Source organism: Paenibacillus sp. FSL H8-0260 (assembly GCF_045040625.1).
Classification (GTDB): Bacteria; Bacillota; Bacilli; order Paenibacillales; family Paenibacillaceae; genus Paenibacillus_AQ; species Paenibacillus_AQ odorifer.
Genome location: NZ_CP150298.1, coordinates 6,804,472 through 6,862,142, shown reverse-complemented (window position 1 = coordinate 6,862,142; position 57,671 = coordinate 6,804,472). Strand labels below are relative to the sequence as shown.

Here is a 57,671-nt window from a genome sequence, read left to right as displayed (position 1 = left end):
GGATTCTTGTTATTTTTCTCTTAACCCGGGTTATTATTAAAATTGTTTCTAATATTATTGATCGTTCGCTTGAGCGTAAAACCGGTGGCAGACTTCTGTCCAACACACGAAGGTTTACTACGGTTGGGGAATTGATGAAAAATGTAGTGACAGTTATCTGTAATTTTGTGATGATCATGCTCGTGCTTTCTGAGTTCCACTTCGATTTGGCACCATTGTTGGCTGGAGCGGGTGTGCTTGGTTTAGCAGTGGGTTTTGGGGCACAAAGTTTGGTGAAGGATGTTATTACAGGTTTCTTTATTATTTTAGAGGATCAATTTGCAGTGGGTGATGTAATTCAAACGGGGACATATAAAGGAACGGTAGAATTAATTGGACTGCGAACAACCAGACTGTTAAGCACAACTGGAGAAGTATTTATTATCCCGAATGGATTAATCACGAACGTGACCAATTATTCTCTCTCGAATGCATTGGCTGTAGTTGATGTTCCTGTAAAAATGGAGCGGAGCTTGGAGGCCACGCTAGGTTTGATTGGAGAAGCGCTAAAAGGAATAGAAGAGCGTAACTCTAATGTTCTTGCTTATCCTAATGTGCTCGGTATACAGTCCATGAGTACTTCGGAATATGTAATTCGTATAGCGGCTAGCTGTTTACCTAATGCAAAAGAGGTTGCGGAGAGACAGATTCAGAATGATATTAAGCAGGCACTAGAGAAACTCAGCAGTCTAGAGCAGGCCCAAGCTGCTCAAGCCGAAGAGGAAGCGCGTTTGAAGGCAGAAGAAGAAGAAGCAAAGGCTGAAATTGAACTGGCAAAAACAGAAAATGAGCAGGAAGTATCGGATACGCCTGACACTGGATCAAGACGCCAAATCGCAGCTACACAAGAGGGGAAAAAGGGGGAAGGGTAGTGGAACGTAAAGTTTTTCAGCTTGGAGATATTGTACAGATGAAGAAACAGCACCCTTGCGGTTCTAATGAGATGGAGATCATTCGTATGGGGATGGATATCCGCATTAAGTGTACAGGATGTCAGCATAGTGTTCTGATTCCCCGGGCGAAATTCGAGAAGAATATGAAGAAGGTACTGCGTTCTGCAGAGGGAAATACAGACAATAATTAAGCTTGCAAATGGCATGTCTGCATGATACAATTATTTTTGCTGCGGAGAGGTACCCAAGAGGCCCAAGGGGGCTGACTCGAAATCAGTTAGGCGTGTCACAGCGTGCGTGGGTTCGAATCCCACCCTCTCCGCCACTTCAGCATAATATAACATTTTAATGAATCCTTCGTTCCTGTAACGGAGGTTTTTTTGTGTCCACTGAGCTGTTTGCAAAAGATCATAACATGCAAAAAGAAGGGCCCTTTCGGGTCCTTCTTCAAGAGGCAGTACATCAATGATGTTGGAATTTCTCTGTATATAGCGACTAAAGTGATTTAGGCGTTGCTGAGGTTACTGCTTTTTAGACAATAACCCACTACTATTCCCAGCTAACAATAGATGCTGAATCAGATATCCTGTGATTGTGTTCGTCTACGACGGCCAACGGAACCACACCTCTCTTTTGTACTGCCTGAGTATAGTATGTGTAATGTCGTTTTTTTTATACACATTTATTTTTATTTAATGTACACGTGCTTTTTCAACCTTTTTCCACTTCCGATTTTTGTTACTGGTCTCGGGGAAGGTGTCCCCTTTTTCCATTTTAATATGCTGTGGATTCTGAATTTCGGTATGGAAGCTTCGCGCTTCACCTACCTCTGTATACATGCCTGGATTGGGGGCTTTGTCGCCTTTTTCATATTCTGTCTTTTCGCCCATCATTATCGCTCCTTCCTTAAGTGCAGATGAATTCACCGATTATTGTGCGCAGGTAGGGTTTTTTTCATGTAAAAAGAGGGTGGAAGGTTGTCCGGTATTAATATTGCTTGCACTCTGCTGCTCGTTTTGGTATATTAATCAGGTGCGAGTCTATGTTTGTGCTCGTTCCTTGCTCCTGACGTGATTAGGGGCCTCAGACCATAAGGAGGTGAAAATTATGCGCAAATATGAAGTGATGTACATTATTCGTCCTGACATTGAACAAGAAGCTGTTCAAGCAGCAGTCGATAAATTCCAAGGCATCATCTCCAATGGCGGGGAAATTACAAAGCACGAAGTGCAAGGTAAACGCCGTCTTGCGTATGAGATCAAGAAATTCCGTGATGGCGTTTATGTTTTGGTTAACTTCAATGCAGAACCTGCAGTAGTTACTGAATTAGAACGTCTTATGAAGATTTCTGACGAAGTTATTCGTTATCTCATTACGAACGACGTTGCTTAAGATCTTGACAAGCTTTGTAATGAATCGCTCTAAAGGAGGGGACCAGAATTGTTGAACCGTATCATTTTGATCGGACGGTTGACCCGTGACCCGGAACTTCGTTATACTCCCGCTGGTGTTGCCGTAACTCAATTTACGCTTGCCGTAGATCGTAACTTTACGGGCCAGAACGGTGAACGTGAGGCAGACTTCATCCCGGTTGTTACCTGGAGACAGCTAGCAGAAACCTGTGCCAATTATTTGCGCAAAGGTCGTCTGACAGCAGTGGAAGGACGCATCCAAGTGCGGAACTATGAGAATAACGAAGGTAAACGTGTATACGTAACTGAAGTTATTGCTGATAATGTTCGTTTCCTGGAATCTTCACAAAGCCGTGAAGGTGGAAATACTTCAAGTGGTGCAAGTAGTATGCCTGAAGAGCCAGCATATGGTGGCGGTGGTAACGCTGGACGCGGAAATAACAACAATAATTTCTCGCGTAACAACAATACTCAAGATCCTTTTTCGGGCGATGGTAAACCGATTGATATATCGGATGATGATTTGCCATTTTAATTAGGAAGGACTGAAAAGAATATGGCTTTTAAACCAAGAGAAGGCGCTGACAACGACAAAAGACCAGCACGTCGTGGTGGACGCAACAAGCGTAAAAAAGTTTGCTTTTTCACTGTGAACAAGATTACTCACATTGATTATAAAGATACTGAACTTCTTAAGAAGTTCATCAGCGAACGTGGAAAGATTTTGCCACGTCGTGTAACAGGTACAAGTGCAAAATACCAACGCGCTCTTACCATTGCTGTAAAACGCTCGCGTCAAATCGCGTTGCTTCCTTACACAACGGAATAGGACGTTTTATAGAAGCAGTCGGGAAACCGGCTGCTTTTTTGTTGTGAAAAGCCAGCGTGTGGATTACGTTGACGTTCCATCTGGAATGTGTTAAATTACAGCTATCCTATAACAAAAGGGGAAATATTGATGTTGGTGACCGTTCTTAACTAGCAATTTCATAACACTGGATTAGGAAGGCTTTAGCAGGCTCGTCTTTTGGCGTTTACGTGCTCTATTTGAGTTCGTTTCGCGCAGAGGTCTGTTGTTCCTAACGGTGGATGATTTAGTTAAGAACACACGAAGCGTCATATGGCCTCTTTACGGCTATTGTTCTCTTTGTAATTAACCGTGCTCTTAGAGCACGGTTTTTTTGTTTTTCGGCCACCCTGGCTTTTATGGGGACCTTAAAACGCCAGAGAACAATAGCATAAAAAGAAGGGCAAGGACTGCCATAGTGGCATTCTTTGTCCTTTTTGCGTTAGGGAGATTTAGTTCCAAAAAAAGTTAGATCAATAAGGAGGATTTGCTGTGAATTTACAAAGTCTAAACACGTTGGAATACGAAATTATTAAAACCGAGCTTAGCCGTCATGCCGTATCTTATGTAGGAAAGAAAACTGTAGAAGAGCTTATGCCTATGACCTATTTGTCTTCGATTCAAAGAGCGATGGAGGAAACGTCTGAAGCTAAAGAGCTGCTCGAGCGGGGGTCCAGTGTACCGATTCCTTCATTGGAGGGGATTGAGTGGATCATGTCACTAATGGGGACTGGATATTTGTACAGTGAGCAAGACTTCACTGCAGTGGCTACATTTCTAAAGAGCTGTAGTCAATTGCGCAAATATATGGCTTCTAAAGAGCAAAGTGCTCCCCGGATTGCTGCTTATGCTTCCTCGCTGCTGGAATTAAATCATGTGCGGGAAGCAATTGATCGTTGTATTCGCTTTGGGGCGATTGATGATGGAGCTAGTAAGGGGTTAGAGCGGGTTCGTAAACGGATTGGCGTAGCTAAAGAACGTCTTCATAAAAAAATTGACGGGATCATGTCGCGCCATCAATCGATTTTGCAAGAGAATATTTATAGTCAGCGTGGTGGACGTTACGTTATCCCCGTAAAGCGGGAGTATCATAAGCAAATAAAGGGATCGGTACTTGATCAATCCACAAGTGGACAGACGGTGTTCATCGAACCAGATGAGATCGCCTCCATGCAGATTGAGCTGGATTTGTTATTAGGAGAAGAGGCGCGTGAAGAAGCTGTGATCCTCAGTATGCTGACCAGCATGGTAGAACAGGAACAAACTGCACTGCGCCTAAATATCGAGGTTACAGGCATCTATGATTTTATTTTTGCCAAAGCAAAATATGCACGAACGCTGGGAGCATCTGAGGTTACTCTAAATGATAGGGGTTTTCTAAGGATGAACGGAGGCAGACATCCCATGCTGCAGGGCATGATTCCAATTAGCCTGGAGATAGGGAAGGGATATAAATCCCTAATCATTACAGGTCCAAATACAGGCGGGAAAACGGTGGTGCTCAAGACCCTCGGGCTGCTGACCCTCATGGCTCAATCCGGGTTGTTGATTCCGGTCGAGGAGGGGAGTGAGTTTACGGTCTTTACGGATGTGATCAGTGTAATCGGAGACGGACAAAGTTTGGCCCAATCACTCAGTACATTTTCGGCACAAATGAAGAGTATTGAGGGAATGCTGAGAGATGCCTCTAAAGGGGTGCTGCTGCTCATTGACGAGCTGGCGGCAGGTACAGACCCTGGTGAAGGAATCGCCCTCTCAATCGCCATTCTGGAAGAGCTGAGCCGTAAAGGGGCCAATATTATCGTCACAACCCATTTTAATGAGCTAAAAGCCTTTGCCGCTGCGACAGCCGGTTTTCAAAATGCACGAATGGAATTCGACAAAGAAACGCTGCAGCCGTTGTATCGTCTGACTATCGGAGAAGCGGGGGAGAGTTACGCTCTGCAAATTGCCAAAAAGCTGGGTATCCAGGATAACGTTATCAAGCGATCGTGGGAGATCGTTGAGGCGCAGCAGCAAAGGCTGCAGAAAGGTGATGGGTCGGCATGGGCAAGTGTTTTTAGCAAAGAGGGAGAGAAAGGGAAGACTGCACCTGTTATAGAGGATTTTGAAAAAGAAGAAAAGTCTGCGGAATCACTGAGCGATAAGGAGAAGCAGACTCAATATGAAATTGGTGATGCCGTTCTTGTAACTTCACTAGGGCGGATAGGCATTGTTTATGAGAAAAGAGATCACTTAGGAATGGTCGGAGTGATGATCCAGAAGCAAAAAATGCGGATTAATCATAAACGTTTAAAACCATATCTATCCAAAGATGAGCTGTATCCTGAGGAATATGACTTTGATATAATTTTTGAGAGCAAGGATACCCGTAAAAAGCGGAAATTGATGCAGCGTAAGCATGTCGAAGGCCTGAGAATTACGCATAAGGATGAAGAATAATGTAATAAAAGGATCTGCCTATGAGGTAGGTCCCTCTTTTTTTATAAATACTATGAAATATGCGTAAATTCAAGCAGGAGTATAGGCCTAAAGCTTAGAAGTTATTGTAACCATTCTAAAACTTTGTTACAGTAAATATTTATTCCATAGCTTATAAGTAGATATACGTTCAACTAGAGAAGGGAAGGAACACATGAAGAATAAGAAGATATGCGGGTTCTTGTTAACAATGCTCGTGATGACTACTGTATTGTCAGCATGCAGCAGAGCAGGTACCAGCAGTAATTCATTATCTTTACATCACAATGAGGTGGTCGAAAAGCCACAGACTGGCGGAGTAGTTACTTATGGATACTCATCGCCGTTTATGGGCTTCTTTGAGCCTGCTTTTTATGAAGGTGAAGATGACTTTCATGTGCTGGAGTTTATTACTGAGGCCATGTTTACGATAGATGATGATTTATCAACGGTTCCTAATATCGCCACTTGGCAGGAGTCCGAGGATCATAGAATATTTACCTTTAAAATTAAACCGGGAATCCGTTGGCATAATGGAGATGAACTGACCGTAGAGGACTGGAAATTTGCGATGGAGACTATTGCTAGTCCAGACTACACCGGATCGCGTTATTATAGTGTGGAAATGATTCAAGGTGCAGAAGCCTATCATAAAGGTGAGGCGAAGAATATAACAGGTCTTAAGGTTATAGATCCTTATACTTTGAAAATAACAATGACAGCTGCCCGCGTAAATACGATTGATAATCTATGGCCGTATCCGATGAATAAAAAATATTATACTGGAGTCGCTGTTAAGGATATGCCTGAGAGTGATCAGATGCGAAAAAATCCGATTGGGATTGGCCCCTTTGAGGTGAGCCTTATTGAACCTGGCCAGCGGGTCGAGATGAAGCGCTTTGATCAATACTATAAAGGTAAGGCTTTATTGGATGGTGTGTTGTATAAGGTATTTGATGACAAGGAAATCATCAGCCTGTTTGAACAAGGCGTAATTGATATAGAGAATGCCCCACGAGATACTTATGAAAAGCTGAGCGAACTCGATAATATTAGTATTTTACAATCAAATGAGCTTGCTTATGAGTATATAGGGTTTAAATTTGGGTATTGGGATAGTGAAGCTGAAAAAATCGTAATGGATAACCCTAAATTTGCGGATAAAAGATTACGTCAGGCGATGTATTATGCACTTGATCGGGAGGGGATCATTCAATCATTTTCTCATGGGTTAGGCAAGCCTATAGAAACTCCGGTTTCCAGTGCAAGCTGGGCGAAGATCCCTGACAGTCAGATTAATACGTATCCCTATGATCCGGAAAAAGCGAAGCAGCTGCTTGATGAGGCTGGTTTTGTAGATGTTGATGGAGATGGGCTGCGTGAGGATCAAAAAGGAGAAAAGTTAGTTATTCATTATGATTCTATGCTAGGCAGTCATTCAGCGGAGTTACGAACTGCTGCTGTTCTGGAGGATTGGCGAGATGTGGGACTCGATGTGCAGCTTAATGGTGGGGCGTTAAAAGAGCTCAATACCTTCTATGAAGCAGTAGAGGCTGATGATCCGTCCATTGAGTTGTTTAACGGGGTATGGGGATTAGCTAATGATCCTGATCCTTCAGGTCTCTGGAGGGAGAATGATTTGTGGAACTACCCACGTTGGTCCTCGGAGCGGAATGAAGAATTGATTCGCGATGGCACAAGTATGAAGGCATATGATAGAGATTATCGACAACAAATCTATTATGAATGGCAGAAGCTAGTGAATGAAGAGGTTCCAATGATCTTTTTTGCGGAAAGAGAAAGCATTACTGCTGTTAATAAACGTCTACAAGGTGTGCGTGTTGATTCTTTGGGCTCCATAATTGAGCCTAATAAATGGTGGATAAAGGACTAAATTAAAAAAAATAAAAAAAATTACGCAAAAAGTGAAATCAAATTGCTGTTTCATTCGTCATATATATTATGGAGGATGACAACGATGAAGAGACGGATATTGATATGGGCTGGTGCAGCTTTGATAGTCGTTGTCTTAATTACGGTGTGGAGGCCTATCGAGCTGGGCTTTAAACCGGATATTGACGCGGGTTCAGCAGTGCTGCTAGATATGGATAGTGGAGACATATGGGTCAATATAAACGGCGATGTGCCTATGCCACCGGCCAGTGTGTCTAAATTAATGACTGAAATGATTGTGCTGGATCACATAACCTCTGGAACCCTTAGGTGGGAGGATAGAGTCCCTATTAGTGCTTACGCCAGTCAAATGGGAGGTATGAGTCTCTCATTAAAACGAGGAGATTTCTATACAGTAAGGGAGCTATTCGAAGGCATTACCATCTATTCTGCTAATGATGCTGCAGTTGCATTGGCAGAATATATGGCAGGATCAGAGGATTCTTTTGTACTTATGATGAATGATAGAGCACGTAGTTTAGGTTTATCTCCTAATACGGTATTTACCAACGCCTCTGGATTGTCGAGCAAGGATCTTGGTATCATTCGTCAGCCTACGCATATCGGTGGCCAGACGATGATGACAGCGAGGGATACAGCCAAATTGGCAGCTGCGCTAATCCATAATCATCCTGATGTACTGAATATTTCCGGTCGTACTCAGATGCAATTAAAGGATAAAGGGTTATATGTTAGTAATAGCAACCTTATGCTTCCAGGTATGGGCGGCGCTTACGCATACGATGGGGCAGATGGGTTGAAGACTGGATATGATAGCCAGACGGGATATTGTATTGCGGGATCAGCCCAGCGAGAGGGGCACCGGCTTATTGCGGTCGTTATGGGGGCAGAGACCTATGGCAGCCGATTTGAGGGTGCTGCTAAATTGTTCGATTATGGGTTTTTCCGCGGTTTACATTATGGAGAACGGGTAAAACATATTATACATGCCCTTGGAATTCGAAGTTAAATTTGGAGCATCATACCAGTAATTATTACTTGGTATGGTGCTTTTTCCCTATTCATGTCGGTATTTGTTGTTTCTTTTTATCCATTTAGTGATTACAATAGAAATATTGTTTTATCCCATATTATTTTAGAAACGCAAAAAAACTTTTTTCTATAATTTAGAATGACCCGAATTTCCTGAAAGGGGGGACAATAAGATAATGGAATAAGGGACAGTAAATTCGCCGCCGTGAGAAATAAAACCATGACTGCCTGAGAACGATCAGGAGGCATTGTAAATATATGGTATTTGTAATTATTCTACAATAAAGAAGGAATCAAAGATGAAAAAAATAAAGAAAAGATACATTGCGCTAATTGTTCTCGTCGTTGTTATAGCGGGAGGCTTTCTGTTTCGGAATTCTTTGGCCGTATTAGCCTTTGACCTCTTTTTGTCCGATCGGGTAGAAAGCAAGCTGAAAGAAGAATCTTACCAGCCACTTAAGGATGAGAATAAGGTTAAGCCAGAGCCGGTTGTATACAAAAGCGATCCATTCTCGCTGATGCTGCTCGGGACTGATCAACGCGACAATGAAACCGCACGTTCAGACACTATGATGTATGCTGTTGTTCGCCCTGAGGATTACAAAATTCTGCTTATTTCTATTCCACGTGATACGTATACCGAGATTATTGGGCATAACGATAATAAAAAAGATAAGATTACCCATGCTTATGCTTTTGGTGGGCAGCAAATGGCTAAGGATACTCTGGAAGCACTGCTGGAGCATGATATTCAGTATTATGCCACCATTAACTTTCAAGGGCTCAAGGATGCCGTTGATGCTATTGGAGGCGTTCCGCTGCCAATCAAGAAGGACATTGTAAACAAGGGTAAGGACCATGAAAAGTTTACGATCGAGGGTGGAAAGTCGAATTATAACGGTCAAGAAGCACTCAACTATACACGCTACCGTGAAGATAGTGACTTTAACCGGACCAAACGCCAACAGGTTTTTATTGATGTCGTAGCTAATAAAATGTTATCGATCAGCCAAATCGGCAATATTCCTAAGCTGCTGGATATTATGGGCGATAATTTCAAGACCGATATTGAGCCTTCAATGATTATTAGTCTGGCCAAGAAATTTATGGGCGGCAAAGATATGGATATCTCAAGCTTTACGGTAATGGGCGAAGGAAAACGTATTGACGGACTTTATTATGATATCGTTGATGAAGAGGACTTGCGCGAAGCTAAGGCGCTGATTGATAATTGGATGAATGCAGGAACACCTGTAGATCAACTGATTGAGCCGGGAAAAGCAAGTAATGCACTCGAGCCCAAAGCAACAGCAGTTACGCAGTAATTCTAATTGGAAAGCTAAACTCATATAAATAAATTGCAGCAGCCATAAACATTCTCATGGCTGCTGCTTACTGTCTTCATGTTATAATGAGTTGGAACTATTATTTAGCTGCTACGTATAATCACATTGGCATGGCAGTAAAAGGAAGTTAAAGAACCGTAATTCCTTCGGAACTCTTTGAGGAGGATCAAGAGATGAATATTGCATTTTTTTTACTTCCGAAACAGGAGGTGGCCTGCGTAACGCTCGATTCTACGCTGCGCCAAACGCTTGAGAGGATGGAGTTTCACCGCTATACAGCAGTCCCGATTCTTAACCGTAATGGAGAGTATGCCGGCACGGTAACGGAAGGTGATCTGCTCTGGTACATGAAAGAGTCGGAGGGTAAGGTTTCGTTTGAGAACGCTTCAAAATTTTTGCTGAAGGACGTTCCATTACGTATGAATAACAAGCCGGTCTCAATTGATGCGGATATGGAAGATCTAATTAATTTGGCTAAGGTGCAGAACTTTGTACCTGTGGTCGATGATATGAACCGGTTTATTGGAATTGTTCGCCGGAGTCAAGTCATAGAATATTGCGAGAAATTTGTAACAAGACAATCACAGGAATCATTATAGTCCCAGTGTATTCGCGGTTATAGAAGCTATCGGAACAAGGCCTGTATTTCCGGCGATAACGGAATGCGGGTCTTTTTTAAAGAAAGCTCCTCTCCAAAAAGAGGCATAGTCAGCATGGATTGAAGCATACTTAAGGGGCGCGGGGCGTCCAGTGTGACACCGAATTTTTTATGCTATAATGGAGAATAAAGCTTTTTGCCGGAGGTAGAGAGACGTGTCCAATGTGCCGAAGGATCTGGATGTAGCCAAGCGCGCCAAGGTAATTGAATGGCTGAAAACCGAAGTGATTGATCAAGTTTCAAGGTTATTTAAAGCGTTATGGGAAGGCAGTACTACCCGTGTCGGTGACAGTCTGGCTAGCTTGATTATGAGCTCTTATATTTTGGGCCGCAGACTAGGGATTCCTTATCGTTCTTTAGATGACTTGCTACTGGAGAAGCTTAGAAAGCACAAGCAGGAAGGGCATCAACTGGAAGATTGGTACCAAGATATATCTGCTTTAGAAGAACATATGCGTAAGAGGTGAATACTGTTGAAATTTCGCTGGTCATCTGTGGCTTGGAGCGTAGCATACTTACTTTTGCTGCTTAGTTTAACGACTCCACTCCTCATCATCACTACCCTGTTTATGATTGTTCCGGCAGTAGTGTTGTTTACTACCCTGAACACGAGACAATTTGTGCTGCATGTATTGCCGGTGTTGCTGATTGTAGGCTTGATTACACCAATTTATCTGTTGATAGCTGCGTATTTCTTAATACCGGCTCTGGTTATGGGGCGCTGGTATAAAAGACATGCCCCGGCCATGTCTACCGTGATCGCAGGTACGGTTACGATTCTTGCACAGTTCCTGCTGCTTTTGCTGCTGGGTACGGCATTATTTAATTTTGACCTGTCTACCTATGTGAACGATGTATTGCAAATGGTTAATTCACCTCTGTCTGAGCTCGGAACTACCAATCCTCTGCTCACTGATATTGGATTTTCAACTGAGGATGTAAACAAGATAAGTCATATGACGGTTCAAATGATCCCTATGACTCTAATCGTAAGCTCCTTCATGATTGCTGTGATTACGCATTCTATTGCCCGCCCGATTCTGAACAGTATGAATTATGCAGTACCTAAGATGAAGCCTGCACGTGAATGGAGACTTTCGAGATCGTTTATTTGGTACTATCTGATTGGTGTTGTTCTACAGCTCTTCTTCTCAGGGTCGGAGAACAATTTCATCCTCATGATTTCTGCCAATCTTCTGCCACTGCTGCGAATTGGCTTTATGATTCAGGCCATCGGATTTTTCTTCTTCCTGGCGCATGAACGCAAATGGAACAAGATGTCTGCCGTTTTGTTAGCGATACCGGTTATTTTACTGCCGCCGCTGCGCATTATTGGTATTATTGATCTTGCGTTCCCACTGCGGGAGTATGTGACCAAATCGAAACGATAGGGTGAGAGTTCATGCCTAAATTTCTGCAAAGACGCTGGCACGGCTATCATACCGTATGGGCGTTCATGCTGCTGTTGGTCCTTATTATAATTGTCAGTGTTTATAACTGGGCGCTTGGGGTCGCCGGCCTGTTTCTCTCAGGTACTTTATGCTTCTATATGTTGAAAGCGGAGATCTCGTTCCGCCGTAATCTGGTGGAATATATTAATGGGCTATCTTTCCGCATTAAGCGGGTAGAGGGCGAAGCAGTCAGCATGCTGCCGCTTGGAATCATTCTGTTTAGCGAGGATCGAACGGTGGAATGGAATAACCGCTATGCCGGCGATATTTTCGCACGCAAGTCTTTAGTCGGGGAATCACTGCAAGAATTATTGCCTGATATGCAGTCTTTTTTCACAGGTGCTGCAGCGGGTAAGCGGGAGGTCGCCAAAGAAGGTGTGCTCCATGACACCCGTCTTGAGATCACCGTGGATGAACGATTTTATCAAGCTGTCATTATTCCGAGTGAGCGTATTCTTTACTTGTATGATATCACTGAGCTTGTGGTGTTACGTGAGCGGTATGAGGATGAGAAGCTGGCGATCGGCATAGTGATGATGGATAACCTGGATGAATCTGCTCAAGGGATGGATGATCAACAGCGAACCTCGCTGATTGCTAAGGTGACGAGTGAAATCACTGAATGGAGTAAGCAGTTTGAGGTTTATCTGCGGCGGTTGTCCTCGGAACGTTATCTAATGCTGCTTAATCATCGTAGCCTGCAAGCGTTGGAAGAGAGCCGCTTCGTGATTCTAGATGAAGTCAGAGAAATGACTGCTGATCTTAAGGTACCCATGACACTGAGTATTGGTCTGGCCTTTGGCGCAGACTCTGCAAGTGAATTAGGGGCATTGGCCCAATCCAGTCTAGATATGGCGCTTGGCCGAGGTGGTGATCAGGCGGCTGTAAAAGCAGGCCAACGGTTATCCTTCTACGGTGGCAAGAGTAATGCTGCTGAGAAGCGTACCCGAGTGCGGGCGCGGGTCATTGCGCATGCTTTGCGGGATCTGATGCAGGAGAGCGATCGTGTGCTGATCCTCGGTCATCGGACACCGGATATCGACGCTGTGGGTGCTGCAATCGGCCTGTTAAGGGCTGCGCAGATGTATAATGTAGAGGCTAGCATTGTGATGGAGACTCCTAATCCATCGATAACTAACATGATGGAGCAGATTCGTAAGGACGATGAATTGTATAAGTCATTCATCACAACGGAGCAATCCCTACAGATCATGACAGAGCATACCCTGCTAATTGTTGTGGATACACATAAGGCGTCTATGACGATGGAGCCGCGGTTAGTGCAATATGCCAGCAGAATTGTAGTGGTGGATCATCACCGCAGAGGTGAAGAGTTCATTAACGATGCTGTATTGGTGTATTTGGAGCCATACGCTTCATCGACTTGTGAGCTGGTGACAGAGCTGCTTCAGTATATTCATGAGAAGGTAAAGATCAGTCCGCTGGATGCTACAATGTTGTTAGCGGGGATCACGGTGGATACGAAGCATTTTGCGCTTCATACGGGGTCGCGTACCTTTGAGGCCGCAGGCTTCCTGCGCCGGAATGGTGCCGATACCGTACTTATTCAGCGCATGCTCAAGGAGGATTTACAGGAGTATATTTCCAAAGCCGAAATTATCAAACATGCGCGGATGGTGTATGACCAAATCGCGCTCGTAGTTACGGCACCAGGCATGAAAATTCCGCAGCTTCTTATTGCTCAGACTGCGGACACGCTGCTTGGGATGACCAACGTAGTCGCTTCATTCGTCATCAGCGAGCGGCCTGACGGCCTGATTGGCATTAGTGCCCGATCACTAGGACGTATGAATGTACAGGTCGTGATGGAGAAATTAGGCGGCGGAGGGCATCTGTCCAATGCCGCGGTACAGCTTGAAGGAACATGTAAAGAAGCAGAAGCCAGATTACTGCAGGTGCTGGCTGAAATCGAATCGAAAGAGGGGTTATTCGAATGAAGGTCATATTCATAAAAGATGTTAAGGGTCAAGGTAAAAAAGGTCAGGTTAAAGAGGTATCCGAAGGTTATGCTTCTAACTTCTTATTGCCACGTGGATTGGTTCGTCCGGCAACGGAAGGTAACGTGAAGACGCTGGAGAATCAAGCGGCTGCTGAACAACGCCGTAAAGATAACGAAAAAGAAGAAGCACAGCAATTGGGTAAGAAGCTTGACGAGCTAACACTGACAATGAAAGCAAAATCAGGTGAAGGCGGACGTTTATTCGGTGCTATTACAAGCAAACAGATTGCTGAGACACTGGCTTCCACCAAAGGAATTACTATTGATAAGCGCAAGATTGAATTAGGTGAGCCAATTCGCCATATAGGAGTATTTCAAGTAAGCGTAAAATTGCATACTGAAGTAAAGGCCACACTTAAGGTTGAGGTAACGGAGGAGTAACATGGGTGGAGATCTCTTTTTCGATCGGGTTCCCCCGCAGAATCTTGAAGCCGAGCAGGCGGTAATTGGTGCGGTTCTGTTGCAGGATGAAGCGCTCATTACTGCAATGGAACGGGTGAATACCGAAGACTTCTACGATAAAGCGCATCAAATGATTTTTGAGGCGATGGTGCAGCTCGGAGAAGAGAGCCAGCCGATTGATCTTGTTACACTTACGTCCAGACTGCAGGACAAAGGAGAGCTTGAAGATATTGGTGGGGTTAGCTACTTAGCTAAGCTGGCGCATGCCGTGCCTACTGCTGCTAACGTAGAATACTACGCCCAGATTATCGAAGAGAAAGCCATGCTGCGCCGTTTGATTCGCACAGCCACGCAAATTGTGAGCGAAGGTTATACTGGCGGTGAAGATGTAGCCGATATGCTGAGTGATGCAGAGCGGCGCATTCTTGAAATCTCCAACCGGCGGAGCGGCAGTGGATTTATTGCGATCCGCGATGTCTTGATGGAAGTGTTCGACAAGGTTGAGTTGCTTCATCAAAATAAGGGGGGTACCTCAGGTATCCCAACCGGATTTGTGGATTTAGATCATATGACTAACGGATTCCAACGTAACGATCTGATCATTGTTGCGGCTCGTCCATCTGTTGGTAAGACTGCATTCGCCCTGAATATTGCACAGAACGTGGCAGTACGCGCTAAAGAAACTGTTGCGATATTCAGTCTGGAAATGTCAGCGCCACAGCTGGTACAGCGGATGATTTGTGCTGAAGCCAACTTAGATGCCAATATTATGCGTACCGGTGACTTCAAGAGTGATGATGATTGGTCCAAGCTGACGATGGGTATTCAGTCTCTATCTGAAGCGGAGATTTATATCGACGATACACCAGGTATCACGGTAACCGATATTCGTGCAAAGTGCCGGAGACTGAAGAAGGAAAAAGGACTTGGCATGATCGTCATCGACTACTTGCAGCTCATTCAGGGCCGCGGTAAAGGCGGAGAGAACCGTCAGCAGGAAGTATCGGATATATCTCGTACACTGAAGCAGATTGCTCGTGAGCTAGATGTGCCGGTTATTGCCCTGTCGCAGTTAAGCCGGGGTGTAGAGCAGCGCCAGGATAAACGTCCAATGATGAGTGACTTGCGTGAATCGGGTTCTATCGAGCAGGATGCCGATATTGTTGCGTTTCTGTATCGTGATGATTATTACAATGCGGATACGGAGAAGAAGAATATTATTGAGATCATTATAGCTAAACAGCGTAATGGTCCCGTAGGCACGGTAGAACTGGTCTTTCTTAAAAATTTCAACAAGTTCGTTAACTACGAGCGAGCACATGCGGAACCATTTGCTGGTTAAACCTGACATGTATAATTCCCGAACGATTGCACATTTCTTTGTGTAATCGTTCGTTTTATTTGACTTTGAAAAAAACCGCTGTTACACTGAGAATTGTCCTTTAGCGGGTTAAATCTGCTTGGCGTCCGGAGGGCCACGTACATAAGAATGACGTATAGGGTCCATATTATGAAAAATAATGGTGCTAAGTAGCACCTACGGAGGAATGAACATGTCAACGGTAGTCGTCGTGGGAACACAATGGGGAGACGAAGGTAAAGGGAAAATCACTGACTTTCTAGCGGAAAGTGCAGATGTGGTCGCCCGTTATCAAGGGGGCAATAATGCCGGTCACACGATTCTGATTGACGGTGAGAAGTTTAAGCTCAGCTTGATCCCTTCGGGTGTATTTTATAAAGAGAAAACTTGTGTAATTGGTAACGGAATGGTTATTAATCCGGCTGCCTTGATCCAAGAAATTAATTATATTCACGAGAACGGTTTTGATACTAAGAACTTAGTGATCAGTGATCGTGCTCATGTCATTATGCCATACCATATGGTGCTGGATGCTCTCGAAGAAGACCGTAAGGGTCCGAACAAGATTGGTACTACACGTAAAGGTATCGGTCCTTGTTATATGGATAAGGCAGCACGCAACGGTATCCGTATTGCTGACTTGATGGACGCTGAGGAATTCGAACTGAGACTCCGCCCCTTGATGCAAGAGAAGAACCAAGTGATTACACAGGTCTATGGTGCCGAAGCTCTTAACGTAGAAGAGATTCTGACTCAATACCTGGAATATGCAGAAGTGCTGCGTAATTATGTAACAGACACCTCTGTTATTCTTAATGATGCCATTGATGCGGATCGCAAAGTGTTGTTTGAAGGTGCGCAAGGAGTAATGCTTGATATCGATCAAGGCACGTATCCGTTTGTTACTTCATCCAACCCATCTGCCGGTGGGGTGTGCATAGGTTCTGGTGTGGGACCGTCCAAAATCAAACAGGTTATTGGGGTTGCAAAAGCCTATACCACTCGTGTTGGAGATGGCCCGTTCCCTACAGAGCTGAATGATGCAACAGGTGATTATATCCGTGAAACAGGTCATGAATATGGCACAGTTACCGGACGTGCACGCCGTGTAGGCTGGTTCGACAGTGTAGTTGTGAGTCACGCTCGTCGTGTAAGTGGAATCACAGGGCTATCTCTTAACTCGCTGGATGTACTTAGCGGACTTGAGACTGTGAAGATCTGCACAGGCTACAAATACCGTGGTGAGGTAATTACTCATTACCCTGCTAGCCTCAAAATGCTGGCAGAATGTGAAGCGGTATATGAGGAGCTTCCAGGCTGGAGCGAAGATATTACTTCTGCAAAAACGTTGGATGATCTTCCAGCAAATACACGCAGATATGTTGAACGTGTATCTGAGCTTACAGGTATTCCGATTGCTATCTTCTCAGTGGGTCGTAACCGTGAGCAGACGAATCAAGTATTGCCAATTTATATCTAAAACCTAGTTATACTAAGGAGCCTCGTTAGAGGCTCTTTTTTTTGTTCTGAGGACTATCTCTCTCTCTTTTGGTGCCTAGATTTATACCTAGACGTTTCCCAAGGCCGGTTCTAGTCAATACTGGATGTATAGAAGAACATGTACATGATCTACCAGATAGACTTGAACATAGGTGAGAGGAGAAATGAAGATGAAGATCGTGAAGCGTGCACTTAGCGTATGTCTGATTGTGGTACTTGCCAGCACTCTTTCAATTCTAACAACGGGCGTGGTTGTAAATGCTTATATTCAGTCGGTACTGGCTAGCTTCGATATTAAAGTGAATACTCCCGGTCCGGGATTTGGGGGAATGATTCGGAGCATCATTGGCATGGATAACAAATCTGACTCGGATACAGCCAATAAAGAAGTAACCACAGGGAGTACAGTTAGCAAGGAGACCGACAAAAGCACGGATTCGCCAGCTAAAGGCAAGGGCGAGCCCGTAGATGATAATACTCCGACTGATGCCTTACCAGTTATGGGGCAAGTTACAACCGAAAGTTCAGCTGATAACGGAAGTGGAAGTGTTGGTGACCAACAATTAGTAATGACACCTGAGGCACTCAGTGACTTCAAAGATAATCTTCCATCGGAAGAGAAGGTAAATATATTCAATATTTTGATGTCCAAACTACCACAGGATGAGATGGCAAAAATTTCAACAGCGATGGAGGATGGATTAACAGAAGATGAGGTTAAAGAGCTGCAACAGGTAATTGCAAAATATGTTGATGCAGACGAATATGAGAGCATAATGAAAATGCTTACACCAACTACACAATCTACGCAATAGCTTTTATAATTGTCACTTTATAGACACAAGAAAAAGGTTAAAATTTCATATTTGCGCAAAAAACCCGCGTATTTGGCGGGTTTTTTGTCATGTCTAAAGTTGAAATTTTTCTCTAAGCTATGGTACAGTAAACAAGGACCTCAAGAGGTTAAATTTTTGTAACCTCCTTAACAACCTTTTTATAGGTTCATTAGAAGCAGGAATTAAGCACTAGTATACGCAGAAATTTACATGGACGTAATCTATATAATCGAGGTCGTACAATTAGCTTGGCCGCTTTTGTCGGAAGTAAAAGCGGACTGAAAGGGAGAGTTTCATGAAGGGATTTAAGTTCATGCGTCGGATGAGCAAGCTGCAGGATGGACATCCAGCAGAATCCGAGGCGAATGTTCAACAGAGCCACAATTTCGATCACGACTCCAAACACTTTCAACAAGAGAAAGGTACTCGCAGATTTCGGCGTGCTTGGATTTTGGGATCTGTCGGCCTTGTGCTTCTAGCTACGGTGTTGGTTGGAGCAGAGAAAAAGTATGTAGCCGCTAACACGGTTACCTATTATCAAGTGTTGGTGAAGGGTGAAGAAGTCGGAAGACTTACCGATCAAACGCAGCTTAACCAGCTATACGAGAAGAAACAACGAGAATATCAGGAGAAATATCCGAATTCAACCATGGTGCTGCAAACAGAGGGCATAACAATAGAAGAGCAGAAGGCATACAAGCCAGAAGTTGATAGTGAGGCGACACTTACTAAACTAGATGGAATGCTGAAAGCTTATGCGGTAGGCGTGCAATTGATGGTAGATGGCAAGGCCGTTGGCATAGTTAAGGATCAGGAAACTGCTAATGCTGTGCTCGAAGGGGTAAAAAATCATTATGTCCCACAAGCAGAAGTAGCAACGACGGCTAGTAAGCTAACAAGAACGGCTGCTTCCAGCTCATCTGCTGCAAAAGCGAAGGCTCCAGAGCAAGTAGAGTCGGTAGAGATTAGTGAAGATATTTCTATCGTTCCTATCAAAGCAGATCCTAATAAAGTGTTGGATGTGGAAGCAGCGGTCCAGACACTTACTGAAGGTAAAGAGGCGCCTCTTCTTTATACCGTTCAAGAGGGTGATACGATTTCGGGGATTGCCAAACGGTTTGAAATCACCCAAAAAGAGATTTATAGTAACAACCCTAACGTGAAAGAGCTGACGTTGAAGATTGGAGATACACTGAAGCTGAAGGTACCCCAACCAGATGTTACAGTAGTAACTGTGGAAAAAGTGACTGAGCAGATAGTGACTGAGCCGGAAGTGGTTGTGCGTTCGAGCGATCAGCTAGCGGCAGGCAAAAGCAAAGTGGTTCGTCCAGGACAAACTGGACTTAAAGAAATGGAGTATCGGGTAACAAAGGAAAATGGCACGGTTGTTCAAGAAGAATGGTTAGGCCAGACCGTTATAAAAGCCTCGCTGCCAGAAGTTGTTTATCGGGGAACGAAGGTTGTTGGTGAAGGAACAGGCATGTTCAGTTGGCCGGTAAGCGGGGCGACACTGACAAGTAGCTTCGGTGAGCGTTGGAGCCGTGCCCATAAGGGTATTGATATGGTATCTAGCAATCGGAATATAAAAGCTTCTGATGCCGGGACCGTAATCTTTGCAGGGGTGCAGAATGGATACGGGAATGTAGTTATTGTGGATCATCGCAACGGATACCAGACCTATTATGGTCATTTAAAAAGCATCTCGGTTTCTACAGGCCAACGCTTGGAGCAGGGTGGCAAGATTGGCGTAATGGGCAGCACCGGACGTTCGACGGGTACACATCTGCATTTTGAGATTCGGAAGAATGGCACTGCTGTAAATCCAATGAAGTATTTGCAATAATTCATACTTAATCCTTTAACTGCTCGATTTTAATCGGGCGGTTTTTATTTTTTTTAATCTACGAGTGACGGCAAAGCCGTTTCTTTTTGCTGGGCAGGGGGATTGCTTATTTCGTAGGATGTGACGGTTAGACAGGTATGTTAAAATAAAGGAATGATCATTAAGTAAGGATAGGAAGGTGAAGCTGGGACATGCAGATGGGAACGATTCTGGTAGTAGATGATGAACAGCCTATTGCTGATATATTGAAATTTAATTTAGAAAAAGAAGGCTACGAGGTTATTTGTGCTTTTGATGGCAACAGCGCAGTGGAGCTGGCATTGTCCAAAAGGCCCGATCTTATGCTGCTTGATCTTATGCTGCCCGGCAAAGATGGCATGGACGTCTGCCGCGAGGTGCGTTCTGCGCACTTGGACATTCCTATCATTATGCTTACAGCCAAGGACGGAGAGATTGATAAGGTACTTGGCCTGGAGCTTGGTGCTGATGACTATGTGACCAAACCTTTTAGTACACGTGAATTGCTGGCCCGAGTTAAAGCCCAGATGCGGAGACAGCATAAACCGTCACCACAGGGGATGGCGAGTGAACCAGCAGAGAATAAGCAGGGCATTTATCATTTTGATCTGTTTATAGATACAGATATGTATATGGTCTATAAGGGCGGGGAGCCGCTTGACTTGACCCATCGTGAATATGAGCTACTCTACTATATGATCAAACATGCCGGTAAGGTGATGACTCGGGAGCATTTGCTGCAGGCAGTGTGGGGATTTGAGTATTTCGGTGATGTGCGGACCGTTGACGTGACGATCCGTCGTCTAAGAGAGAAAATTGAGGAGAACCCCAGCAAGCCCGAATATATTTATACTCGGCGTGGACTTGGCTATTTGATGCATAGCCCTAAAAATGGAGGACTGTGATGAAGTGGCGGTCCTTTATCCGGACAATTCAGGCAAAACTTATTATTATTTACGTGTTGCTGATTCTGATAGCTATGCAGTTGATCGGGGTTTATTTTGTGAGCTCGATGAAGAACTCGTTAACAGATAATTTCACCAAGGACCTTAAAGCACGTGCTGAGATGTTGTCTATCCTGACTGCTGATAAATTTGGTAGTGAGGCTGGAACGGCTGATGAGGAAACGGCTGTGGAGAGTCTGCGCGGGATGGTCAATAATCTGTACATTAACGGGGCCGAGATTCAGGTACTGGATGCCAGCGGCAAAATCATCACCACTTCTGTTCCCTCGCAGAATGACTATGTCGGGCAGCGTAACACCCAGACAGTTGTGAATCGGGCCTTGCAGGGCATCAGTGATAACGAGGAATATATTATTGCGGATGATAATGTGCGGAAAAAGGTTGTGGCTAAGCCTGTGCTCTCGGGGGACAAGGTAGTGGGCGCAATCTATATTGCTGCTGACATGAAGGATCTATACGCCACGATGGGCCGGATCAATAGTGTATTTATCTCAGGTTTGCTGTTAGCTCTAGCGTTAACGGTTGTTTTATGCGTCATTCTGGCGCACACTATCACGCAGCCTATTAAGGAAATGACGAGGCATGCTACGGCGGTCGCTGAAGGCCGATTCAATCGTAAAATGCCCGTATTGGGCAATGATGAAATTGGACAACTCAGTCAGGCGTTCAATTATATGACCGGTAGATTGCGGGAAGCACTCTCGCAGAATGAAGAGGAGAAGGAGAAGCTTACCTCTATTCTGACGAACATGAGTGATGGTGTTGTGGCTACAGATGAGAACGGAGTAGTGATTCTGATGAATCGGCGGGCAGCGTTGATGCTCGGAAATGAAGGTCCGTTGCCGGAAGGCGCTCCTCTAGATAAACTGTTGGGCTTAGATTACGAACAAAGCGGATCCCTGGCTAAAGGCAATGCCCAATCTGCAATGCTTCATCTGACCCATATGGGTGGAGAAGATTCTAATATTGTAAGAGTGACGTTTACTCCGATTCATCGTCGTGAGGGTGGCATTGCCGGCACAATTGCTGTGCTGCAGGATGTCACCGAACAGGAGAATCTGGAGGAATCACGCCGGGAGTTCGTGGCGAACGTTTCGCATGAGCTAAGAACACCACTTACCACTATTAAAAGCTATGTTGAAGCACTGGATGATGGAGCACTTGAAGATCCGCAGCTGGCGGTTCGGTTTGTTGGGGTGATTCGCAACGAAACGGAACGGATGATTCGTCTGGTTACGGATTTACTGCATCTTTCCCGTCTGGATTCCAAGGAAGCTCTTCTTCGAATTCAGCAGACGGATATTACCGAGATGCTGGAGGATGTGGCGGATCGTTTTTCTTTTCAAATTCGGCAAAAGCGTATCGATATCAGTACAAGGGTCCGCAAAGATGTTACTACGGCGTGGCTTGATCGTGATCAAATCGACCAGGTCTTGGGGAATTTGGTCTCCAATGCGCTAAAATATACGCCAGAAGGCGGTACAATTGAATTGGAAGCGTTGAAGAATGAGGATGGAATGCTCTCCATTTCTGTACGTGATTCGGGGATAGGGATTCCGAAAAAAGATATCGAGCGGATCTTCGAACGATTTTATCGCGTGGATAAGGCACGTTCGCGGAACATGGGAGGCACTGGACTTGGCCTTTCCATTGCCCGGGAAATTGTGAAGGCACATGGAGGCTCCATTTCCCTGCAATCCGAGCTAAATGAAGGTTCAAAGGTAACCTTTACCCTGCCTTTGAACGAGCAAAGGGGGAGTGAGGCGTGAAGGAACGAATCAAATCATGCATTCTAGCCTTGCTCGTGCTCGGAAGCCTGGTTGAAAGCTATTATTTGATCTACCGCTTGCCTGGTGCTGATTCTGCGGTGCTTTCTGAGAACCTGTATGTGAAGACAGATAATATGGGTCCGGAAGAGAAGGTAGAGAACCTGTTATACCCTGACAAAATGATCATCCATATGGGGGAAGGCAAGCATACGCTTTTTTATCCGGACTCTACGTTCTATAGCTTGATCATGAATCGCTTAAAAGGTCGTGGCTTTGAAAGCTTTCAGCGGCACTCGGTACAGGATTATGATTGGGATAAGATCCGCAATGAGAATCCTGGGATTGAGCTTTCGTTCGGAGCGGGCATTCCGGTAACGTTATTGCAGCGGGTGATGCAGTTATCGCCAGATTCCCTTTTTGAAGGAGAAAGCATCGATCGCATTTGGATCTATAACATTAAGAACGATTCCAAGGCCCATGCTATTTTCTTCAGTACGAGAGGCGACATCATATACGAAGCGGCAAAAGCGGATTTAACGGTTCAGGATGTGCAGCAGCATGTTGATTTCGGTAAGAATTGGACGCCTTACAAGACCGTAAGCGGGGATTATTATGTGCCAGACAGTAAGATTTCTCTGGTTCAGGTAGACATGCCTTCCGGGATGTACACCATAGAGCAAATGCAGAGTAATCTTTTCTTCGATGTTGGAAGTACTAGATATATCCGGGAGAAAAACGGCTCGGAGATTTATACGGACAGCAAACGAAGCCTTCAGGTGGACCAGGGTAAGAACTGGATGAGCTATAGCGACCCTGCGGCTCTTCCAGCTGGAGAAAGTACCCCTGCCAAGGATGCTTTGGAAGCTGTAGAATTTGTGAACCAGCATGGCGGATGGAATGGGACTTACCGTTTGGAGGCTACAGAGGAAGGCAGACAGGAGAGAAAGGTCTCTTTTCAACAATATTATGGCTCCTACCCGTACGGCTCCTATCCGATAATGAGCCATTCATCATTACAGTATGGTGTAATAAATCTGGAACTGCAGCAGGGAACAGTATCCTCTTATGAACGTTCTCTAATCTATATAGATGAAAGTAAGGCCGTAAAAAAGGTAGTGGAGCTATCTGGAGGTGCGGATCTGGAGTATAGGTTGTCTCTGGTCAGTAAAACTTCGGCAGTGAAGGATTTAACGCCTGCTTATGTGCCTGAGGTGAAGGAAGATCATCTGGAGCTGATACCTGTCTGGAAAGTTACACTTAGTGATGGCAGCGTGCTTACTTTGAATTAATGGGCAAGTGGTTCATATAACAATTAGGAGGTTCGGGTATGGATTGGGGAAGAGCTAAAAATGTACTGATTTGCGCCTTTTTAGGTCTGAATCTGCTGCTATGTTACCAGCTGTGGGTCGATTTGCGCGATCAGGTTAGTGCTAATCTTGATTTTACTTCCCTGTCTGCTGAGACCCAAGCCGTAATGGAGCAGAAAGGGATTCGTGTATTGTGTCCCATTCCGGCTTCTACCCCGCAGCTTCCTAACATTACTTATCGTTATTCTGCTGAAGAACAGACTGAACCACCAATTAAATTAGATGTACCTATAGACAGCAAGCTGATCTATTCTTCCTTCTCAGAGCTTAGCAAGGCGCTTGAAGATAAGATTCCTGACATTTCCAATTATCGCTTTGATTCACAGGAAAGTGAGGTTGGGAAGTTCGTTCTTCATCCGCTGGTTCAAAATCAGTGGTCGTTGTTCCGTGTTAGGCTAGAGTTGATTAACAGTGATCAAAAAATCGTAGCTTACCGCTGGCCGAAGATTGAAATAGGGACAAGCAGCAGCGATAAAGAACAGAAGGTGCTTCCAGCATCGCAAGCACTTAGTAGTTTGATAGAGAAGTATTTCCCGGCAGATTCCGTAGTGAAGGAGATTGAGCTGGGATATTACGGTGAGCTGTTCAACTCGGAAAGTCAGGTAGCTTCGCCGATGTGGCGGTTTATGCTGGAGAACGGCAATGCCTATTATGTGGATGCTATTAGTGCGGACATCATCAGTCCTAAGACAACAGAGTAGAAGGAGTAAGGAAAATGGGGATTTCATTTACAGTACTGTCCAGTGGTTCTACCGGCAATGTAACGGTGGTACGAAACGGGGAGACAACACTTATGATTGACGCAGGTTTTAGTGCCAAGCGGATCGATGAGCTGTTGGCCATGCGTGAACTAACGGGTAATGATATAGACGGGATTCTAGTTACACACGAACATTCCGATCATATCAAGGGACTCGGGGCCATGGCCCGTAAATACGATCTTCCGATTTATGCGAACACCAATACCTGGGGAGCTATCGAGAAGGGAATTGGTAAAATACCGGAGTATAACCGTATGATCATGGAGTCTGGCCAGCACAAGGATTTCGGCAGTATGCGAGTAGAATCCTTTGCGATTTCTCATGATGCAGCGGAGCCAGTGGGTTACAATTTTTATGATGGAAAAGAGAAGTTATGTGTAGCTACAGACCTGGGCTATGTTAGTGATAAGGTAAGAGATGCAATTTCAGATGCAGATGTATTGGTGCTGGAGGCGAATCATGATATCGAATTGCTGAGAATGGGACGTTATCCGTGGAATACGAAACGGCGCATCCTAGGCGACATGGGTCACCTTTCCAATGAGGCAGCTGGAGCTGCGCTTAGCGAAATTCTTACAGGGCGGACTAAACGGACCTATTTGGCGCATTTAAGCCGGGATCACAATATGATGGATTTGGCAAAAATGTCAGTACGCGGCGCAATGGAGGATCGGGGCTGTTTTTTCAAAGATAGTGAGTTCAGACTGTGTGATACGTATTATGATCAACCTACGCCATGGGATAAGCTGAGCCAGTCATAAGCTGATCAAGTTCAGCGGTCTTGCGATCTAATTCTTGGCGGGAGATTAGACCTTTTTCAATCATCAATTCGATCATTGCGCTAAAGGCAAGGGTCATGTGGTAGTGTTCATCCTTTAAGTCACCAAGCTTACCGATAAACTCGACTAAATCCATACTTGTTGAAAAAGAACTCATAATTAATCCTCCTTTAATAGTGTGAATATATAGTGTAATTAGAACTGAAAACTGTAAAAAATTCGCAGGTGTTTTAGCTGAGGAAAATCCCGAATTGCAGGTTGCCTGTGATACAATTAAAAGCGTGATGAGCAATGCTAAAATTTTAGGGACACTTCTATTTTATTGTAGTCTTTTAAGTTGCAAAATATTCCTAATAGAGAAGATATATTAAAAGATTATCATAATCTAACGATTGACCGAAACTCTTGTGGGGTTAATGGATAAAGTGAAACTTTTTAGTGATATTTGGAGTCTAATGGTTACAGAGGTTTGGTTCGGACGTGGTTGCTATAGGTTCAGGTCTTACCAACAGTGAACGCTTGGCAATAGAAGGGGGAGATTTTCGGTGGGATTGTTTGATGATGATTTCTATTCAACTAAAGTTTCGCGGTCCAGAGGGGATGAAGCATCAAAGGGATCGTTTGCTAATCGTAGACATTCTGTACGCAGATCGCGTAAGGGTTTATCTACCTGGCAAATATCCGCCGTTTGCTCCTTAGTCAGCGCTGTGGTGGCAGTTTTGTTATTCAGTATGTTTACAGGCCAGATGAGTCATGAGACTGCTCAGAAGCCGGTTGTAGCAACTGGAAATGTTGCCCCAAGCAGTAGTGATCCATTTGACCGGATTATTCAAGCTGCTGCCACGGTTCGCCCTGCAGTAGTAAGTATTATCAATCATAAAGAAGATAATGAAGAATTAAACATTCTGGATGAGTCTGCACTAGGCTCAGGAGTGATCTATAAAAAGACAGGGAATAAAGCATTTATCATTACCAATAATCATGTCATCGAAGACTCCGGTAATCTCGAAGTGGTTACAGTGAACGGAGAGACTCGTAAGGCAACACTCGTTGGAACGGATAAAGTAAGCGACATTGCGGTACTCTCTATTGATGCCAAAGGAATCGATACCATCGCGCAGCTCGGTGATTCCTCTAAGCTTCGTCTAGGTGAAACGGTCATTGCTATCGGTAATCCGCTAGGACTTGGTGATACATTGACCTCGGGGATTGTTAGCTATACTGAACGGATGGTTCCCGTATCCCTTAATCAGGATGGAGTATATGACTGGGAACAAGAAGTGATACAGACCGATGCGGCGATTAATGAAGGAAACAGTGGCGGCGCATTAGTGGATCTGGATGGCAAGGTCATTGGAATTAACACAATGAAGATTTCAGATACGGGTGTAGAGGGTCTGGGTTTTGCAATTCCTGCGAATCATGTGATAGATATCGCTAATGAGCTGGCTGAAAAAGGACATATTGCCCGTTCGTACTTGGGTGTATATTCAGTTGATTTGAACAATCCGTACGTTCCACTAGCAGAAGATCAACGCAATGAATTGAACCTGCCGAACAGTGTTAAGGATGGAGTAGTTGTTCTAGAAGCCGTTGGCCCTGCGAAGGAAGCTGGACTGCAATTCAATGATGTCATTACCAAATTTAATGATCAATCAATCATATCTACCCTTTCTCTTCGCAAGTACTTATATAATCATACGAAGATCGGTGATGATCTGAAAATTACTTACTATCGAAACGGCGAGGCCAAACAGGCAACAGTTAAACTTCTTGAAAAACCACAGGAATAATATGCTGGAAGTCGGTATATAATGATATAGCAGTTACGACAAGTAGAGCGGACTACCCCTTCGATTCCGAGGGGGTACCTTCTTGAAAAAGCGGATAAAAGTAACGTTTTTGGAAAAGCTATTTTTCTAAAACCATGATAATTATGCCAAATAAAGGATCTATTTAGGGAATAAACACTAAGTGGCAGCCCTTACATTGGAAGGTAATACTTATTAGGGCAAAAACGGATATATTCGGATGCTTGCTTGCCTTTGCTAATCAGGTGTGGTAATATGATATCAATCATACATTTAGTCCCTAATTCTCGCATTGAAAAGGGCTGTCATATTTGGTAATACAACCTTTTTCAATGTGTGAATTTTTTCTTTGTTTGAAGATAAAAAGAACATATTAATTTAAATTTGTGGAGGTAACACACATGCAAACAGGTACAGTTAAATGGTTCAACGCAGAAAAAGGATTCGGATTTATCGAAGTTGAAGGCGGAAGCGACGTATTCGTTCACTTCAGCGCAATCACTGGCGACGGCTTCAAAACTTTGGACGAAGGCCAACGCGTTGAATTCAACGTTGTTCAAGGCAACCGTGGACCACAAGCCGAAAACGTTGTAAAACTGTAATAATAGAAGAAACCGTCCCAGCTTGTGAAAGTTGGGACGGTCTTTTTATATCTAGTTACTCACTATTGACTTACAGGATGGGAGGAACGGCAATGAACTACCGGAAGAAACCTTTGGAAGAAATACCGGAAGAAAATACCGCAATTTGGGCATGTACCAATGAGGGATGCAACGGATGGATGAGGGATAATTTCGCATTTGAACATGCGCCTTCTTGCCGTCTATGTGACTCTCCAATGGTTCGCAGCACGAAGATGCTACCCCAATTGCTTAATTCGAATGGCGATCTCAAATCGCTGAAGAAGGGTATTTCCATCTAACCAATACCTAAATGAGTCAAGCATTTAATAGAACGACGAACCACTCAAGACGGGTAAACCGTCTTATTTTTTTTGCTTTCTTTATGCTAAATTGTGATCTTTGTCACAAATCATTTGAATTTCACCGTTAAATGACTATCTTTATGTGACATTTATCACAAAAAGAAGTTTAAATTTTTGACAGAATATAATTAACGAAAAGGGGAGAAGGAAGGGACAAATATGGATACAGTAATGCTGTCGCGTGTACAATTTGCGTCGACGACAATATTCCACTATTTCTTTGTACCGGTATCAATCGGACTAGCGCTCTTGATTGCAATCATGGAGACAATGTACGTTAGAAAAGGTAATGAAGAGTACAAAAAAATGGCGCAGTTCTGGGGAAAGCTATTCCTCATCAATTTTGCAGTAGGGGTAGTTACAGGAATCTTGCAGGAATTTCAGTTCGGGATGAACTGGTCCGATTATTCACGTTTTGTTGGTGATGTATTCGGGGCTCCGCTTGCAGTTGAGGCATTGGCAGCCTTTTTTCTGGAGTCTACTTTTATTGGGATATGGATATTCGGCTGGGATAAGGTGTCCAAGCGAGTACATTTACTGTCCATCTGGCTGGTAGCATTCGGTACGATGTTATCTGCATTCTGGATTCTAGCGGCTAACTCTTTTATGCAGCATCCTGTGGGTTTTGAGATAAATAATGGACGTGCAGAAATGAATGATTTCTTCGCGCTTATTACGAACGGACAATTGCTGGTTGAATTCCCACATACAGTACTGGCTGCTTATGCAACAGGTGCTTTTCTTGTAACTGGTATTAGTGCTTATAAAATATTGAAGAAACAAGAGGTTTCTTTCTTTAAGAAGTCTTTTCAGATTGCAGCCATCGTAGGGATTATTTCTTCTATTGGTGTAGCTGTTGCTGGTCACGCCCAAGCGCAATATTTGGTTGAAACTCAACCAATGAAAATGGCAGCTTCCGAAGGACTGTGGGGTAAGAGTGGTGACCCGGCACCTTGGACCGTATGGGCAAACATTGATCCAAAGAATCAAATTAGTAGTGGAGAATTTCAAATTCCTTATATGCTGAGTTTCCTTTCATACAGTAAATTTTCCGGTGAAGTTAAAGGTATGCTTGAGCTGCAAGCGGAGTATGAGCAAACCTATGGCCCCGGTGACTATATTCCACCTGTACGTACGACATTCTGGAGTTTCCGGATCATGGTTCTAGCAGGAACGTTAATGATTGTATTGGGAATGTACGCTATGTACTTAATGTGGCGCAAAAAAATGGACCGTCCGAACACTTGGTTTATGCGGTTTATGTTATGGGGCTTGTTGCTTCCTCCGATTGCGAATACAGCCGGTTGGGTTATGACCGAATTCGGGCGTCAGCCATGGACGGTATTCGGACTGATGACAACGGAAGACAGTGTGTCGCCTAATATTACAAGTGGTCAAGTTCTGTTCTCCGTGATTTCTTTTACAACGATTTATTTAATTCTAGGATTAGTGTTGGTCGGATTGTTTATTAAAGTGATTAAAAAAGGTCCTTATGCGATGGATAACGATCACGGCGATTCGAATGATCCATATAACGAGGAGGGTTCCCATGATATCTCTTAATGAATTGTGGTTTGTGCTGATTGCAGTTCTGTTTATAGGGTTCTTCTTCCTGGAGGGTTTCGATTTCGGCGTAGGGATGGAAACACAAATTCTCGCTAAAAATGATACAGAGCGCCGTGTTCTGATTAACTCGATCGGACCCTTCTGGGATGGGAATGAGGTATGGCTTATCACAGCTGCGGGTGCAATGTTTGCGGCTTTCCCGGAGTGGTATGCAACGCTGTTTAGTGGATTCTATATTCCTTTTGTATTTGCCTTATTAGCTTTGATAGCGCGTGGTGTCGCTTTTGAATTCAGAGGTAAACGTGATTCATTGGCTTGGAAAAGAACTTGGGATGCTTGTATCTTTATCGGCAGCTTCCTTCCACCATTCCTCTTGGCAGTAGTATTTGCAAGCTTTATCAAAGGGTTGCCTATTGATGGGGATATGCAAATGTATGCAGGGTTCACAGATATCGTGAATGTGTACACTGTAGTAGCAGGGCTTACTGTTGTCCTTCTGTGCCTGGTGCATGGTCTTATGTTCACAACGCTGCGTACAGTGGGTGATCTACAGGTTCGCGCTCGCAAGTTGGCTCAAAAATTGCTAATCCCACTCGCAGCTTTATTTACTGCTTTTGTGATTATGACTTATAATATGACGGATATTTTCGAGCAACGTGGAACGATTCTTATGATTATTGTAGCCCTGGGAGTTATCGCCTTTGTACTGTCCGGTTACTTCATGACGAAGAAGAAGGATGGCTACGCTTTTGGAATGACAGGAGCGGTAATGGCGCTTTCGGTAACTTCTATCTTTGTAGGATTGTTCCCGCGTGTTATGATTAGTTCAATTGATCAAGCTTTTAATTTGACGATCACCAATGCGGCTTCGGGCCATTACTCTTTGAAGGTAATGACGATTGTGGCACTGACTATCCTTCCGTTCGTATTGGGATATCAAATTTGGAGTTACTTTGTCTTTCATAAACGGGTTCACGAGAAGGAGCATCTTGAATACTAATGGATAAAAACTTGCTTGGGTATAAAGGAGTTAAGCCAGTCTTTCTGATTGTAGGCTTCCTTACCCTGGTGCAAAGCTTGTCCATACTTCTGCTGGCTAAATCGCTGGCAGAAGTCATCTCTGCGCTATTTGCGGGAGAACCTCTGAAGGAACAATGGGGCACTGCGCTATTGTTCCTTCTTGCATTTCTTGTGCGCCATGCTTGTGCTATGCTGATGAGCCGTGTCTCTTACCGCTTCGCGGAAGCAACGGGCAGCACTATGCGGAGGGAAATGATGGACAAGCTCTTCCAGCTTGGCCCTAGAATGGTGGGCGGGCGTGGAACCGGGGATCTTGTTACACTAGTGCTGGAAGGCGTAACTAAATTCCGCACGTATCTGGAAGCGATCATTCCTAGAATGGTAGGGATGTCTGTTACACCGATCTTGGTGCTTATTTACGTCTTTACGATGGACACTACGAGCGGGATTATTCTTACGGTAACTATGCCGATTATTATTGTTTTTATGATTTTGATTGGGATGACGGCCCGTAAGCAAATGGATCGGCAATTGAAATCGTATCGTACATTATCTAATCATTTCGTAGACTCATTACGTGGGCTAGAAACATTAAAATTTCTAGGACGCAGTCGTAGTCATAGCGACAGCATTGCTACTGTCAGCGATCGTTATCGCTCGGCGACCATGCGTACGCTGCGAGTGGCCTTTTTGTCATCGTTCGCCCTGGATTTCTTCACTATGCTGTCAGTAGCTTCTGTAGCGGTAAGTCTTGGTTTGCGGCTTGTAAATGAACAAATGACATTGGTTACGGGCTTAACGATTCTAATCTTGGCTCCGGAATATTTCCTGCCTGTCAGATTGGTAGGTTCAGATTTCCATGCTACTTTGGATGGGAAAGAAGCCGCTGAAGCAATGAAGAGCATTATAGATCAAGATGAGGTGAAGGCTGAAGTAATCGTCCCTAACGGTGATCTATCTGTCAGTTCTGCAGCAAAAACATTGGAACAAATATTCACTTGGCATGAGAATAGCGTGCTCACATTAAATGACGTTAGCGTGAAGTATGAGGAAGCAGGGCTTTCTTCGCTGGAAGCGCTGAACCTGCAATTTAAAGGAGCTAGCAAAATTGGGATTATCGGAGAGAGCGGGGCCGGTAAATCTACTTTAGTGGATATATTAGGGGGCTTCTTACACCCTACTTCAGGAAGTATCACGGTTAACGGTACTACGGTTAGTGCATTAACGGATGAGGCTTGGCGAAAACAGACCTCGTATATCCCGCAGCGTCCGTATATTTTTAGCGGTACGTTAGCTGATAATATACGTTTTTATTACCCTGAGGCTTCTATGGAGGCTGTTGCCGCGGCAGTGAAAGCTACTGGTTTATCGGGTTTGGTGGATACTCTTCCGCATGGCTTAGATGAGATGATTGGTGGCGGCGGCCGTTCGTTCAGCGGTGGCCAGGAGCAACGGGTGGCATTAGCCCGGGCACTGCTTAGCAGCCGTCCGATTATGCTTCTAGACGAGCCAACGGCGCATCTGGATATTGAAACGGAATATGAGCTGAAGGAGACGATGGTGCCCCTTTTTGAAGGAAAGCTGGTCTTTCTGGCTACCCATCGCCTGCACTGGATGCTCGATATGGACATTATTGTAGTAATGAAGCAAGGCCAAGTGGCAGAAATCGGTACCCATCAGGAGTTACTTGCCCGCAAGGGTGCGTATTATGAGTTGATTGGGTCGCAATTGGAGGGAATCCATTGAAACGTGAAGGATGGTTTGCTCCCTATGTATCGTCGTATTTTTGGCGTTTTGTGCTAATTATTGTGCTTGGGGCGTTGACGATTTTTACTGCCTCTTCATTGATGTATACTTCAGGATTTCTGATCTCAAAAGCGTCTACACCAGTCGAAAATATCCTGATGATCTACGTGCCGATTGTTGGTGTACGTACGTTCGGAACAAGCCGGGCAGTCATTCACTACGTGGAACGGCTGATTGGGCATGACACCATTTTACGGATTCTTTCTAAAATGCGTGTGCGCCTGTACAATATTTTGGAGCCACAGGCCTTGTTCCTGTCGTCGCGTTTCCGTACTGGGGATATTCTCGGGATGTTAGCTGATGACATCGAATATTTGCAAAATGTATATCTGAGAACCGTATTTCCAAGTGTTATTGCTTTATTGATCTACGGGGTTGCAGTGATTGCGTTGGGCACCTTTGATATCGGTTTTGCGTTATTAATGGCTTTGTATATTTTGGTGTTGGTCGTGGTATTGCCGCTTATATCTTTGTTGTTCACCCAGAAACGTCAACGTGAAGTGAAGGTAGAGCGTAATCGCCTCTATCAAAAGCTGACGGACGCCGTTCTCGGTATGGGCGATTGGGTCATTAGTGGACGGCAAAGCCAGTTCGTGGAGACCTATGAAGCAGATGAGAAAAAAGTGGCCAAAACTGATGCAGCGCTGCGCAGCTGGGCGCGTCTACGTGCGTTCATCGGGCAAGCAGTCGTTGGGGTTGGTGTACTTTCGATGTTATATTGGGCCGCCGGGGAGTATGCGGATGGTGCTATTGCAGGTACGTTGATTGCGGCGTTTGTCTTGGTTGTTTTTCCTGTAGCAGATGCTTTTTTGCCAGTATCCGAAGCGGTGGAGAAAATCCCGCAGTACCGTAACTCGCTGGAGCGGTTGTCTGGAGTGGTCGGAGAAGAGCAGAATATAGTTTCCGAACAGGCATCTGTAGTCGATGTTCTACCTCAGGCCATAAAAAGTGCTCATATCAAGCTCGAAAATGTGGGTTACCGCTATGGATCAGAGGATAATTGGTCGGTTCGTGATCTCAGCCTCGACATCCCACAAGGCAAAAAAATTGCCATCATCGGCCGTAGCGGGGCAGGGAAATCGACGTTGTTAAAGGCTATTCAAGGGGTTATCCAACCTTCTGCAGGTTCGGCTATGATTAATGGAATCGCGGCTGCTGCCTATGGCGATAACATTCCGTCTATTATAGCGGTGCTAAATCAAAGCCCACACTTATTTGATACTACGGTAGCGAACAATATTCGCATGGGTGATCCGAAGGCTTCCGAACAAGCGATTAAAGAAGCTGGAGCATTAGCCAAAATGGATACGCTGATCTCCTCGTTACCAGATGGATACAATACCTTTGTCCGTGAAGCAGGGCAACGTTTCTCCGGTGGAGAGCGCCAGCGGATAGCGTTAGCTCGTATTTTGCTGCAAAATACACCTGTCGTCATTCTTGACGAACCGACCGTAGGGTTGGACCCAAGCACGGAGCGTGATCTTTTGCAGACGATGTTTGAAGCTATGGACGGTAAATCTCTGATCTGGGTAACGCATCATTTGGTTGGTGCGGAGCAGATGGATGAAGTGATTTTTATGGAAAATGGCTCGGTAGAAATGCGTGGAACCCATGCAGAGCTGATGGAAAAAGAACCACGTTACCGCAGATTGTATGAGCTGGATCGTCCAGTGGAGTTTCTAGGGTAGGATGGAGAGTTTGCAGATAACATTTATAGAAATTAGAGAGATATTAGTGAAGAGATTCCTTTTGCCCGTTTGGGGTGGGAGGAATCTTTTTTTTTGGTAGGGTAAGAATATAGACAATGGATGAACAGATTGCTGGAATGGATAGATAGGAGTTCCATTTTCGTGGGAAGTATGGTAGAACAATAGAAGGAGTATTAGGCCGCAGCGGCACAGAAAGGGATGCTTGGTTGAATGTATGTAGTATGTAAAGAACATGTAGAGTTAGCCATCGACAAATTTGTGGACGAGTATGAGGATGCACCTGATATTGTGGACTTGAAGGAGACCGAGTTCTCGGACTGGGACCCGCCGGCCAAATGTGCGGAATGTAAGAAGAATGCGGAATATTTAGTGGTCTAAAGGACTGTTAAAATTTATTAAAAACACCTTGCAGTCCCGAAAATGGGCCGCAGGGTGTTTTTTTGCATGAAATAATATATGTGTTAGCCGATTAGGTCTTATGCATCTGCTGCATCTACTATGTCGGTCAGCAAGCTACTTCGGTTGCCTCGGCGGTAGAGAATAGCTGAGATGATGGCGATCAATGCTGCAATAGAGAGTCCCCAGTAGATATTGGAGTAGGCTGCAGAAAGCGGCAGTCCGCGCTGCCATTCCAGAGCGCTTGCGGCCATAGCTACGCTGAAGGCGCCGCTAAAGAATTGCAGCAGCTGGAACAGGCCCATCCCAGAGCCGATTTGCGAAGAAGGCAGAATCCGAGAGATTTCATTGGATACACTACTGGACAGTGTCGTGAAGGCCAGACTCATAATCATATAGATGAACATGACGGCAATCCATGACCGCCCAGCAAAGAAAGCGAATAGGATGGTAGCGGTCAATACGAGCAATGGTGCAAAACGTAAAATCCCCGCATTGCCATAACGGTCAATGATTCGTCCCACGGAGCGGGAGACAAAGATGGCGAGCAGCGAACCCGGAAAGATCACAAGCCCGGCATGGCTTGCGCTGAAGCCGAAACGGTGAGTCAGAATCTGCGGCAGCAGGAATAACGTGGCAAAGCTGCACAGGTAGGAGGCAACTCCGATCAGAGCCAACACGAGATATGAGCGGTTACGGAAAAGCTCCGGCATCACGAATGGATCAGGTGTGCTGCGGATACGGCCAACAAATAAAGCAATGGCGACAATTCCGGCGATCAAGGCAATCCACAGCCCGCTGGTCAGGAACAGCAGCAGCCCGGTCGTGCCGACGCCCAAGAACAGCCCGCCAAGCACATCAAAGGAGCCACGGGTGGGTACTTCTTTGGGCAGCAGAATAAGGAACAGCGGCACTAGAAGCAGAATAGCTGCCGTTACAGAGAATAACCAAATCCAACCGAGATATTCGACGATGGCTCCGCCCGCGACCGGCCCAAGCCCTAGACCCAGCGAGACGGCTGACATAATTGTCGCCATTGCTTTGCCGCGGCGGGCTTGCGGGATATAGCGGGTAAACAGGACAAGAGATAAGGACATTACCGCGCCCGCGCCCGAGGCCTGGAGAATGCGAACGATAAGCAGGAAGATAAAGTTGGTGCTGAAAAAGCCGGCAACAGCCGCGAGGCCCAGCGTCAACAAGCCTATAACCAACAGACGGCGAATCGGCAGAAAATCAGAAAGCCGGCTGTACGTGATTGAGGCAATCGAGAACATAATGGAATACCCAGTGACAATCCAAGAAGCGGACGCAGCCGTAATCCCAAATGCTTCGGTCACATCAGGCAGCGCCAGATTGAACATAGCCGTATTCATGATGACGAGAACCACAGCGACACTGAACAGCAGGGTCAGTAGGCCTTCTCGTGGAAGAGGCGCTTCCGGAACGGAGGCTTCATGATCCGCATTCGCGGAGAGGTTATTTACAGAAGTCATGTGCGAAGCGCTCCTTTTATTATTGTTTAATAGTTCGATTACTTACGAACAATTGAAATATAGCATGCGTTGATATAAAATGCAATTAGGAACACCAATATTTTTTTCGCATTCATCGTACGACAAAAGGGGATAATCATCCGTGAAAATACTATTTCATCCGGACCGCAAGGACATTCAGCTTGCCTCCGTATTGTATGCACTCAGCGATCCGATTCGCTTACATATCGTATCGGATATTCACTTAAATGGAGAACAGGCTTGCAACGGCTTCAACGTCCCTATCGCAAAATCCACCATGTCTCACCATGCCCGTACTTTGCGCGAGTCAGGGGTTGTTTTTACACGAGTTCAAGGAACACAGCGCATGTTGTCCCTGCGGACTGAGGATCTTAATGCACGTTTCCCAGGCTTGCTGGACTCTATATTGAGTGCTTATGAAGCTGGGGAGCAACCGGATTTTGTGATGGAGGAGCAGGGGGAGAGTAAGTAGGGGGGATTGAACCTGCTGAGGACGGGGAATACATGAAATTCTAGATTCAGGCAATCTAGGAATACTGGGGATCAGGAGATCCAGGGATTGCATAAAAAATAGGCCATTTAGAGAATGCGCAAGAGTAGGCCGTTTTAATTGTCGTTTCTTTTCCAACAAATATGTGATAGAACAGAAGGACTTACTAAAACTTCAAGGGACGCCCAGTGCGCGTCCTTTTGCTATTTCTATAGAGGATTATGACAGGAGGCACTTATGCTTATTCAAATTATTGGCGTAGGAAAATTGAAGGAAAAGTACTTGATCGATGGCATCGCGGAGTATGCAAAACGGCTGACACCATACCTGAAGTTTCAGGTCATTGAGGTGGCAGATGAAAAAGCACCCGATTCTCTAAGCGAAGCAGAGGTGGTGCAGGTGAAGGGACGCGAGGGCGAACGCATCCTCGCACAGATTAAGAGCGAGGCGCATGTCATTGCGCTCGCGATCGACGGCAAGCTGTGGAGCTCGGAAGAGCTTGCCGCAGAAATTGACCGGCTCGGCACCTACGGGACAAGCCATGTCGTGTTCGTCATCGGAGGGAGCCATGGGCTCTCCGACGAGGTCATGCGCCGCGCGCAGCAACGCATGAGCTTCGGGCGTATGACGCTGCCTCATCAGCTCATGCGCCTGGTGCTGGTGGAGCAGGTGTATCGCGCGGTGAAGATCAATCGGGGGGAACCGTATCACAAGTAGGGCGAAATTTTTGGGGTGAAACGCCAGGAGCCTGTTAGAGCTTGTTGGGCGGGGAGGATAGATATAAAGAATTTTTACATTGATAGTGAATTTTTTTTCAGTTATAGTCATGGAGAAACACAGGTTTTATTACTTTTTGTTGTTTTCCCGCTATCTGTTAAATGTTGAAAGGATGATGCCAGATGATTAATACAACAGAATTGTCCGCCCGCATAATTTCTTGGAGGGTGACTATACTTTAACCCTCCTTAAAATTGGAGGTAAATCTGTGAAAAGTGATTTTATCGCAAAACATTGGTATGCCAGTATGTATGAAAAGTTCGAAAACCAAACACATGACGTCGATTTTCTATTAAGAGTACTTACAGAGCAAACAGGCAACCAACCACAAAATATACTTGAAGTCGCCTGCGGCGGTGGTAGGATCTGTGTCCCTCTTGCAAAGGCGAATCATTTCGTTACAGGCTTTGATGTCGATGAACATATGCTCCTGAACTGTTATCGCCGGATGTCGGGCTTAGCAAATATACGCTGTTACCAAGCTGATGCAGCAATTTCCGTATGGGGCGTTGCTTTTGATCTCGTAGTCATGGCAGGTAATATCTTGATTAATATTGAAAGCGAAATTGATTACAAAGAGGCACAAAAGACTCTTATTAAAAATGCTGCTGCGGCGCTTCGCACGGGTGGACATCTTTATATGGATTTTGACCTGCATAATAATCCAACGGCCCGGTTCAATAGGTTGAAAGAGAGCAGCTATTTCAAAGGGACAGACGAATTGGGCACGAATGGTCGAACCGTTAGTTATGGGAGCGTGTATGACCCCATAACCCAAATTTGTACCGGAACTGGTCATTGGGAGCTTACCACAAATAGTGGTGAGCAAATCAATATACCCAAGTGCTGGTATAAGCACATTCCTACGCATATGCAAGTTTACGATTGGCTATCAGATGCAGGGTTTACCATAGAGCGTACCTATCAAAATTATACGGCTGAACCAATTCCGGAGCCGATTGGTGAAGCTACAAATCGCGCTATTATATGGGCAAGAAAGTTATAATTTTTCATGTAGGTCTGAAGCACTCTTTTGGCTTATACTTTTGCTGAACTACTATAGTAGTTGAATAAATCAAGATAAGGCCATCCACTATAGGATGGCCTTAAAACTTGCCGTTATAGACAGCGCGGTGAACCTTATCACAAATAGTGGTAAAGCGGAGAACAGAACTCAATATTAGTTTAAATGACTTGAAATGCACGGCATAACGGTTGAAAGCCAATACAATTGAAATAACAAAAATGTAAAAAGAGCCTCCACTTCGATTTTAGTGGAGGCTCTTTTAAGGCTGCTAATCAATGCGCCAGATGCTCGCTCATACTTATGTAAAATTAAATGTTTGCTACTTGGCAATGCTAGGCACCCATAATTCCTGCTCAATTTTGGCTCCAGGAGCCAAATAATTCTCTATACATGAGGAGTGAAGAGTTTATGGTTACCTCAGCTGAGAGCGATATTCAGGATATTGTAGGTATGCTTCGTGACGCTAATGATGAGAAGATACGCGTGGCGAAAAATGTACTTAAAGAATTATTATGAGATACGTCCCTCAGAGCAAATGAGGTCATTTAAAACAAGCGCACAAGCCATTGGCTTGTGCGTTTTGCTGCAGCTTAAGTATAGTTCTTATTTTATGATTAATGGTAATAGTCTGAAATTTAATTTTCTAATAATCTTATTAATTTAAACGGGAGCGGCCATGTCGTCATTTATCGGATTTATAGTAGTTATTATCGTATTACCCATCTTAACTGGGATGAAGCAGGGGACTAAGAAGAAGAGAGAACGCAGTACGGCAAGCGGAAACCTGCTGTTAAGAAAAGCAATAACAAAAGCGTGAAAACGACCTTTAACCGTTCTTCAACAACATGCAGACCTGACGATGTACTTTTAAGAACACCTTTGGACAAACTAGCATTGCCGTTATTTATGGATCATAAGGAGGAAGAAATGACTGAATTACTAGCTCCAGCAGGAAATATGGAAGCTTTAAAAGCTGCAATTTCTAATGGTTGTGATGCCATATACTTAGGAATGCAAAAATTTGGTGCGCGTGCATACTCATCTAATTTTGATTTAGAATCGTTACAAGAGGCGGTTACGTATGCGCACCTGAGGGACGTTAAACTCTATGTTACAATGAATACCATCGTTTTTGAAAACGAAGTTGAAGAGATGAAAGAGCAGATCCACGAATTAAATAAAATCGGTGTGGATGGCATTATCGTCCAGGATCTGACTGCGTTCGATTATATCGTTAAAAACTTTCTTGATATGGAAGCACATTGTTCAACTCAAATGGGAATAGACGATTTAGACGGAACTTTATTATTAAAAGAACTTGGTGCCAAAAGAGTTGTTCTGTCTCGTGAGGTTGAGATTGAAAAAGTAAAAGAGATCAAAAGAAAAGCTGAGATACCTTTAGAAATTTTCGTTCACGGTGCTTTATGTGTATCTTACTCGGGAAACTGTCTAATGTCAGGATTAATGGGTAATCGAAGCGCAAATCGCGGAAGATGTGTGGGGTCATGCCGTAAGGAGTATGAACTCATGGATAAGACAACAGGTACATCTTTAGGGAAAAACCATATTCTATCTACCAAGGACTTAAACACAATCGACTATATCGAGGATTTAAAAGAAATCGATTCTTTAAAAATAGAAGGCCGAATGAAAGTGCCTACGTATGTTGCTAATGTTGTATCCAAATATCGCATGGCCTTAGATCATAAAATAACCGAAGAAGATAAAGAAAATCTGAAAAAAACATTCAATCGAACATTTACTAAAGGATATTTGTTTCACGAAGATAGGAGAAATATTACAAACATTTTAAGACCTAATCACTTTGGTTATGAAATTGGAACAATCAGCAAGATTGTTAAAGATAGGTATGAAATAACACTTACACGTCCTTTAAATCAGAACGATACCATTCGAATCAGTCACAACAATGAAGATGTTAATTTAACGGTTGCAAAACTGTACGATAAAGAGGGCGAATTAATCAACAAAGCAGATGATGTCTGCTATATCAAAATCAAAGAAAAGATGTCTACGGGAGATTTAGTATATAAAACGAAGGATTATTTCTATAACAAAGAATTAGAATCATCACTGGAAAAAGAATTTAAGCGGTTTAACCTCGATATTAGAGTATATGCACGTCCAGATTCAAAGCTTGTCATAGATGCGGAGGGCTTAGGCTGTCATTATTCATATGAAAGCGAGGAAATACTAGGCGAAGCCATTAATAATCCAACAACAAAAGACCAGGTAATCAAGCAATTTTCAAGATTAAATGATACGATATTCGAACTTAATCATGTGGATTTTGAGGAATGCAATGCTTTTATTCCAGCTAAACTGTTAAATGCAGCAAGAAGAGATATTGTACTGGGCTTATATGACTTAAAGCTTAACAGCCAGAAGAAAAGAACCAAGGCTTTGGAAGCAAAAGAAAAAATAAGCTTTGCCCCTGAAAAACCATACTTTACGGCCTCTGTAACGACTAAGGAGCAGTATGATGCTTGCGTGAGCTGTGGAATTAAGGAAATCTATTATGAAAATGTTGTTAGAAGAAATCAGAATCGTTATAAGGAAAAAGAAGGGCAGCTACTAATCGGAGGATATGGCGGAATTTATCACTACAGAGAAACGAATCCGTTTGTTACGGACTATTCTCTAAATGTTGTTAATGCTACTAGTTGCTATGAATTATATAAATTAGGTGCAAAACGAGTCACTTTATCTTATGAATTGAATAAGAGCCAAATTGAAGATTTAAGGAATGCCTATTATGAAGAAAATGACGGCTATCCTGCACTGGAAATGATTGTATATGGCAAGGTTCCTTTGATGTTTACAAAATATTGTCCGATGAAAAAAATGAATCAATGCAGAATTTGCAAAACGAAGAGCTATGAGTTAAAAGATGAGCACGGAACGTTCCCTATCATTTCCCATAATGATTGTACAACGACTCTCCTTAATGGGAAGACGCTTAATCTTTTAGATGAGCTACAAAACATCAAAGGAATCGAGGCGCTCAGATTAAACTTCACAGTTGAATCCAAAGAGCAGGTTGTGAAAGTCATTAATATGGCGTCAGGCAAATTAAATGGCTCTATGAATAATGCTGTCTTTAATCAGGAAACAGACACAAGAGGACATTTTAATAAAGAGATTGTGTAGGTAGCCAAAGGGATGACGCTGTCTTCCTTGCTAATCGTTCAGCTTAACATAAAAGAACAAGAAAGAGCCGCCCAGTACCGGGCGGCTCTAAAACTTGCCGCTTCAACCATCGCAGTGAACGTGTCAGAAGTAAGGAAAAGTCTTTTGGAGAGGCGACTGCTTTTCAGCAGAAATCCCCTTATCGTTGAATCTACATTGGTTAGTTGTAGAAATCTTAGGATCGAATTAACCTTCGAATTTAAGGACGATAGACTAGGTCCAAAACATCGAACTTCTAGTTAAGATGCTTAGGTAGTCCTAACATGATAGGTTAACTATCACGAAGAAATCGAATAGTAGTGTAGATTAATTAACGATATCTCTGAACCCAGCTCTACCTTGTGTCCCTGGAAGAGGCAGCCGAGGCCGCGCGGATGCTGTATCGTAAAAGAAGATTTTTGGAGAGATTGGCGCAGGGCGGGGAGAGTGCGGAGTGAACAGCGAAAGAGTTAAGGGATGAAGGAACAGTGAGGCCTTCAATTTCGTTCTATAGATGTTACGGTGAACCGTATCATAAGTAGGGGCAAGTTTCTTTCATTTTGGGTTGGTGGTCTTAGTGATAAAAACTTGGATTATAGTCAGAACGGGGTTCAAGCACGTGGCGGATCGGGAAGGGGAACATATAACAAGGATGCCTGCGGAGAATCTTCCCTCTGCCCGATAAGAAAGAAAATGCCCCCTCTGCTATTTTGGCGGAAGGGGCCGGTTCCTTACATCAAAAACAGTAATCAGGATGTTGTTGTTCTTTCCGCAAGTGTAGTAATCGACTCAATGTCTTGATCGGTTAATAGATCTAGAAAATGCTTGCGTATTGCCTTTGAGACTATGGGAAGGGCTTCGTCTAAGGCTGACCTTCCGGTGGAAGTAATGATGACTTGAACACCGCGATCTGTGTCTAGAGGTTTTCTTAGAACTAGACCTCGTTTTTCCATCCGCGTTAGATGATGTGATAGTCGGCTCTTATCCCAGTCCATCGAGTCAGCTAATTCCTGTTGGCGAAGCTTACCATTGCCAAATTGGACTAGCCGGTCTAATACTCCAAAATCACCTTCTGAGAGTCCTGTGTGTTCAGACATTTCTTTTACAACCCGACCGAAGATTCGTTTAAAGGAGCCTTTCCACATATTCCATATCCGCATTTCATCTTCGTTAAGTTCGTTTATATCCATACGAATATAATATCACGGTTGACGCATCAACCACAAGGTGTTACTATGTATCCATAGGTTGATATGTCAACTTAAGGGAGTGGTATTGTGTTTAGGTTGATGCATCAACTCGACCGTGCGCCTTGCGCTCCTCGACAAGGACGGTCCGACAGGCAAATTTTTAAACGAGAGACGTCAGCTACCTTGGAAATGTAATCACGAGCGACGTATCACCGAGAGATCCACGAAACCTAAAGGCGTAACGCCTTCCCCTACAAATATATAAGGAGTGTGTTATTAAATGGAATATGTGAAGCTTGGACGCAGCGGGTTAGAGGTTTCGAAGTTAAGCCTTGGAACCATGAGTTTCGGCGTACCTGAACGCGGCAATACTCCATGGTCTCTGGATGAGGAGCCAAGTAGACTGATTATTAAAAGGGCACTCGAATTGGGCATCAACTTTTTCAGTACCGCCAACATGTATTCCGACGGAACAAGCGAAGAAATCCTCGGGCGTGCCTTAAAGGACTTCGCTCATCGTGACGAAGTCGTCATAGCTACAAAGGTATTTGTTCCGATGCGCAAAGGTCCGAATGCTATGGGACTTTCCCGCAGGGCCATCATGACCGAAATTGATAACAGTCTAAGACGACTCGGAACAGATTACGTCGATGTGTACCAGATCCATCGGTGGGATCCAAATACGCCGATTGAAGAGACGATGGAGGCTCTTCACGATTTAGTTAAGGCGGGCAAGGTCAGATACCTCGGAGCATCTTCCATGCTGGCATGGCAGTTTGCGAAAGCTCAGCATGTTGCAGAGCGCAACGGTTGGACACGGTTCGTCTCTATGGAGAATAGATTAAACCTGCTCTACCGGGAAGAAGAAAGAGAAATGCTCCCCCTTTGCAGAGACGAGGGAGTTGGCGTCACTCCTTACCTGCCTTTGGCTGCAGGCCGGTTAACTAGGGATTGGAATGATCAGACCTCACGATCCGAGAATGACCAGATAGCTAAAACGTTGTTTATTAAAACGGAAGAAGCTGATCGTAAAGTAGCAGAGAGAGTTGCGGAAGTCGCTGCTAACCAAGGAATTCCACGCGCACAAGTTGCTCTTGCATGGTTGCTGCAAAAAGAAGAGATCACCGCCCCAATTATCGGTTCGACCAAGACCAGCCATCTCGAAGATGCCGTTTCGGCGTTGTCAGTTAAATTGACACCTGAAGAAATTACCAGTTTAGAAGAACTTTATGTACCACATCCATTAGTATAAATTGGACACATCTATACAACGAATCCTATGTATTGAACTCTTCATGGAAACTCCCACGAAAGGGGAGCCACAAAAGAGTGCTTTGACTTTCAGATGAGAGAAGAGGCTCTCGATTGAGGCGTTGTCATAATAAATGCCTCGGCGTGACATGCTGATTTGGGCTCCAATCTGTGGCAGCATGTCGTGGTATGCATGGGACGTGTACTGGTATCCCTGATCGCTGTGAACGATCAGTCCAGTCACGTCTTTATGCGTTTCAAAGGCCTTTTTAAATGTATCTAATACAAGTGGATTGTCATTACATCTGCTGATATGGGAACCCCACAATCTCGCCTTTAGTGACTCAGGATAATGTTTAAACTTCTGACCTTTTATTGCTTTCTTCCAGTCTTTTGCATGCCCAATTCTTTAGGGCTAAACTCGGGTCTATTCAATATAATCATGCAGTCGTATTATTTTAAGGTAATCGAGGGGCATCCAACCTTGCTATTCCACTTTAGTAATTTTCCATGATTAGGACGTTTTTTATGCGAATTAAACTTCGATTTTTCCAATCTATTATGTTCACGCACGGCTCTCATTTGCCTGGTATGTCTTACATCATTGCGGCGTTCTCTCGCTTTGAGTTGGCTAAGCATAATGAGCAACCCCAAAGTGCCGAGCACATAAGAAGCCACCCCTTGTGTCGGGGGTGGCGTTGTTTTACATGGAAATGTATATTTTGTGGTCGAGTTGAACTTTGTGCTTGGATACATTACGGTAAACCAATTAAAAAATGAGATGATCTTACCTGGCTTACCAGACTATCCCCTCCTAAAATCTGTAGGCAAAAATGCCCGGAAGCTGACGGGATGTTTTTTTGTGCAGTCGTGGATAGTTCCATAAATCGCAGGGGATTTGGACTCGGTTGCTTGACTGTATTAGAGTCAGCGTATAACACAATCTTCGTCGGATTGCAAAAAGTTGGATTTTCGCCGTTAGCCAATTTCATTTCCTATAGTTGTAGTAATTTATATAAAATCTGTAATATAGCAGATAAATGTGAAAAAAACGCTTTTTAGTAACTTCCATCATATCCCAATAAAGGTTTTTCACGGTAGAGTAATTTGGGGTCATTCTGGAAGAGTTTAGAACGCCTGAGGTGGCTGAGCAAATAGGGAGAGGATGAAAATTATAGAAAATCTGGAATGGAAAATCTGAAAGAATGGGTGAAGAAAACATTTCATAATTAGGGAAGTGTTCAACATGAATTTGTTTCGTGAAAGTCCAATTGTCCCTAGATCTTGGATATCAATTCAAGAGTATTCAAAGCGGGAACAGACACAGTGGGATCGTGTCTTTCAAGAGTCAAAGCGTAGCCCAGTGTCCCCCAGAACCAAAACAGCAGGGCGGGAACTGAGCCGCAAACTAGCGAAGCACGGCAATTTGGTACATGTGACGCAAACGGAACTAGAAAGCATAAGTACCTCTGTTGCCCCGCCTCATTTGTTTCTATTGGCAGATGATGAAGGGATGTGCCTGCAATTATTTGCTTCTTCTAAACAATTGAATCAGTTGAAGGAGCATTATATAGCACCTGGAACACATTTTGCTATGAAGGATTTAGGAATCAATGCTATTTCTATAGCGATGGAATCTGGAAGTACTACAGTAGTAAAAGGGGAAGAGCATAGCCTCGAGTTGTTTTTCTCGTGGTCCTCCATCTGTACCCCTATTCAATCAGAGGGGAAAGTTCTCGGTTATTTAAATATGTCCTTTGATTCAGTAGAAGATGTGATCTTTGCAGTACTGTTGGTGGAGAAGATCGTACGCAATATAGAGGAGCGTTTGGATTGGATGAATCCCATTGCGCAAAAGAAACGAATCAATCGGAATTTCGAGGACTTTCATTTGACAAATAAGGAAAAGGAAGTTGCTTATTGCTGGCTGGAAGGCCACAGCCGTTCAGCGATTGCCCAAATGCTTACTATCTCTCAGGAAACGGTCCGTTTTCATGTGAAACATATTTATGAGAAGGTAGGGGTTAACCATCAGGTTGAGTTTGTGAAGAAAGTAATGTTTTCTGGAATTGATAAGAGTTAACCTGGCTTGACGTCGTTTAGCAGTATAGTTCACCCGGGCAATTACATGACTCTAGAAACCTACCCTTTGGGGTAGTTAACAAAAAACCTAGAGGTTAGTAAAATGTTTCTATAAGTTGAAAAAAGAGTTATATGTGGTTTCGAGTGAAGAAGGTAGAAGGCTGATAGGCTTTGATCTAATTATGATGTCTCCACAGCGGTGTTCGTTCAACGACAATTATACAGAAATTTTATATATTGCTTAAATTTGATGATTTATTGGCAAACGATAGGTTGGATGACTTGCCAAAACTCGATTCTTCATTGAAGGGAGAATAAATTTGCATATGAAAATATTAGAAATAGGAAAAGAATTTAAAATTGAGAATGTGTTGTCTTTGAGAAAGAAAATGACTCAACAAGAAATACAACAGGAAATGATGAGTATTGGTGAATTCCTTGAGCAAAACAGTTTTAAAAAAAATGGTCCCATTGTAACTGCTACCTTTGCAATTGAGCAATCAAATGAACAGCCACTATTAGATACAGAGATTTTGGTTCCAATAGATAAGCCTGCAAATTTGTATGGTAAATATAAATTTAAAGATGTCTTTCACCTCATAAATGCAGTTTATGCTAGACATGAAGGCAATCCCAATACGTTACAGAATACATATAACGAATTAAATCAGTATATTAGTGAGAAGGGACTGCAACCGATAACAGCAGCTTATAATGTAAATGTTGTTGACTTAAACCCGGGGCAATCCATGGATGATATGATTGTGGATGTTTATGTAGGAGTAAATCCATCAATCGTATAAATGACGATTTTAGCTGTAATTTTTTGCTTCATAGTACTAGTCTATGTATCAGGATTACAGTTGAAATACATAAATGAAGTAAAAATAGTAAAGGAGGATTAATAATGACAAGCGCACTGATTCTTAAGAATAATAATTTTATTGAGTTAACAAATGATGAATTGATGTTTGTAGATGGCGGAGGTGTTTGGCAAGCCCTTGTAGGGGCAGCGGGAGCCATCGCTATTGGAGCTGCTCCTCTTGTGGGCGTACTTGCGGGGATTGGCGGTAGCGTTGTGGGTACGCCTGTGATAGGAGTAGCAGCAGGAATTAGTGCATCAGCTGCTATGGTATCATCAGGTGCATATATGTTAGATTATGGTACAAAAAAATAATTTGAATAAGGAGGAGTAAAAAATGGAACTATCTATTTCCCATGGTTTTTTTGAACTAAATGAATCTGCATTGTCCGAAATAAATGCAGGCGGTGTTTGGGGAATAATTGGTGGCGTAGCTGAGGTAGTTAGTGGTGTAGCTGGAATAGTTGGAGGAATAGCAGCTTTAGCCGTCCCTGAACCTACAATGGCAAGCAAATTTGCAGGAGCAGCAGCGATATCAATTGGAATAGGAGCTGTTGGTGGAGGTATTGCCAGTATTTCGTCAAACTGGAAATAAACTTTTTAATATGTTTGTGTGCAAGAAGGTAAAGATGCCTTCTTGCACAAATTTTTTTTAACATTAATTAGTCTGTGAGTGATTAAAATCCTAAGTTTTAGGAGGTGATGAATATAATGGCGAAAAAAATTAAAACTTTAAGAGTTTCTCTGCTCTTTTCTATACTATGTATTATTACATCAGGAATCAACTACTTAAATAATAAATTGCCTGTAGTTGGGATATTGCTTATTGTAATTTCAGTTGCGTTTATAATTCAAGTTGTTGCTTATACAATAGAAATGAAAAACATTAAAAATAATAGTGTGAAATAAAAGTTAAACTAGGGAGTGCCAACAAACTCAGGCTTCGCATCCAAATAGCGGGAAAGCTCCACTACCACACAGTCCAGTTACATAAAAATCATATTATTGCTCTAGGCGGGGGTTTATCTGTTTAAAAAACTGATCTGCATTAAACAACATGATATCAAGGACTGCGGCGCAGCCTGTCTGGCTACTATTTGCAAGCAGTACGGTTTAAAAATTCCGATTTCCAGAGTGCGGGAAGCAGCGGGCACCGATAATCAGGGAACAAGTGCCTACGGTTTAGTTAAAGCTGCTGAGCAGCTTGGTTTTACTGTTAAGGCCGTTAAGGGAAGTCAGGAATCTTTTTTTGGTGAATTTCCTCTGCCAGCAATTGCTCATGTGGTAGTTGACAGTACACTCCTACACTATGTAGTGATTCACAAGGTTACCCGAACAGAGATTATACTAGCTGACCCGAGTAAAGGAATTGTCAGACTCAAGCCTGATGAGTTTTTTCAAATGTGGACCGGCGTTCTCATATTGATGGTACCGACTCCCCAATTTAAAAGAGGAGATCAAACAAAGGGATTGTTTTCCCGCTTCTTTGGTCTATTGATACCGCAGCGGCGCATGTTGGGCGGTATATTTTTGTCTTCTATGCTCTTTACCATCCTGGGGATTCTATCAGCATTTTACTTTCAGCTACTTATCGACGAAATTCTCCCATATAGCCTCACCAAGACCCTACATATTGTTTCTATTGGAGTAATTGCACTTTACATATTTAAAGTGATTTTGAGTGCCTTCCGGAACCATATTCTTCTAACGCTGAGCCAAAAGCTCGATATTTCCTTGATCCTCGGTTACTATCATCATGTCCTGAAGCTGCCGATGAGTTTTTTCGGTGCACGTAAAACCGGTGAGATTATTTCAAGGCTGATGGATGCATCCAAGGTTCGGGATGCTATCTCCAGCGCAACGCTCACCGTAATGATTGATACAATCATGGTAATTGCCGGCGGAGCCATTCTCTATACCCAAAGCGGATTATTATTCGGTGTCACTTTATTAATGATCCCGTTTTATCTCCTGCTGGTATGGGGGTTTCATAAGCCTTTTGATCGGCTGAACCGTGAGCAGATGGAGAACAACTCGCAGTTGACCTCTTATATTGTAGAATCAATTGAAGGCATTGAGACAGTAAAAGCATACCGCGCCGAAGGGCAATCAGGATTTGAAACAGAACGTAAATTTGTCAGCTTGTTGAAATCCGTTTTCCGGCTGGGACTTTTTAATAATATTCAGGGTTCGCTCAAGGCGACTGTTCAGTTAATTGGAGGCGTTATAATTCTTTGGGTGGGCGCCATTCAAGTCATTAAGGGTAATCTCTCCATTGGACAATTGATCGCTTACAATTCATTGCTGGCTTACTTTCTGGAACCCATCCAGAATTTAATCAATTTGCAACCGACTCTTCAAACGGCGATGGTAGCAGCCGACCGATTGAGCGAGATTCTAGACCTTGAGGCGGAAAAACAGGCGAATGAGGAGCAAAAGATGCGGCCTGCGGTTTTAAAAGGGGATATTGAATTTAGAGGAGTCTCTTTTCGTTATGGAACCCGTGCTCTGATTCTAGATAATATTCATTTGACGATCAATCAAGGGGAGAAGATTGCCTTGGTCGGCGAGAGCGGATCAGGCAAGACCACCCTCATCAAGCTGCTGATGCAGTTCTATTCGCATGAGAATGGCGATATTCTTATTGGAAACTATAATATTAAAGATATTCATTTAGACAGTCTGCGGGACCGGATCTCTTACATCTCTCAGGATACCTTTTTCTTCAGCGGAACTATCCGTGAGAACTTATGTCTGGGAGCTGTAGTAGATTATACCTTGGAGGAGATTGCAGCAGCATGTCAAATGGCTCAGGCACATGATTTTGTTAATCAATTCCCGCTTCGGTATCAAACCATGCTGGAAGAGAACGGTGCTAATCTGTCGGGAGGCCAGAGACAGCGGCTGGCCATTGCCCGAGCGCTGCTGCGGAAGCCGGATATTTTAATTCTGGATGAGGCTACGAGCAATCTGGATTCTACCACAGAACGAGCCGTCTCGGACACAATTAACTGTCTGGAAGATATGAGTATGGTTATTATCGCCCACAGGCTGAGCACAATTATGCGATGCGACCGGATTTACGTCATGGAGAAGGGACATGTCATCGAATCCGGAAGTCATCAGCAGTTACAGAACCAAAGAGGGAAATACTACAGTCTTTGGAAGGATCAACTGCCTGAGGATGAGGAGCAATTTGCGTATGCGGGAAGACCGGGTGAACGATAAATGGTGCAGGTTAAGTTAACTGAATTAAGCGAAATGACGGACAGCCGCGAACTGCTTGAAGCTAAGACACATCCCTTTATATCAGGATTTTTGCTCTTTTTGCTAGTGTTGCTGGGTGCGGCAGCCATCTGGTCCTATTATGGAGAAATTGACATAACTTCTAAGGCGGCTGCAATAGTTCGGCCTAACGAGAAGGTCAGCACTGTGCAGACCGCATCAATGGGGAAAGTGACCGCTGTTAAAGTCAGAGAAGGAATGACCGTACAAAAAGGTACAGAGCTGATAGCGATGGATACCAAGGATCTGGATCTGCAATTGGCTTCTCAAACCGGGCTGCTGGAGAAAAGCAACCGCAGGCTATCGCTGCTAAAGCGGTACCGGAATAGTGTAGCCTCGCTTCATAACGAGTTCTCGAAGACACTGCCGGACGAAGTGGTATATTATGATGAGGTAGAGCAATTTTTACTGGAAAATCAGCGGCTTCAGCAGAGCCAGTCTGCATCATCACAAGAGATCGCCTCGGCCATTCATGACAATATGGGTTCACAGGCGTTGCTAAAGAACGATCTGGAGGTCAATCAATCCAAGCTTACAGAGCAGCAAGTCGATTTAAAACGCAAGCTCGGATTGCTTCAAACCGAGCTTGAGCAGGAGAAGCTTCTTCAGTATTCTGTAGCTGAGAATCGAAGCATGCCTGCTTCCGCCGATAGCAAACACAGTCAACAATATGCGGCTTACGAGACCAAGTATGGACAGTTAAAGAAAGTAGCTGAGGAAAAGGAAGCGGACTATCATAGCTTGCAGGAACTCGGCGACAGGCTTGTATCGCAGGTAGAGCTTGAAAATGCGTGGAGAGAGGCCGGTACGTCGGCCGCTCAGGTTGAGCAGTTCAGAGAAGAGACTCTTTCTGGTATTGCCGCTAATGTATCCGATGCGAGCAATCAGCTGAAAGGGTTGCATACCGATCTGGAAACGCTGATCCGGCAAGCGTCTGCCCGGTACTCAGAGGCGGAAGGAACCCGATTGCAGCAGGACAAGCTGATCCAAGAACTTGAGGATTTGGAGAACAGTAAAGAACTTGGACGATCTGTGGAGCAGACAGCCCTGAATAAATTGAAGGCTGACCGGATTGTTCAGATCGGCAGCTCAATCGAAGAGGAGCAGGCCAACTCGAAGTTGTTGCAAAACAACATTCAGCAACTTAAGCTGGAGAAAAGTAACCGCATTCTTTTTGCCCCTATTGACGGCACGCTAAACATTCTTAAAGAAGTCAACGTAGGGGATGTAATCCAGACGGGCGAAGCCTTGCTTGCAATCATTCCGGCTAACGAGTCCATGTATAAAATGAGCTTGGCCGTTCCTAATTCCGCTGCAGGACAGATTAAGCTCGGTGACAAGGTCCACTTTAATTTTGCTGCATTTCCCAAGCAGAGTTATGGGTCTTTGAACGGAACCGTTACCTCGATCGCCAGTGATTCTGTTGTTCAGCAGGACGGCCGCAGCTATTATCTAGTGGAGGCAGCGTTATCGGGCAAGAGTTTAGTCGATCGCCGAGGAGAACAGGGTGAAATCCGCCTGGGAATGAGCGCCGAGGCTTATATTATTACCGACTCCAAACGCATTCTCGACTTTGTACTGGAGAAGATCAACCTCAAGGAATAGAGAGGGTTCATGGATGGAATTCTTGAAAAAAACTCAATTAATCTTTATATATCTAGGATTATGGTTGGTACTCTGGGTGCCATTTGCTTATGCAGATGATACAATTTCGTCGTCTTCTGTAAGGAAGCTTTCGATGGAGGAAGCGGTTCAAATAGCTCTTACAAACATTGATGATATCCAGCAGGCTAAGGGTAAGGTTACGGAGAGCAGTGCTAATACTGCTTATATAGCTTCGGAGAAAAAGGAACTGGAGTCTAGCAGCGTTTCTGTGAATCCGGGTCATCTTCCAGTAAACACAACTGATTTTTTACAGCAAATCCCGGAATTCAATCAATTAGGTGAAGAGGAACAGCAACAGATTCTTCAAGCAATTGGGTTGCAAATTGCCATTAATAGTTCGATTAACCAGTGGATCGGGCTCCAGTCCCAAATGCAAAGCAGCTACAATCAGCAGGTGAAAGACAAGCAATTGCAAACCTACGAGGCTCAACTTAGAAGTTTGGTCTATGATAACGAACTGGCAGAACTTGCTCTCAAGAAGACACAACAACTTGTAATCTATGCCGTTAGACAGCAATATATTCAATTAGCGGCTCTATCATCCCAAATCGCCTATCAACAAAATTTGTATGCTCATTCCAGCACACTAGCTTCGGATGCCCAGATCTTGTTTCGTGCTGGAAGGACATCCAAGAGTGAATGGGATCAGGTGCAACGGCAACAGCGTATTCAGCAAAGCAAGCTGGATTCTCAGGTTAGAGGCTATAAAACACAGTTGGCGCAGTTGGCACGAGAGTTAAAGCTGGACCTGAATACCTCAATTGAGATTGAGAATATTACAATTGCAACTCCCCAACTAACTGATTACGAGCAGACTGTAGACTTATCTCGCAATTATGAAATTCAAGAAGCGGATGCGAAGATAAAGCTTGCCAAGGATAACCTGACCAGCCTAACAGACCCTGGAACGGAGTTGAAGCACTACTATACGGTGCTTTGGTCTAATGCTGTTAGTCAAAGAGATGCCATATGGTCTAGGCTGGAGAATAGATGGGCCGATCAGAAGGCAAAGCTGACCGCGTTATATTATCAATTGCAGGACGCAATGGATGAGGAACAAGGCGCTGTCCAGCGTGCCGAGGACGCCAACCTGCTATATACAAAAGGCAGATTATCGCTCAGTGAATTGGATAAGGCAAGACAGACACAGCGGCAGGCGGAGATGAGCAAAACAGATCTGCTCTACCAGTATTTACTCCAGGCGGAGACCTGCAAACTCGCAACATACGGTGTAATATTATAAGAAGTTTATGGGAACCGTATCATAAATAACGGCGAAAAAAAGGGAGTCTGCGGACACTCCCTTTGAGCTAAAATTGTCTGTTATCAAATTTCTACCTCACATTAATCCAATTATAGAAACCACATAGACCACTTAATTTGCCGTCTTATTGATAAAATCAATCTCATTTCTGATCCCTTTATGGGCGTCATTCCACAGGCCTTTTGTCAGGCGAATGCGCAGCAGGCATGTGTTAGGATCTTCGTCGTTATTGGCTTCGTTATACCACTCGGCGAATATTGTGCGTAGCTTTGTCATCATTTCCGCGTTTTTCTCGTCACATACCCAGCCCAGGTTTTCACCGATACCATCGGCCGTAAAGTTTTCGACGATGATACAAACGGCGACTTCGGGGTTTTGGGCGATCTGCTGCATCTTGCCTGAGGTCGCATAAGTGACGGTGTAGAACGCACCGTCCTCATAATAGGCGTCCACAATACGGGCGGCGGGACGGCTTTTGCCATTGGCCCCCGGTTCCAGCGCGATGGTAGACAGAGAGAGCAGGGCGTCCTTGTTACCCGCTTGTTCTTCCAGCAGCTTCATGGCTTCGTCGTACTTGTTCATTATATTACCTCCTAAAGTGTCATAAGGCATACATTATAAGCTTATCATTGTAAAATCTTAGTGCATGTGAAGAATTATACGATGAAATATTAAATCGCTATCATAACCCTCTGCTCGACTTAGGTATGGTTCAACTGATACTAATCGATAATGTAATATTAAAATAATCAAAAAACGGCTGGATTAGGGGAACCTGACCAGCCGTTTTTTTTGGAAATAAGCTAATGGGTTTGCGCGGTGTATGGGCTGTTCAACGAGCTATCTCTGATACCCACTCTAAGGATAATGTGATGCATTCCCTCAATGATTGGGGGGGTTATCTACCAGAACTGCCTCGATTTTATCCCACTTCATGAGACCGACAAGATGGAGATGGATTCCGAATAAAATGTGCATATTGCACATAATTTATGTTATACTTTATTATGTGCAATATGCACATAATATGGGATGGAAGAAGGGTGTAAATATGAAGGCAGCAATTGTAAAGGATAAGGGGACGATTCCCGTAATGGGTCATTTTGATTCCCCCGTTGGGACAGAGGGGCTAGTTATAATTAACGTTACGGCAACGGCCTTGAGTCGAGTTAGCAAGTTCCGTTCAATGGGTATGCACTATTCTTCTGAAGATAACTTTCCAATTGTAGCCGGTATCGACGGTGTAGGAACTTTGAAAGATGGGTCTCGTGTTTACTTTGCGCTGCCTACTGCACCATATGGCAGTTTGGCTGAGCAAACAATTGTCAACGAAAAGCTGACTGTCCGTTTACCAGATGGTATTGATGATCTCACTGCTGCCGCTATCGCCAACCCTGCTATGTCGTCATGGGCTGCATTGGTATTTCGAGCTGATTTTAAATCCGGTCAAACTGTATTGATTAATGGCGCTACTGGTACATCCGGTAGTTTAGCAGTTCAGATTGCTAAGGGTCTGGGGGCCAAGAAGGTCATTGTAACAGGACGCAACGAATCAAAGTTGCAAGCACTTGAAGCTGATGAGGGCCTTGCATTTGATATGACAGCCGACAACGGTCAAAAAATGTTTGAAAACGCCTTAATGCCAGTTATTGCTGAAGGTGTTGATGTTATATTGGATTATCTTTGGGGCGACAGCGCACTCGCCATCATGTCAGCTCTTGCTAAGACGAAAACGGATCGTTCAACCCGTTTTGTAAGCATTGGAACTTCATCTGGCCAAGAAAGCATTCATTTACCTTCATCTCTTTTACGCTCATCAACAATCGAACTCGTAGGTAGCGGAGATAAGAGTGTTTCCAAAGCTGATATGCTATCCGCTGTTAGAGGTGTATTTGAAATGGCTGCCGTGGGGAAGATAAAAATTACCACAAAAGAGTTCGCTCTAGAAGATATTGAAGAGGCTTGGAATGCCCCGCTAATGCCTCGTCCTGTTGTAAGGGTGAAATAAAATGGAAAACGATATTTTTAAAGCGCTGATCGATTTAGTTTCCATTATCAATAGACCAGACCGCGATAAGAAGATGATTGCTAATGCTGGCGTCAATTTGGAGGCAGCAACCTTTCGTGTCTTTGTGGGCATCGTGCATCTCCAACCGACTAGTGTTGGTGATTTGGCCGCAATGATGGGTAAAAACTATTCGAGTGTTAGCCGGCAAATCGATAAGTTAGAAAATGCCGGGTTGGTTCATACGTATCCATCAAGTTCAGATTCCCGCATTCGTGTGTCTGAATTGACGAAAAGCGGGGAGGAAATCAATGCAATGATTAGCCTCACCCGTGAACGAATTTTGCATGAAGCTTTGGATGACTGGACTCTGGAGGAAAAAAACAGCTTATTGAATAACTTAAGGCGTTTATTTGAATCGCTGCAAAGATTCGACTAGTTGCAGATTATGACTGTTCACACACAGTTCGATGTTTATTGCGATGGTGGATATTCGGGTAAAAGGAATTACGGATTCAATGGGGAACCATTCTGAAATCGGATTTACGAGGAAGCCGCAAAAATGCTAAAACGCTACTGACACAACGTTGTCAGTAGCGTTTTTGTATATTAGGTGTATAGCGAGTAGCGCATTGTTTTGGATATAGGGTGACCTTGCTCATAATCTTATTATAGAGGTGGAATCTATTCATGAGTAATATCAAATGGGAAGTGGATCCGGACCACAGCTCCGTCGAGTTTTCGGTGACGCATTTAATGATTAATAAAATCAAAGGAGTATTTGAGCGTTTCCAGGCGATTTTAAGTTTTGATCCCAACGAGTTAACGACCATGGGCATTCAGGCTTCCATAGACGCAAATAGTATCACAACTCGCCAAGCGCAACGAGATGGACATTTGAGGGGCGACGACTTCCTTCATGCTGCCAAGTATCCAACCATTGCATTTCAAAGCACCAACTGTGTCTTTGCTGGTGAGCGGCAATATGAACTTACAGGCAATCTAACTCTGCATGGAGTAACCCAATCTGTTACTTTTCATACTGTTTTTGAAGGACTAAACAAGGACCCCCGCGGACGGGAACGTGTAGGATTTCACTCAACAGCCAGTATTGATCGTAATGAATTTGGATTGAAATTCAACTCGCCTCTGGAAACGGGTGGAATTATAGTCGGAAATGAAGTGAGGATCGAGCTTTGTATTGAGGCAATTAAAATACTGTGAACCGTATCAAAAATTAATGTATTTTTACACCAAACGTAGTTATGACAAGGTATAAAAAAATCCCTCTCTGCGTAATAGAGAGGGACAGTAACTATTTAAGTACCAATTCATTAGAGCCTTATTAGATCATAACTGGTTGGTCTGTAAGAGCTGCGTAGGTTTAGTAAGCAGAGCAGGCCTCGCCGCTATCCAAGCCACTGAGAGTGTGGTTATAACACATAGGCCAATCCCATAAATCACCCATTTAACATCAACCAGGACAGGTAACTTGAACATAAGTTTTAGAGCTACAGTCGTTAACAACAAAGCTATCCCTGTACCAGCAGTTCCTGAGACTAAGGATAAAACAAAGTTCTCTAACAAGATTGACCGTAATGTCTTACCATTGGATACTCCCACTGCTTTGATGATTGCAATTTCTCTGCGTTTTCTTAAAAGGCTTATCACAATTTGATTCCCGATGGTAAGTATCGCTGTAATGAAGGCAAATAAAGTCACTATAGAGAAGAATACACTTATCATACGTATCATTGAATTTAAGCTTTCGGAGGCTGTACTTAATACTGAATATGCCATAGCGGATGCTGGAAGTAAACCGTTTAATTCAGATAGTAAACCCGTAGTCCGGGTCCCTCCGTCAATAGAAAACATTACCCGGTTAGGCGCCCCATATTTAGACAATATATCTTTAGTTGTTCTCATACCTACTGTTTTTACGAACCCTGATTCAAAAAAGCCAACAATTTTGAAAGGAATCTTCTTTTCTCCCATTGTAACTTCAACTGTATCGCCTGTCTTAATTCCCAACTGTTGATAATCTTCCAATAATAATGCGGTCTTGTGCGATGAATCATCTTCTATAAGGTCACGTCCGCCAATAA

General features: G+C 44.0%; 55 protein-coding genes and 1 tRNA gene (2 of these 56 only partly in view). 49 read left to right on the top strand and 7 right to left on the bottom strand.

Going from position 1 to position 57,671, the window contains the following annotated elements; all coding sequences use genetic code 11:
* The 3 genes from MHI51_RS30480 to MHI51_RS30470 all read left to right on the top strand — a co-directional run.
* A protein-coding gene (locus MHI51_RS30480) for a mechanosensitive ion channel family protein (protein ID WP_076191465.1) crosses the window boundary here: on the top strand, positions 1 to 911 show its 3' portion. 133 nt of this gene lie to the left of the window's left edge; the window shows 911 of its 1,044 coding nt (coding positions 134-1,044); the start codon falls outside the window, past its left edge; its stop codon occupies positions 909 to 911.
* Positions 911 to 1,123 (top strand): DUF951 domain-containing protein, encoded by a 213-nt coding sequence (locus tag MHI51_RS30475; protein WP_036677772.1) that lies wholly within the window; start codon positions 911 to 913, stop codon positions 1,121 to 1,123. The genes MHI51_RS30480 and MHI51_RS30475 overlap by 1 nt, the downstream gene beginning before the upstream one ends.
* Before the next feature lie 43 nt (positions 1,124 to 1,166).
* Positions 1,167 to 1,257 (top strand) — tRNA-Ser (locus MHI51_RS30470).
* A 367-nt stretch (positions 1,258 to 1,624) separates the two neighbouring features.
* Here MHI51_RS30470 and MHI51_RS30465 read toward each other — a convergent pair.
* The gene (locus tag MHI51_RS30465) at positions 1,625 to 1,822 is read right to left on the bottom strand and encodes a YjzC family protein (protein WP_036677774.1); all 198 of its coding nucleotides are present in this window, start codon (positions 1,820 to 1,822) and stop codon (positions 1,625 to 1,627) included.
* A gap of 217 nt (positions 1,823 to 2,039) precedes the next feature.
* Here MHI51_RS30465 and rpsF point away from each other — a divergent pair, with 217 nt between their 5' ends.
* The 21 genes from rpsF to MHI51_RS30360 all read left to right on the top strand — a co-directional run bounded on the left by rpsF (position 2,040) and on the right by MHI51_RS30360 (position 25,654).
* Positions 2,040 to 2,324: a 30S ribosomal protein S6 gene (gene rpsF / locus MHI51_RS30460; protein WP_036677776.1), complete on the top strand. Its 285-nt coding sequence runs from the start codon at positions 2,040 to 2,042 to the stop codon at positions 2,322 to 2,324.
* Between the two features lie 48 nt (positions 2,325 to 2,372).
* Positions 2,373 to 2,879 carry a single-stranded DNA-binding protein gene (ssb, locus tag MHI51_RS30455; protein ID WP_036677780.1) on the top strand — a complete coding sequence of 169 codons (507 nt, stop codon included), beginning with the start codon at positions 2,373 to 2,375 and terminating at the stop codon, positions 2,877 to 2,879.
* A 21-nt stretch (positions 2,880 to 2,900) separates the two neighbouring features.
* On the top strand, positions 2,901 to 3,173 hold the full coding sequence (gene rpsR, locus MHI51_RS30450; RefSeq protein ID WP_036651767.1) for a 30S ribosomal protein S18: 273 nt from the start codon (positions 2,901 to 2,903) through the stop codon (positions 3,171 to 3,173).
* A gap of 510 nt (positions 3,174 to 3,683) precedes the next feature.
* Positions 3,684 to 5,633, top strand: coding sequence for an endonuclease MutS2 (locus tag MHI51_RS30445; protein WP_405173478.1), 1,950 nt, complete (start codon positions 3,684 to 3,686; stop codon positions 5,631 to 5,633).
* A 193-nt stretch (positions 5,634 to 5,826) separates the two neighbouring features.
* Entirely contained in the window at positions 5,827 to 7,545 is a 1,719-nt protein-coding gene (gene opp4A, locus MHI51_RS30440) for an oligopeptide ABC transporter substrate-binding protein (RefSeq protein WP_405173477.1), read from the top strand.
* A gap of 84 nt (positions 7,546 to 7,629) precedes the next feature.
* A complete protein-coding gene (locus MHI51_RS30435; protein ID WP_036677789.1) occupies positions 7,630 to 8,574 on the top strand; it encodes a D-alanyl-D-alanine carboxypeptidase family protein in 945 nt (314 codons plus the stop codon).
* 322 nt (positions 8,575 to 8,896) lie between these two features.
* Positions 8,897 to 9,922: an LCP family protein gene (locus tag MHI51_RS30430; RefSeq protein WP_076099795.1), complete on the top strand. Its 1,026-nt coding sequence runs from the start codon at positions 8,897 to 8,899 to the stop codon at positions 9,920 to 9,922.
* 194 nt (positions 9,923 to 10,116) lie between these two features.
* The gene (locus tag MHI51_RS30425) at positions 10,117 to 10,542 is read left to right on the top strand and encodes a CBS domain-containing protein (protein ID WP_036677795.1); all 426 of its coding nucleotides are present in this window, start codon (positions 10,117 to 10,119) and stop codon (positions 10,540 to 10,542) included.
* A gap of 223 nt (positions 10,543 to 10,765) precedes the next feature.
* Positions 10,766 to 11,068, top strand: coding sequence for a MazG-like family protein (locus MHI51_RS30420; protein WP_170914153.1), 303 nt, complete (start codon positions 10,766 to 10,768; stop codon positions 11,066 to 11,068).
* A gap of 6 nt (positions 11,069 to 11,074) precedes the next feature.
* The gene (locus MHI51_RS30415; protein ID WP_076124314.1) at positions 11,075 to 11,992 is read left to right on the top strand and encodes a DUF2232 domain-containing protein; all 918 of its coding nucleotides are present in this window, start codon (positions 11,075 to 11,077) and stop codon (positions 11,990 to 11,992) included.
* Between the two features lie 11 nt (positions 11,993 to 12,003).
* Positions 12,004 to 14,010 (top strand): DHH family phosphoesterase, encoded by a 2,007-nt coding sequence (locus MHI51_RS30410; RefSeq protein WP_076124313.1) that lies wholly within the window; start codon positions 12,004 to 12,006, stop codon positions 14,008 to 14,010.
* Positions 14,007 to 14,453 (top strand): 50S ribosomal protein L9, encoded by a 447-nt coding sequence (gene rplI / locus MHI51_RS30405; RefSeq protein WP_036677804.1) that lies wholly within the window; start codon positions 14,007 to 14,009, stop codon positions 14,451 to 14,453. The genes MHI51_RS30410 and rplI overlap by 4 nt, the downstream gene beginning before the upstream one ends.
* Before the next feature lies 1 nt (position 14,454).
* Entirely contained in the window at positions 14,455 to 15,816 is a 1,362-nt protein-coding gene (dnaB, locus tag MHI51_RS30400; protein ID WP_036677807.1) for a replicative DNA helicase, read from the top strand.
* Between the two features lie 211 nt (positions 15,817 to 16,027).
* Positions 16,028 to 17,314 (top strand): adenylosuccinate synthase, encoded by a 1,287-nt coding sequence (locus MHI51_RS30395; protein ID WP_076105178.1) that lies wholly within the window; start codon positions 16,028 to 16,030, stop codon positions 17,312 to 17,314.
* A 190-nt stretch (positions 17,315 to 17,504) separates the two neighbouring features.
* The gene (locus tag MHI51_RS30390) at positions 17,505 to 18,149 is read left to right on the top strand and encodes a hypothetical protein (RefSeq protein ID WP_076124311.1); all 645 of its coding nucleotides are present in this window, start codon (positions 17,505 to 17,507) and stop codon (positions 18,147 to 18,149) included.
* A 316-nt stretch (positions 18,150 to 18,465) separates the two neighbouring features.
* Complete coding sequence (locus MHI51_RS30385; RefSeq protein ID WP_076219260.1) at positions 18,466 to 20,013, top strand: M23 family metallopeptidase; 1,548 nt, start codon at positions 18,466 to 18,468, stop codon at positions 20,011 to 20,013.
* Positions 20,014 to 20,204: 191 nt separating this feature from the next.
* Positions 20,205 to 20,936 (top strand): response regulator YycF, encoded by a 732-nt coding sequence (yycF, locus tag MHI51_RS30380; protein ID WP_076124308.1) that lies wholly within the window; start codon positions 20,205 to 20,207, stop codon positions 20,934 to 20,936.
* Positions 20,936 to 22,765 carry a cell wall metabolism sensor histidine kinase WalK gene (walK, locus tag MHI51_RS30375; protein WP_036677817.1) on the top strand — a complete coding sequence of 610 codons (1,830 nt, stop codon included), beginning with the start codon at positions 20,936 to 20,938 and terminating at the stop codon, positions 22,763 to 22,765. The genes yycF and walK overlap by 1 nt, the downstream gene beginning before the upstream one ends.
* Positions 22,762 to 24,054: a YycH family regulatory protein gene (locus MHI51_RS30370; protein ID WP_076124306.1), complete on the top strand. Its 1,293-nt coding sequence runs from the start codon at positions 22,762 to 22,764 to the stop codon at positions 24,052 to 24,054. The genes walK and MHI51_RS30370 overlap by 4 nt, the downstream gene beginning before the upstream one ends.
* Before the next feature lie 38 nt (positions 24,055 to 24,092).
* Positions 24,093 to 24,833 (top strand): two-component system regulatory protein YycI, encoded by a 741-nt coding sequence (gene yycI, locus MHI51_RS30365; RefSeq protein WP_036677823.1) that lies wholly within the window; start codon positions 24,093 to 24,095, stop codon positions 24,831 to 24,833.
* Positions 24,834 to 24,847: 14 nt separating this feature from the next.
* Positions 24,848 to 25,654, top strand: coding sequence for an MBL fold metallo-hydrolase (locus MHI51_RS30360; protein WP_036677825.1), 807 nt, complete (start codon positions 24,848 to 24,850; stop codon positions 25,652 to 25,654).
* Here MHI51_RS30360 and MHI51_RS30355 read toward each other — a convergent pair.
* Positions 25,623 to 25,829, bottom strand: coding sequence for a hypothetical protein (locus MHI51_RS30355; RefSeq protein WP_036677826.1), 207 nt, complete (start codon positions 25,827 to 25,829; stop codon positions 25,623 to 25,625). The two genes, MHI51_RS30360 and MHI51_RS30355, sit on opposite strands and share 32 nt — an antisense overlap.
* Before the next feature lie 388 nt (positions 25,830 to 26,217).
* Here MHI51_RS30355 and MHI51_RS30350 point away from each other — a divergent pair, with 388 nt between their 5' ends.
* The 8 genes from MHI51_RS30350 to MHI51_RS30315 all read left to right on the top strand — a co-directional run bounded on the left by MHI51_RS30350 (position 26,218) and on the right by MHI51_RS30315 (position 34,947).
* Positions 26,218 to 27,465 (top strand): S1C family serine protease, encoded by a 1,248-nt coding sequence (locus MHI51_RS30350; RefSeq protein WP_076124305.1) that lies wholly within the window; start codon positions 26,218 to 26,220, stop codon positions 27,463 to 27,465.
* 419 nt (positions 27,466 to 27,884) lie between these two features.
* Positions 27,885 to 28,085 carry a cold-shock protein gene (locus MHI51_RS30345; RefSeq protein WP_019914582.1) on the top strand — a complete coding sequence of 67 codons (201 nt, stop codon included), beginning with the start codon at positions 27,885 to 27,887 and terminating at the stop codon, positions 28,083 to 28,085.
* Positions 28,086 to 28,177: 92 nt separating this feature from the next.
* Positions 28,178 to 28,405, top strand: a complete 228-nt coding sequence (locus tag MHI51_RS30340) for a cold-shock protein (RefSeq protein WP_036677829.1) — start codon at positions 28,178 to 28,180, stop codon at positions 28,403 to 28,405.
* Between the two features lie 222 nt (positions 28,406 to 28,627).
* Positions 28,628 to 30,031 carry a cytochrome ubiquinol oxidase subunit I gene (locus tag MHI51_RS30335; RefSeq protein WP_076124303.1) on the top strand — a complete coding sequence of 468 codons (1,404 nt, stop codon included), beginning with the start codon at positions 28,628 to 28,630 and terminating at the stop codon, positions 30,029 to 30,031.
* Positions 30,018 to 31,034: a cytochrome d ubiquinol oxidase subunit II gene (cydB, locus tag MHI51_RS30330; RefSeq protein WP_076191480.1), complete on the top strand. Its 1,017-nt coding sequence runs from the start codon at positions 30,018 to 30,020 to the stop codon at positions 31,032 to 31,034. The genes MHI51_RS30335 and cydB overlap by 14 nt, the downstream gene beginning before the upstream one ends.
* A complete protein-coding gene (gene cydD / locus MHI51_RS30325) occupies positions 31,034 to 32,800 on the top strand; it encodes a thiol reductant ABC exporter subunit CydD (RefSeq protein WP_076219261.1) in 1,767 nt (588 codons plus the stop codon). Before cydB ends, cydD begins: the two co-directional genes overlap by 1 nt.
* Positions 32,797 to 34,548: a thiol reductant ABC exporter subunit CydC gene (gene cydC, locus MHI51_RS30320; RefSeq protein ID WP_341004185.1), complete on the top strand. Its 1,752-nt coding sequence runs from the start codon at positions 32,797 to 32,799 to the stop codon at positions 34,546 to 34,548. The genes cydD and cydC overlap by 4 nt, the downstream gene beginning before the upstream one ends.
* 231 nt (positions 34,549 to 34,779) lie before the next feature.
* Positions 34,780 to 34,947: a CxxH/CxxC protein gene (locus MHI51_RS30315; RefSeq protein ID WP_405173476.1), complete on the top strand. Its 168-nt coding sequence runs from the start codon at positions 34,780 to 34,782 to the stop codon at positions 34,945 to 34,947.
* A 98-nt stretch (positions 34,948 to 35,045) separates the two neighbouring features.
* Here MHI51_RS30315 and MHI51_RS30310 read toward each other — a convergent pair whose 3' ends face one another.
* On the bottom strand, positions 35,046 to 36,458 hold the full coding sequence (locus MHI51_RS30310) for an MFS transporter (RefSeq protein WP_081387431.1): 1,413 nt from the start codon (positions 36,456 to 36,458) through the stop codon (positions 35,046 to 35,048).
* Positions 36,459 to 36,600: 142 nt separating this feature from the next.
* Here MHI51_RS30310 and MHI51_RS30305 point away from each other — a divergent pair, with 142 nt between their 5' ends.
* The 5 genes from MHI51_RS30305 (at position 36,601) to MHI51_RS30285 (ending at position 41,944) form a co-directional block, all read left to right on the top strand.
* The gene (locus tag MHI51_RS30305; protein WP_076276325.1) at positions 36,601 to 36,951 is read left to right on the top strand and encodes a helix-turn-helix transcriptional regulator; all 351 of its coding nucleotides are present in this window, start codon (positions 36,601 to 36,603) and stop codon (positions 36,949 to 36,951) included.
* Positions 36,952 to 37,206: 255 nt separating this feature from the next.
* Positions 37,207 to 37,686: a 23S rRNA (pseudouridine(1915)-N(3))-methyltransferase RlmH gene (rlmH, locus tag MHI51_RS30300; protein WP_036677839.1), complete on the top strand. Its 480-nt coding sequence runs from the start codon at positions 37,207 to 37,209 to the stop codon at positions 37,684 to 37,686.
* A 268-nt stretch (positions 37,687 to 37,954) separates the two neighbouring features.
* Positions 37,955 to 38,752, top strand: coding sequence for a class I SAM-dependent methyltransferase (locus tag MHI51_RS30295; RefSeq protein WP_405173475.1), 798 nt, complete (start codon positions 37,955 to 37,957; stop codon positions 38,750 to 38,752).
* A 697-nt stretch (positions 38,753 to 39,449) separates the two neighbouring features.
* Positions 39,450 to 39,590: a hypothetical protein gene (locus MHI51_RS30290; protein ID WP_179086990.1), complete on the top strand. Its 141-nt coding sequence runs from the start codon at positions 39,450 to 39,452 to the stop codon at positions 39,588 to 39,590.
* Positions 39,591 to 39,700: 110 nt separating this feature from the next.
* Positions 39,701 to 41,944 carry a DUF3656 domain-containing protein gene (locus MHI51_RS30285; RefSeq protein WP_405173474.1) on the top strand — a complete coding sequence of 748 codons (2,244 nt, stop codon included), beginning with the start codon at positions 39,701 to 39,703 and terminating at the stop codon, positions 41,942 to 41,944.
* 767 nt (positions 41,945 to 42,711) lie between these two features.
* Here MHI51_RS30285 and MHI51_RS30280 read toward each other — a convergent pair.
* Positions 42,712 to 43,059, bottom strand: a complete 348-nt coding sequence (locus MHI51_RS30280) for a MarR family winged helix-turn-helix transcriptional regulator (RefSeq protein ID WP_256718960.1) — start codon at positions 43,057 to 43,059, stop codon at positions 42,712 to 42,714.
* Positions 43,060 to 43,432: 373 nt separating this feature from the next.
* On the opposite strand from MHI51_RS30280, the gene MHI51_RS30275 reads away from it, so the two are divergent.
* Positions 43,433 to 44,404 (top strand): aldo/keto reductase, encoded by a 972-nt coding sequence (locus MHI51_RS30275; protein WP_076220813.1) that lies wholly within the window; start codon positions 43,433 to 43,435, stop codon positions 44,402 to 44,404.
* Here MHI51_RS30275 and MHI51_RS30270 read toward each other — a convergent pair.
* Complete coding sequence (locus MHI51_RS30270; RefSeq protein ID WP_370511627.1) at positions 44,396 to 44,731, bottom strand: DDE-type integrase/transposase/recombinase; 336 nt, start codon at positions 44,729 to 44,731, stop codon at positions 44,396 to 44,398. The two genes, MHI51_RS30275 and MHI51_RS30270, sit on opposite strands and share 9 nt — an antisense overlap.
* A 918-nt stretch (positions 44,732 to 45,649) precedes the next feature.
* Between MHI51_RS30270 and MHI51_RS30265 the strand changes: the two genes are divergently transcribed.
* From MHI51_RS30265 to MHI51_RS30230, 8 genes are all read left to right on the top strand, one after another.
* Complete coding sequence (locus MHI51_RS30265; RefSeq protein ID WP_076219975.1) at positions 45,650 to 46,486, top strand: helix-turn-helix transcriptional regulator; 837 nt, start codon at positions 45,650 to 45,652, stop codon at positions 46,484 to 46,486.
* 325 nt (positions 46,487 to 46,811) lie between these two features.
* Positions 46,812 to 47,288, top strand: a complete 477-nt coding sequence (locus MHI51_RS30260) for a hypothetical protein (protein ID WP_218640427.1) — start codon at positions 46,812 to 46,814, stop codon at positions 47,286 to 47,288.
* A 104-nt stretch (positions 47,289 to 47,392) separates the two neighbouring features.
* Complete coding sequence (locus MHI51_RS30255; protein WP_076219976.1) at positions 47,393 to 47,662, top strand: hypothetical protein; 270 nt, start codon at positions 47,393 to 47,395, stop codon at positions 47,660 to 47,662.
* 22 nt (positions 47,663 to 47,684) lie between these two features.
* Entirely contained in the window at positions 47,685 to 47,942 is a 258-nt protein-coding gene (locus MHI51_RS30250) for a hypothetical protein (RefSeq protein WP_076219977.1), read from the top strand.
* A 116-nt stretch (positions 47,943 to 48,058) separates the two neighbouring features.
* Complete coding sequence (locus MHI51_RS30245; protein WP_076219978.1) at positions 48,059 to 48,256, top strand: hypothetical protein; 198 nt, start codon at positions 48,059 to 48,061, stop codon at positions 48,254 to 48,256.
* Between the two features lie 117 nt (positions 48,257 to 48,373).
* Entirely contained in the window at positions 48,374 to 50,575 is a 2,202-nt protein-coding gene (locus MHI51_RS30240) for a peptidase domain-containing ABC transporter (RefSeq protein ID WP_076276323.1), read from the top strand.
* Entirely contained in the window at positions 50,576 to 52,237 is a 1,662-nt protein-coding gene (locus MHI51_RS30235) for an HlyD family efflux transporter periplasmic adaptor subunit (RefSeq protein WP_405173473.1), read from the top strand.
* 13 nt (positions 52,238 to 52,250) lie between these two features.
* The gene (locus tag MHI51_RS30230) at positions 52,251 to 53,540 is read left to right on the top strand and encodes a hypothetical protein (protein ID WP_076276322.1); all 1,290 of its coding nucleotides are present in this window, start codon (positions 52,251 to 52,253) and stop codon (positions 53,538 to 53,540) included.
* Positions 53,541 to 53,672: 132 nt separating this feature from the next.
* On the opposite strand, the gene MHI51_RS30225 is transcribed toward MHI51_RS30230, so the two are convergent.
* Positions 53,673 to 54,143 carry a pyridoxamine 5'-phosphate oxidase family protein gene (locus MHI51_RS30225; protein WP_076219982.1) on the bottom strand — a complete coding sequence of 157 codons (471 nt, stop codon included), beginning with the start codon at positions 54,141 to 54,143 and terminating at the stop codon, positions 53,673 to 53,675.
* A 469-nt stretch (positions 54,144 to 54,612) separates the two neighbouring features.
* On the opposite strand from MHI51_RS30225, the gene MHI51_RS30220 reads away from it, so the two are divergent.
* The 3 genes from MHI51_RS30220 (at position 54,613) to MHI51_RS30210 (ending at position 56,790) form a co-directional block, all read left to right on the top strand.
* Positions 54,613 to 55,569 carry a zinc-binding alcohol dehydrogenase family protein gene (locus tag MHI51_RS30220; RefSeq protein ID WP_076276321.1) on the top strand — a complete coding sequence of 319 codons (957 nt, stop codon included), beginning with the start codon at positions 54,613 to 54,615 and terminating at the stop codon, positions 55,567 to 55,569.
* 1 nt (position 55,570) lies between these two features.
* Positions 55,571 to 56,005: a MarR family winged helix-turn-helix transcriptional regulator gene (locus MHI51_RS30215; protein ID WP_076276320.1), complete on the top strand. Its 435-nt coding sequence runs from the start codon at positions 55,571 to 55,573 to the stop codon at positions 56,003 to 56,005.
* A 251-nt stretch (positions 56,006 to 56,256) separates the two neighbouring features.
* A complete protein-coding gene (locus MHI51_RS30210; protein ID WP_405173472.1) occupies positions 56,257 to 56,790 on the top strand; it encodes a YceI family protein in 534 nt (177 codons plus the stop codon).
* Between the two features lie 126 nt (positions 56,791 to 56,916).
* On the opposite strand, the gene MHI51_RS30205 is transcribed toward MHI51_RS30210, so the two are convergent.
* Positions 56,917 to 57,671, bottom strand: the final stretch of a protein-coding gene (locus MHI51_RS30205) for an FtsX-like permease family protein (RefSeq protein WP_405173471.1). It continues 1,801 nt past the right edge of the window; only the last 755 of its 2,556 coding nucleotides appear in the window; the start codon falls outside the window, past its right edge; the stop codon is at positions 56,917 to 56,919.

What these genes read in the sequence shown, in the direction of transcription:
- MHI51_RS30430 (WP_076099795.1), top strand. Translation starts at nt 8,897, where the DNA reads ATGAAAAAAATAAAGAAAAGATACATTGCGCTAATTGTTCTCGTCGTT.
- MHI51_RS30435 (WP_036677789.1), top strand. Translation starts at nt 7,630, where the DNA reads ATGAAGAGACGGATATTGATATGGGCTGGTGCAGCTTTGATAGTCGTT.
- MHI51_RS30465 (WP_036677774.1), bottom strand. Translation starts at nt 1,822, where the DNA reads ATGGGCGAAAAGACAGAATATGAAAAAGGCGACAAAGCCCCCAATCCA.
- MHI51_RS30310 (WP_081387431.1), bottom strand. Translation starts at nt 36,458, where the DNA reads ATGACTTCTGTAAATAACCTCTCCGCGAATGCGGATCATGAAGCCTCC.
- MHI51_RS30290 (WP_179086990.1), top strand. Translation starts at nt 39,450, where the DNA reads ATGTCGTCATTTATCGGATTTATAGTAGTTATTATCGTATTACCCATC.
- MHI51_RS30260 (WP_218640427.1), top strand. Translation starts at nt 46,812, where the DNA reads ATGAAAATATTAGAAATAGGAAAAGAATTTAAAATTGAGAATGTGTTG.
- MHI51_RS30425 (WP_036677795.1), top strand. Translation starts at nt 10,117, where the DNA reads ATGAATATTGCATTTTTTTTACTTCCGAAACAGGAGGTGGCCTGCGTA.
- MHI51_RS30360 (WP_036677825.1), top strand. Translation starts at nt 24,848, where the DNA reads ATGGGGATTTCATTTACAGTACTGTCCAGTGGTTCTACCGGCAATGTA.
- MHI51_RS30235 (WP_405173473.1), top strand. Translation starts at nt 50,576, where the DNA reads ATGGTGCAGGTTAAGTTAACTGAATTAAGCGAAATGACGGACAGCCGC.
- MHI51_RS30315 (WP_405173476.1), top strand. Translation starts at nt 34,780, where the DNA reads ATGTATGTAGTATGTAAAGAACATGTAGAGTTAGCCATCGACAAATTT.
- cydB (WP_076191480.1), top strand. Translation starts at nt 30,018, where the DNA reads ATGATATCTCTTAATGAATTGTGGTTTGTGCTGATTGCAGTTCTGTTT.
- rpsR (WP_036651767.1), top strand. Translation starts at nt 2,901, where the DNA reads ATGGCTTTTAAACCAAGAGAAGGCGCTGACAACGACAAAAGACCAGCA.
- dnaB (WP_036677807.1), top strand. Translation starts at nt 14,455, where the DNA reads ATGGGTGGAGATCTCTTTTTCGATCGGGTTCCCCCGCAGAATCTTGAA.
- MHI51_RS30335 (WP_076124303.1), top strand. Translation starts at nt 28,628, where the DNA reads ATGGATACAGTAATGCTGTCGCGTGTACAATTTGCGTCGACGACAATA.
- MHI51_RS30230 (WP_076276322.1), top strand. Translation starts at nt 52,251, where the DNA reads ATGGAATTCTTGAAAAAAACTCAATTAATCTTTATATATCTAGGATTA.
- opp4A (WP_405173477.1), top strand. Translation starts at nt 5,827, where the DNA reads ATGAAGAATAAGAAGATATGCGGGTTCTTGTTAACAATGCTCGTGATG.
- MHI51_RS30245 (WP_076219978.1), top strand. Translation starts at nt 48,059, where the DNA reads ATGGCGAAAAAAATTAAAACTTTAAGAGTTTCTCTGCTCTTTTCTATA.
- MHI51_RS30275 (WP_076220813.1), top strand. Translation starts at nt 43,433, where the DNA reads ATGGAATATGTGAAGCTTGGACGCAGCGGGTTAGAGGTTTCGAAGTTA.
- MHI51_RS30385 (WP_076219260.1), top strand. Translation starts at nt 18,466, where the DNA reads ATGAAGGGATTTAAGTTCATGCGTCGGATGAGCAAGCTGCAGGATGGA.
- MHI51_RS30355 (WP_036677826.1), bottom strand. Translation starts at nt 25,829, where the DNA reads ATGAGTTCTTTTTCAACAAGTATGGATTTAGTCGAGTTTATCGGTAAG.
- rpsF (WP_036677776.1), top strand. Translation starts at nt 2,040, where the DNA reads ATGCGCAAATATGAAGTGATGTACATTATTCGTCCTGACATTGAACAA.
- rlmH (WP_036677839.1), top strand. Translation starts at nt 37,207, where the DNA reads ATGCTTATTCAAATTATTGGCGTAGGAAAATTGAAGGAAAAGTACTTG.
- MHI51_RS30250 (WP_076219977.1), top strand. Translation starts at nt 47,685, where the DNA reads ATGGAACTATCTATTTCCCATGGTTTTTTTGAACTAAATGAATCTGCA.
- MHI51_RS30410 (WP_076124313.1), top strand. Translation starts at nt 12,004, where the DNA reads ATGCCTAAATTTCTGCAAAGACGCTGGCACGGCTATCATACCGTATGG.
- MHI51_RS30340 (WP_036677829.1), top strand. Translation starts at nt 28,178, where the DNA reads ATGAACTACCGGAAGAAACCTTTGGAAGAAATACCGGAAGAAAATACC.
- MHI51_RS30255 (WP_076219976.1), top strand. Translation starts at nt 47,393, where the DNA reads ATGACAAGCGCACTGATTCTTAAGAATAATAATTTTATTGAGTTAACA.
- MHI51_RS30285 (WP_405173474.1), top strand. Translation starts at nt 39,701, where the DNA reads ATGACTGAATTACTAGCTCCAGCAGGAAATATGGAAGCTTTAAAAGCT.
- MHI51_RS30345 (WP_019914582.1), top strand. Translation starts at nt 27,885, where the DNA reads ATGCAAACAGGTACAGTTAAATGGTTCAACGCAGAAAAAGGATTCGGA.
- MHI51_RS30220 (WP_076276321.1), top strand. Translation starts at nt 54,613, where the DNA reads ATGAAGGCAGCAATTGTAAAGGATAAGGGGACGATTCCCGTAATGGGT.
- MHI51_RS30215 (WP_076276320.1), top strand. Translation starts at nt 55,571, where the DNA reads ATGGAAAACGATATTTTTAAAGCGCTGATCGATTTAGTTTCCATTATC.
- MHI51_RS30395 (WP_076105178.1), top strand. Translation starts at nt 16,028, where the DNA reads ATGTCAACGGTAGTCGTCGTGGGAACACAATGGGGAGACGAAGGTAAA.
- MHI51_RS30210 (WP_405173472.1), top strand. Translation starts at nt 56,257, where the DNA reads ATGAGTAATATCAAATGGGAAGTGGATCCGGACCACAGCTCCGTCGAG.
- MHI51_RS30390 (WP_076124311.1), top strand. Translation starts at nt 17,505, where the DNA reads ATGAAGATCGTGAAGCGTGCACTTAGCGTATGTCTGATTGTGGTACTT.
- MHI51_RS30280 (WP_256718960.1), bottom strand. Translation starts at nt 43,059, where the DNA reads ATGTCTGAACACACAGGACTCTCAGAAGGTGATTTTGGAGTATTAGAC.
- MHI51_RS30265 (WP_076219975.1), top strand. Translation starts at nt 45,650, where the DNA reads ATGAATTTGTTTCGTGAAAGTCCAATTGTCCCTAGATCTTGGATATCA.
- walK (WP_036677817.1), top strand. Translation starts at nt 20,936, where the DNA reads ATGAAGTGGCGGTCCTTTATCCGGACAATTCAGGCAAAACTTATTATT.
- yycI (WP_036677823.1), top strand. Translation starts at nt 24,093, where the DNA reads ATGGATTGGGGAAGAGCTAAAAATGTACTGATTTGCGCCTTTTTAGGT.
- cydD (WP_076219261.1), top strand. Translation starts at nt 31,034, where the DNA reads ATGGATAAAAACTTGCTTGGGTATAAAGGAGTTAAGCCAGTCTTTCTG.
- MHI51_RS30225 (WP_076219982.1), bottom strand. Translation starts at nt 54,143, where the DNA reads ATGAACAAGTACGACGAAGCCATGAAGCTGCTGGAAGAACAAGCGGGT.
- yycF (WP_076124308.1), top strand. Translation starts at nt 20,205, where the DNA reads ATGCAGATGGGAACGATTCTGGTAGTAGATGATGAACAGCCTATTGCT.
- rplI (WP_036677804.1), top strand. Translation starts at nt 14,007, where the DNA reads ATGAAGGTCATATTCATAAAAGATGTTAAGGGTCAAGGTAAAAAAGGT.